Below are 57,671 nucleotides of genomic sequence, written 5' to 3'. Positions count from 1 at the left end.
TCCCTGCTCTCGCCTAGGAATTCCTAATGATCAATTAGATAGAGGCCAGTTAAAAGGCATCAGTGGTTTACATTTTCATACATTATGCGAGCAAGGATTCGATCCATTAGACCGAACACTTTCTGCGGTAGAAGAAAAGTTTGGCGATATTCTTCCTCAATTAAAATGGGTAAATTTTGGTGGCGGCCACCACATCACAGCCGACGGATACAATATTGATGCTCTTATTCAACGCATCATTGATTTTCGGGAAAGATACGATGTTGAGGTGTATCTCGAACCCGGTGAAGCCATTGCGATTCACACGGGTGTGCTGGTTGCAGAGGTATTAGATATTACTCACAACACGATGCCATTGGCCATTTTAGATACCTCCGCTACCTGCCACATGCCCGACACACTGGAAATGCCCTACCGACCTGAAATAACGGGCGGTTATCTTCCTAACGAGAAAGCGTATACGTATCGCTTAGGGGGCATGACTTGCCTCGCTGGCGATGTCATGGGCGACTGGAGTTTTGAGCAGCCATTGAAAGTTGGCCAGCGCTTGATCTTTGAAGATATGTCCCACTACACCATGGTAAAAACAACCACATTCAACGGTATCAATTTACCCGCACTCGCGATTTGGGACTCCGACGCCCATCATACCCAAGTGGTGAAAACCTTTGGCTATGACGATTTTAAAAATAGATTGTCGTGATAATAGAAAGTCTAAAGAACGACTTTTAAACCGAAAATATCACACAAATCTACCGTTTTTTACATTGTAATTCACTGTACGCCAAGGATGGCTTCGCTCACGCTTTTGACGTTACCATTAACCTGTCTTTCACACTCAGCCATGAATATTAAGCTTGGCAATAATCAAAATAAACACCACAAATGTATTGAATCGCCACCATTAAAAAATGCGAGTACTCTTGCTCAACTCGCTCATTTAATGATTAATAACAACGAGGCTCTTAATAACCATAAAGTCACACCCACTAAATTCGCGGATTTCATTCATCATATCTAAACCAGAAATGTTTAATGAAATCATCCCCGCGAGCGCGGCAGTGATGGGCCACAAGTCATCATTGCTGGGTAACTTGTTTTTTAGGTATCCCGATCAAGTTACCCAAAGGGCCATGGAGTGAGTATCAGCGTTGGGTAGGAAACACTCGCGCTTGAGCCAGGTAATCGATACATAAGGGAATTTTCCCTATCACGCCTCTCAAGCAGCAAACGCTGTGATGCAATATCACAAGCGCTTTCACCAACTTGGGGAACCCGTACCATGAAAATTGCTATACCCAAAGAAGTACGCCCTGGCGAATGCCGGGTTGCAACCACCCCGGATGTGGCTGGTAAATTACAATCACTGGGGTATGAAGTCACGATTGAAGCCGGCGCCGGTCTTGCAGCGAAATTTCGCGATGACGAATACACCGCCGCAGGCGTCACCATCTCCAACGACACCAAAGCGCTTTGGGCCGATGCGGACATCATTATGAAAGTCCGCGCCCCAATGGAACACCCAGATTTAGGGATACACGAAACCGACCTTCTCAAAGAAGGCCAAACCCTCATTTCTTTTTTGTGGCCGGCACAAAATGCAGACCTTCTCGAAACGCTCGCCGCAAAAAACGTCAATGCCTTAGCCATGGACATGGTGCCGCGCATTTCCCGTGCACAAAAAATGGATGCCTTAAGCTCCATGGCCAATATTGCCGGTTACCGCGCCATCGTTGAAGCAGCTCAACATTTTGGTCGCTTCTTTACCGGACAAATTACCGCCGCAGGTAAAATCGACCCCGCCAAAGTCTTGGTGATTGGTGCCGGGGTTGCCGGTCTGTCGGCTATTGGTTCTGCCAAATCCATGGGCGCCGTGGTTCGCGCCTTCGACACTCGCCCAGAAGTAAAAGAGCAAGTGGAATCCATGGACGCCGAATTCCTTATGCTCGATTTCAAAGAAGACGGCTCAGGCTCTGGCGGTTATGCCAAAGTCATGTCGAAAGAGTTTATTGAAGCGGAAATGGCCTTGTTCGCAGAACAAGCACAAGAAGTGGACATCATTATCACCACCGCCTTGATTCCCGGTAAGCCCGCGCCAGAGCTCATCACCGAAGACATGGTGAAATCCATGAAAGAGGGCTCGGTCATTGTTGATCTTGCCGCCGAGCAAGGCGGGAACTGCAAGCTAACTGAAGCCAACAACGTCGTTGTAAAACACGGTGTCACTATCATTGGCTACACGGATTTGCCCAGTCGTTTGGCGAGCCAATCCAGCCAACTCTACGCCACAAATTTACGCCATTTACTCACCGACATGACGCCGGAAAAAAATGGCGAATTGACCATTGATTTTGAAGATGAAGTGGTTCGAGGTGCAACGGCGGTTAAAGCCGGTGAAATCACCTTCCCGCCACCCGCACCTAAGTTGTCTGCGGCACCCGCAAAGCCCAAAGAAACCCCTCAAGCACCAGAAGCCAAAGAGCCTGAGGAAGAGAAATCAAGCGCAAGCCCATTGTGGTTTGGCCTCGGGGCGCTGGCATTGATTGGCTTAGGCATCGGGGCACCGGCTTCGTTTATGGCTCACTTTACGGTGTTTGTGCTGGCCTGCTTCGTTGGTTACATGGTGATTTGGAATGTGACACCCTCGCTGCACACCCCTCTAATGAGCGTCACCAATGCCATCAGTAGCATCATCATTATTGGCGCACTCATTCAGATCTCGACACCCGACCCTTGGGTAATGTGGCTGTCAGGTATCGCGGTGTTGATCACCAGTGTCAACATTTTTGGTGGTTTTGCCGTCACCCAACGCATGCTTGCCATGTTCCGTAAATAACCGCAGAGAGGACAAATCATGACTCAAGGTCTTATCAATGTGGCTTACATCGGAGCCACCATTTTATTCATCCTCGCATTAGGCGGGTTAAGCAAACAAGAAACGTCTCAACGAGGCAATTATTACGGCATTACCGGCATGGCTATCGCGCTGCTGGCCACCATTGTCGGGCTGGTAACCGCTAACTACGCCTTGCTGATTGGGGCACTGGTCATTGGCGGCGCGGTAGGTGTGCTACTGGCCAAGAAAGTCGAAATGACACAAATGCCAGAATTGGTCGCTATTCTGCACTCATTAGTGGGAATGGCCGCCGTGCTGGTAGGTTACGCCAACTTTTTGGAGCACGGCACCACCCTAACCGGCGCCGAAAAGACCATTCACGATGTGGAAACCTATCTCGGCATCCTGATTGGTGCCATGACGTTCTCAGGCTCGGTCATTGCCTACCTTAAATTGAGCGCCAAAATCGGTGGCAAGCCCTTATTACTTCCAGCTCGTCACTGGCTCAACCTTGGGCTATTACTGATTGCCATTTGGCAAGGCTATGAATTTGTTGTGGCATCAGCCAATGGTGGCGGCTTAGAACCGTTGATCATCATGACGGTAATTGCTCTTCTTTTCGGCATTCATATGGTCATGGCCATCGGTGGTGCAGATATGCCGGTGGTGGTCTCCATGCTCAACAGTTATTCGGGCTGGGCTGCGGCTGCAACCGGCTTCATGCTGTCTAATGACTTGCTTATCGTCGTGGGCGCGCTCGTCGGCTCTTCCGGGGCAATTCTCAGTTACATCATGTGTCGGGCCATGAACCGGAAGTTCTTGAATGTGATTGCCGGTGGCTTTGGCACCACCAGCACCAGTAGTGCCTCCAGTGGCCCAGCCGGTAGTGCGGAAGATATTCAATCGGTCGATGCCGAGGAAGTTTCGAACCTGTTACTCGGTGCCAAAAAAGTCATGATTATTCCCGGCTACGGCATGGCGGTCGCCCAAGCGCAACATACCGTCTTCCAAATCACCAAAACCTTGCGTGAAAAAGGGGTGGATGTACGCTTCGGTATTCACCCAGTCGCGGGCCGTATGCCTGGGCATATGAATGTCTTACTCGCGGAAGCCAAAGTGCCATACGACATCGTGTTTGAAATGGACGAGATTAACGATGACTTCCCTGATGTGGATGTGTCTGTGGTGATTGGCGCGAACGATATCGTGAACCCTGCCGCGCAAGAAGTTCCTGATAGCCCCATCGCGGGTATGCCAGTACTAGAACCTTGGAATGGTAAGAAAACCATCGTTCTCAAACGTGGCATGAGCACAGGCTACGCCGGTGTGGATAACCCGCTATTCTACAAAGATAACACGCGTATGTTGTTTGGTGACGCTAACGACAGCCTAAGTGCCGTTTTCCAGCAAGTCAGCGCATAAACACCTCTTCTCTTGAAAAGATGCTATGCCGAATACCGTATGAACAGTGGCATCGTTCGTACGGTATTCCTTCCACTCTTTTTCTAATCTACCCCCTTTCTCACCACTCATCTCACGGCCAATGCTGCACTCGCTCAAAAAAAATGACAAAACTGCCCTAAACTGAGGGGAAGATTGTGAATAACAGTCACTTAAATCGTGAACCACTGCCATTTAGAGAAAAGAGAAGCAAAACAAGCTCTCTTACGACTGGCCTAAACAGTTCAATTTTCGGATAGCAATTGCGCCATTCGTTGACGATTGTATAATCAATATCAAATGCTGCGACGCAACAAAAATAATGTTTAATCGCGATTGCTCAGCCTTAAACGATGTACTTCATACTGACACCCATGATGAAGAATAAAGGTGAAGCGCCAAAGCGACGATGAAAGGTCATAAGGGTCGAAAAGGCAACACATTCCGCTGCTGCCCAAACCCATTAATGCTGAGATAACCCACTCAGTGATCAGTGTTCGTTGGAGACGACACCTATGCTTTATCACTTGTACGAATTTAATCATGCGGTACTCAAGCCCTTCCGCGATATGGCCGGGCTGAATAAAAAATTATTGGACTCAAAAATGAACCCGGTAGGTTATACCTTTCCGGGCCGCCTCGTTGGCGCTGCCTGCGATTTATTTGAGAGCATGACACGCCGGTACGACAAGCCAGAATTCGGATTGGAGGAAACCGTTATTAACGGTCAACCGGTCGCTATTGAAGAAGAGATTATTTGGTCTAAACCCTTTGCCAATCTTATCCATTTCAAGCGTAACGAAGAGGACTTTCAAAAAGCCCACGGCAAAGAGCACATCGACCCCAGAGTTCTTCTCGTGGCCCCCTTATCTGGCCACTACGCCACTCTGCTTCGCGGCACGGTAGAAGCTTTTTTACCCGAGCACGAGGTATACATTACCGACTGGGCCGATGCCCGCATGGTGCCCGTCTCGCAAGGGCAGTTTGATTTGAATGATTACATTGACTACGTCATTGAAATTCTACAATTTCTTGGCCCTAGCACCAATGTCATTGGGATTTGCCAACCAGGACCGCTGGTGCTTGCCGCCATTTCATTAATGTCTCAAGCCAATGATGACGCCTTACCTGCCACAATGACCTTTATGGGCTCACCCATCGATTGTCGTCGCTCACCCACCGTCCCCAATAAACTGGCAGAAGAAAGACCGTTATCGTGGTTTAGAAATAATCTAATTTACACCGTGCCTATGCCAAACCCGGGTGCCTTTCGACGCGTCTACCCAGGTTTTGTTCAGCTTAGCGGCTTTATCTCGATGAACCAGGATATGCACATTAATGCCCATAAAAACTACTTCAATCACCTCATTGAAGGTGACTGCGATAGCGTAGCCAAACACAGGGAATTTTATAACGAATACCTAGCCGTATTGGATTTGACCCAAGAGTTTTATCTCCAAACCATTGAGGATGTATTCCAAGAACACAAACTGCCTAGGGGTATATTGAAACATCGAGGTCAAACCGTCGACCCTTCTGCCATTACCAAAGTGGCATTAATGACCGTCGAAGGTGAACGAGACGATATTTCGGGTATTGGTCAAACTCAGGCTGCTCACGACCTTTGTGTGAACATTCCTCAAAACATGCAGTTTGACTACATTCAACCAGGGGTGGGGCACTATGGTGTCTTTAATGGAAAGCGCTTCCGTACGGAAATCCAACCTCGCCTAAAAGACTTTATTCGCTCTTTCTGCGACTACAAACTGGAGAAACAACACCAAGAAGCTTTAGCAGACAAAATCGGTACTTAAGCAAAGTCAAAATAAAGACATAAAAAAAGCGCCATAAGGCGCTTTTTTTATGTCTTGTGTGGAACTACTTCTTCATTCCATCTGGAACAAGTGAAACTTGGTTCACCTTCGCTTCTCGAGCCGCATCCGCAATGGCAACATAAGTTGCTGCAGTAGAAGCGATATCCGCTTTGATAATCACAACCGCTTTGGGATTTTCCGCATGCTTCTGCTCAATGATAGAGCGCACGGAACGTACATCCACACGACGATTATCAATCATCACCTCATCAGCAGGAGTAACGCTGATCAGGATATTTTCCATTCCATCCTCAGGTGGAGGATTATCATTAGGCTCTGGAATATTCACTCCAAGACCAACTTCTTTTGTGAACGATGCTGTTACAATGAAGAAAATCAACATAATGAACACCACGTCCAACATTGGTGTTAAGTCGATATCGGCTTTTTCTTCCGCTGTTCCACGCCCTTTTCTACGGCTCACGGCGCCTCTCCCCTCAACAATTTAGGTTAACGATTAACAAATCTTGAATATGAAGTTGAGCTGTATCTTATCAGCTTTACTCCAAATGTCCCTAATTAGAGCCCAAAAAAATCCAAAAAGTCCACTTAGTGGGAGTTCTCGCCTAAATCTGGCTATTTATCAATCAAAAAATCGTTTGCCGTAGCAAAGAATGACGAAATAATGATCAAAAACACTCTCCCAATCTTCAATCAGCGATTGGCAGCCGGTTTTACTTTCATCATCTTACGAGCATGAATCAATGCCAATAACTGACGAATCTCTTCACGTTGCGCTTGCGCTCTCAAACGGCGTACTTCCTTTGGAGACATGGCAGACGTATCCGGCTGTGGCGGCTCAGGCTCACCTTGTGCAAGATAAGTCTCTGCCTGACGTGCATTAGTAGGCGAAGCCTTAGACTTCTTAGAGAGCGATAAGACCCGCTTCTTCGGTGCCTCCATAGAAGAAGGCCCAATGTTCGGATTCGAAAGCGCTTCTTCTTTTTTAGCGCGTTTTTTGGCTTCAGACTCGGCTTGCTTCAACCGCTTAGCTTCTGCCAAGCGGGCACTCTTTGCGGTTTCTTTATTATTAAGACGCTGCTTTTCAATTTTCAGCATCACATCGCGCATCATTTTCGCATCTTGAGTTTCGGCTCTTCGCTTAGCGCTTTCCCGCTCTTCTCGTTGTTGAGCAATAGCCTCTTTAATTCTGCGCTCTTTAGCCGCAGACGATGCCTTTCCCGTTGCCTCAGGGGCGGTATTTTGCGATTGACTGCGAGCGCTGACCTGTCTTGCCCCTGATAAAGTACTGGGCTTTGAAAATCCAACGCCAGCGACTTTGTTTGACGCACTAGAAGCCGCTGAAGAATTCAATCCTCGACGATCAGATTCAGCAGAATCATTACGGTTGGAAGTACTATTTGAAGTACTCTTTGAAGAAGAGTTACTGGAGGCGTCAAGTGCTTCAAAGTCATCGTCACCACCGGCGAACTCATCAAAAATACCACTCAACAGCGCCTTCACTTCAGAAGCCGCTGTCACAGAACGTGTACGTACCGCACCCGTAGTGGCACCTTTCGGAATCTTAATGACACTGGCCCCTAATTCGTCACGAGCCTCCTGAATAAGCTCTCGTGATTCAGCGGGGTTTTCGGCAAAACCGAATTCATCTAATGCGAAAGAAGCGGCGCCCGTTTCGCGTAACAAATTGAAAAAAGTGCCAACGGCACCGCCGTCAGCCAAACTAATCAGTTCTGCCCAATATTGATTTAAATCTTCCCGAGCGTTTCCTACAAAGACAGCTCCAGATACCGTATGAGTGGCGGTGAAAACGATCACTAAGTATTACCCCAATCTCTGACTTTTGGCCGAAGAAAAAAGGTGCGCATTATAGGTAATGAAAAAAAAATAGTAAGAATTGACAACGCAAAAAAGCGGGTTTGTGATGATTTTTTTTCAACACACCGCTGCTGCACCTTTTAGTCTACTCGGTAAGCGCTAAATTCTTATGACCTGTAAAGGGTCTGTAAAGAGATAGACGGGTGCATAAACGTTATAAAGTCCAATAGATCCCTTTGAATCGGCCATAATAGCAACCTTATTCATCTTTGCTCTTTCTTCACTTTAGAGAAAGAACGTCAAACCTCCGAAATTATACAAAAAGATCTTGCTGCACAGAAAATTGATGATTCACATCTTTTAAGCCAAACCCCACACCTAACAATCTCACAGGCGCCGTTCGCCGAAGCCATATGTCTTTCAACAAGAGTTGAAAGACATCCAGTAGCTCTTGCTGTGCCAGTGGAGTAAAACCTTCAGTAGGCGATTCGCCGATCTCTAAAACACGCTCCGCAGACACTCTGTGAAAATCTGCATACTTTACTTTAACGGCGAGTTTGTGAATCGCGTAACTATTATCCAATCTCTGCCAACGCTGAATCAACCAATCTAACAATAATGGTAATTCCTTATCGCACTGCTGTATCGATTCTAAATCCATTGAAAAAGTCCGCTCAACGCTCACCGATTTACGTCGCCATTGGCTTACCACCAAACGATCGTCTCTACCTCGGCTTCGCTCATACAACTTTCGACCTTGCTCACCAAATAACTGTATCAGCTTTTCTAAAGGCCACTCTTGTAGCTGCCCACAATAAAATACCCCATGGGACATCAACACTTGTTGGGTACTACTGCCGACACCAGGAATACGACTTACCGGTAATTGCTTTACAAATTCCAATAGCTGCTCTGGATGAATTACCGTTAAACCATCTGGTTTACGCCAATCACTGGCCACCTTTGCAAGAAACTTATTGGGCGCTACACCAGCAGAAATTGTTATCCTAATCTGCCTCTCAACACGCTTACGAATTTCTTTTGCAATCGAAACAGCATTCATATTCCGTGAAGCGGTTTGCGTCACATCAAGATAAGCTTCATCAAGAGATAAAGGCTCAATTAACGATGTAAACTCCGAAAAAATTTCTCGGATTTCATCAGAAGCTTCCTTATAAAGTGGCATTCTTGATGGCAAAACAACCAGATGGGGGCATAAACGTTTCGCCGTCGCAGTGGCCATAGCCGAGCGCACACCAAATTTGCGCGCCAAGTAATTGCAAGTTGAGATGACTCCTCGCCGATCAGAGCTTCCCCCTACCGCAATAGGATAGTTAGCCAACTCAGGGCGTTCTCTCATTTCAATAGCAGCGTAAAAACAATCCGCATCACAATGAATAATTTTACGATTTTCCTTCAATGGCGATTTCCTCTAAGAAACGCTCGACGACCTAAAGATAGAAATAGGTATTCAGAACCACTGCCAATATTCAGAGATTTAAGGCGCACACATACAATCGAGCAACAAGAATTCACACATCACGAGAATGATCATCGTCTTTCCGCTACAATAGCGCTGAAATGACACAACATCTATTGTGAATGTTTAAGTTATTACTCATCAGGTTACTACTGCTATTGATACGACAGCGATGCGTAATTAAATCGCCTACTCACACAAGCCCAGTATATTCGTCTCTGCCCGCAGTGACTGAATGTAAATTAATCAATATGAAAGGCACATCATGACAATTGAAACATGGTCACCCAATGAAAATACTGAACCTTCAGAAACGCTCAATGTTGAACAACTCAAATCACTTTCTAAACTAGGCCATGAAGAAAAACTCAACAATCTAACGACACTCTTATCTCATGATGAGCGAAATGCATTACGCAATACCATGTTGCTCAGCTTTGACCAATGGAAACAATCTGCAGCATCATTGTCTGAATCCGAGATTTGGAATCTCATGCGCTTTCTCACTGTAGCGGAGAACCAATTTTCAGAGTGTAAAGTCGGCTCCCAATCTCCCGTGATCGCTCTTAATCAACTACTGAAATCTCAAGGCATCAAACTGGGAAAAGAACGCCTTCAATGGATCAAACAACATTCCGACAATAAATTTATACCCAACGGCCCCTTATAACGACCAATACAGAAAGAGAGTCCCCACTTTTTGCAAAATGCAATTACAGCCGCTTTGCCAATGAACGAAAATATTTATCCGTTTTCTCTCAGCTCAACATATGCAATCGACAATAACATTGGTAAGACGACTCTCAAAAATGACTCAACCAATGCACATGACTAGCCATTGGTTGAAGTCGGTTCTGTTGAAGCTGGCTCTTAAGTGGATTTCTTAAAACAGCCCATACAACGATGCCGTTCTCAACTGGCTTATCTGGCTACCTTCACTTTATAAACAATCCAACAACTCCACTGTCAACAACGGAATGTGACAAGGAGAAATGTCAATAACCAGAATGAGTAACAAGGAAAGCCGTAAAGAGACACGCTCTTTTTGCACTCACTCTGTGAGTTTTGTCGAAGTGACTCAACACTTGAATCGCATAGAGGATAAATGCCCTCATCAAGAATCTCTTTCAAATCAAAACGCTTTCACTTCGCTACTTTTTCACATTCACACCATCACAAAGCCAATCATCTCTCTCACCTTCCGATCATCACCCTTCGGCATGTAACGTTTTGAGAGAAACGATTCTCGAATCTTTGTAAATGAAGCAGTAGATGACTGAAAGAAAAGCCGTGAGCAACACCAGTGGTTTTACAAATTCGCAATGTGTGAACAGACAAAAAGCGGATTTGAATCACTTTGCATCTTTTTCGATAAATTGTGACGAAGAATGTCAAAATTTTCACTTTCTGGGATTGAAATAAGACTTTCGACAATCCATTTACTGGTAAATGCCCCATCTTGTTCACACACGACCTCTCAAAATACATTCAGAAAGAACACAATCAATGTCCACCCCATGTTTCACACATCAAACTCGCTTTTGATTGGAAGAAATGGATTTGATTGAAAGAGGCGATGAAAATTCTTAAACGGTATCGAGAGAACTTTGCAATAAGAAAAACAAGACATCACACTCAAATTTTATGTGCACATGAAGAAGTTTTTAACGTCTCAATCAAAGGATTTTGGACTCCCATTGCCAAATACAAAGAACAATTCAGAAGAGCAAGGACAATAAAACGGCTTTTTTCATTAACGAATTAAATAAAAATTTGCCTCCGAAGATGAAAAAAATAGAAAAATCGCTCTTTTTTTCTTCGCAGACCCATAAAAATGGTCTATTTTTTAGCAAAGTGCTTGAAATTTTTTGTCAAAGGCTTAATTTATACGGGCCTATTAAATTTCATAATTGTTGCTAGCAATTTAATTATCCATAAAGGAAACGATCATGGCTGCACGCAAAGCTACCGCAGTTGATCCTGTCGCTAAACTGGAACAGGAACTCGCTGTACTCAAAACTAAACTTGCAAAGGCTCGCGCCGACCAAGAAGCCTCTTTGGCAAAAAGTATCACCAAGCTATCAAACGAAGCCAAAAAAGCTGCTTCTGACGCGTCTAAAGCACGAGCTAAGTTAGCCACTGCTCGTACCAAAAAGACACCAACTGCAGCACAAAAAGTAGCCGCAGCTCGCGAAACCGTTAAAGTATGTGTCGAGAAAGCAGCTAACGCAAAATCCGAAGTAGCGACGCTAAAAGCAGAGCTGAAAGAACTGAAGATTGCAAACAAAGCAGCAAATGCTATCGCGAAAGCAGAAAGTAAAGAGCTTGCTCGCATCGCTAAAGAGAAGGCTGCTAAAGAAAAAGCTGCCGCTAAAAAAGCCGCTGTTAAAGAGAAAGCCGCTGCCAAAAAAGCCGCCGCCAAAGAAAAAGCCGCCGCTAAAAAAGCTGCTACCAAGACAGCAACCACAACAACGGCTGAAACCAAAACTCCAGCAAAACGTGGACCTAAACCAGGCGCGAAACGCGGACCTAAGCCAGGCGCGAAACGTGGACCTAAGCCAGGCGCGAAACGTGGACCTAAGCCAGGTGCAAAACGTGGACCTAAGCCAGGTGCAAAACGTGGACCTAAGCCTAAGACAGCAACCGCTGCCGTAACGACTGCACCAGCAGCAGGCACTCCACCGAAGAAGCGTCGCGGTCGTCCACCAAAAGTAAGACCAGCTGAGTAATTCAACAGCGATGATGTCACTGGGTACAAAAACGTTATCAAAGAATAACGTCGATACTCAGCAGAGTGACTAAGAATAAAAAAAGAGCCTTATTCAGGCTCTTTTTTTATGTTTGTATTCTGTTATTAACAAAGTGTTTCTTTACAAATAACCACCACACCCTCAACAAATAGGATCATGCTTCATAACTGAGTCGTGAAAGAGGCTTTTTAGAATAAAAAGTAAACGCCTTCCATTGTCATTTGCCATATAAATAAAACTGAAAGTACGCTCATTTAGAATTGATGAGTGATCGAGGCTTTAGATCTATTTCAAATTCTGAAATAGAAGAAAAACGACAGAACCCACGATAGCGTAACGCTTCACCACTCACACTCGTCGCATCGAAGTCCAATTCATAAGTGACAAGGTCTGTGGTTAACGATGTGGGCTTAGGCTCAGTTGGAAAATGCCATTTCAAATTCTGCATTGCGCTTGCTCGCTGCTCTAACGCCTTAGTACAAATTGCCCAGTACTTTTCATTAAAGCGCTTGTGCCGCTCTTTTTTACCACCGTCTTCATTTTGCTGAACAGCGAATGTTTTTCCGTCCACCACAACAGGGTAAGACATAAAGTTACTGTCTCGACATATGATGCGAAACATAGGATGCTCATCTGTACTCAATGCTTCTATTCGTTCACCACGCAAGATTTTTTGGCAACGGGGCGTCTCTTCGACAATACTTGCGGCTTTCCGTAATTGAGGTAACAAATACTGATAGCTCGCCGGCAACCATAATCGTTTTGAATCGGAGTGTACGAATACAGGGTGCGACAAAAAAAGCACCACTGAGGTGAGACACACTTTAATTGACCTTCCTCTCCTCAATGCAGTGCAGCAAAAACCAAAATCGCGTAGCATCGGTAACAAGTTAAAAGCCTTTTTCCTATTTTGTGCACTCATCATCATCGATTTTATGGGCTAATAAAGGTCGGGTCTTTGATCATCCTATGGTAAACATAGGCATGTAAGGTCAATTGCTGCTGCTTCGACAGCTCTGTAAACTCCACACCAAATACCGCCGGCACATTTTCTTCGACCTCTCGCGTGGTACGCTCAACTCTTGCTCGAACAGTAGCGACCAAATCCAATTCATAAGTATTTTGGCCAATAAGAATATCTGACGAGATTCTCAATTCATCACCGATATCGGCAATAGGATCATTCAATTTCAATCGAGCACCAGAAATACTGATATCACCCAATACTCCAGAACACACTCGCTCCTCTATCGAACTCAAATTTTCTGCGCGAATGGACTCGTCCACCTCAACTCGCGTGGCGCCACGAATTTCTTTGAACGTTATTCTTTCAGGGTAGCTCAAGTAAATCATCGGTACTGGGCTATTGGCTGTTGACAAAATTCGGGCAGGGAATGAGCAAATACCATTTGACAGCATGATATTCGCCATCACCTTTAACCCTGATCGTAAACGTTTGCTCACCGCAGAACGCGGCATAGAAACCATTAAGCCATGCCCAGGACATGCACCATAAAGAGAAAGCTTTAATTTAGTAGGCTCCCCGCGAGTTGACATAACATGTAACTGAATGGGATACCCATAACGTAATTGTAACTGACTAAAATCCATAAATAGTGCATCTAAAATTCATCTTGATGATCATTATTAACCTAGACATCAAATGCATCAAGCCGGTTGACCTATTCGAGACTTTCGATGGAAAAAACGTTCGAGAATATCGGGAATCACCAACATAACGGGTGTGACTAATAAGGTAAGCACGGTAGAAAAAGCCAATCCATAGACAATGGCACTGGCTAAAGGCACCCACCACGACGCCAGTGCACCACCTGTAATAATATCGCGCCCGATTAAGTCTACACTGATACCAAACGCAATCGGCATTAACCCCAATATTGTCGTAATGGTTGTTAAAAATACCGGACGAATCCGTTGAGCACTGGCCATTACGGCCGCCTCTGGCGCCACTACTTCTGGGTGGCTGCGGCGAATATGGTTATAGGTATCAATCAATACAATATTATTATTCACGACAATACCCGCCAAAGCGACAATGCCAACACCGGTCATAATGGTACTGAATACACTTTGCGTCACCAATAAACCCAATAAAACACCCGCCGTTGACATCACCACTGCAGATAAAATTAAAAAGGCTTGATAAAAACTATTAAATTGCGTCACCAGTAAGACAAACATCAGAAACAAAGCAAGGGAAAAAGCCACCATCAAAAATGCTTGTGAATTCTCTTGTTCCTCATTGGCACCTCTAAAGACCAATCTCACACCAGGCTCGGTTGGATTCTCATTTAGCCACTTTCGGATTTCAGACAGTTTGGTATCCGCCAATACTCCCGGTTTGACATCCGACTTCACTGTCATCACCATATCTCCGTCCACACGTGAGACTTTATCTACTTTAGGCTCAGGCACACGAGTAACAAAATTACTAATCGTCACCGGGCCTTGTATCGTGTTAATCGCCAATTTATCCAAGGCATCAATTCCCCGATAAGATTCTGGAAAACGAACGCGAATTTCAATTTCTTCATCGGCATCATTGGGTCGGTACTCACCCAGCAATGCTCCATTTGTCACCATTTGCACGGTTCTCCCAATATCGACCGTACTCACTCCCAATTGGTCCGCTAAAGCACGATCCACTTTGAGCTGCCATTCAATACCTGGCGGCGGTGTTGAGTCACTAATGTCTCTTAGACCTTCAACCGTTTCCAGATAATGTCGTATGCGTCGAGCTTCTTGAATTAATAACTCCGGCTCGGTGGATTCCAATTGTATTTGAATAGGTTTACCCACCGGAGGACCACCTTCCAATAATCCCGCTGTTGCTTTAATACCGGGAATACCTTCAACAACCTGTCGAATTTCTTCAAAAACTTCTCGGCTGGATCGAGGTAACGTTTCTAACTTATGTAATTCCACCCACATACTGCCAATTTGATCCTTCTCAGGCGCTCTCGCCCCAGCCTGATTTGCACCAGCACCACTGGCAGCATAAGTCATCGCCACCTCAGGAACCTCTAATACAAGACGCTCAACTTCTTGCACAAGGTCTCGAGACTGCTCTACGGATAAGTTACCCATCGCTCGAACTTCGACAAAACCGTATTGTTGTTCAGTTTCGACAAAAAATTGTACGCCAGCATTTCCTGCACCATAAGCTTTAAAGATGAAATACAACGTCGCTAATGCCACCCCACCGGTTATCAAGGGGTGGCGAGTCAATACCAATAAAAGGCTTGCGTATTTCCCCGTTAGTCCACTAATTTTCCATGGTTGCGTACCTTCCAATAAAGAGAAGTATTCCGTTGCCTTTGAATTGATCTGACCTTTACCGAATAAGGAGCCCAGAACAGGCGCAAAAAATAACGCATACAATAAAGAACCGGTTAGTACTGCAAAGACCGTCACCGGTAAATAGCTCATGAATTTCCCAGCCACTCCCGGCCAAAACATAAGCGGCAAAAAGGCAGCCAATGTGGTTGCCGTCGACGCAGCAACTGGCCAAAACATACGTTTTACTGAAATTTGATACGCACTACGAGCAGAAATGCCCTCCGCCATTTTTCGGTCTGCAAATTCCGTAATCACAATAGAACCATCGATTAACATACCCAGGGCCAGCAACATTCCAAACATCACCATAAAATTAAAGGAATAGCCCAGCATGTAAACCACAATTAAGGCAAACAATAATGAAAAGGGAATGCCTGCCCCTACCAACAAACCTGAGCGAAAACCCAAGGTGGCAACGACGACAATAAAGACCAAACACATGGCAGTAACAATATTGCCTTGCATTTCTCCGACCATGCCCAATGTAAAATCAGACTGATCAAACACGTAACCGACTTTTATCGAAGGTGGCACCTGCGCTTTCATTTCTTCTACCACCTGCCGCACAGCCAATGACAACTCGATGCTATTTGCATCGTTCCGTTTTTCCACTTCAATGGCCATCGCTTTTTCGCCATTGACGGTGGTATAACGGCTTGGATCTTTAAATGTACGACGCACATCGGCAACATCGCCCAATGTGATCACGCCGTCCATAGTACTTTTAAGGGGCAATGAGAAAATATCCTCTCGGGTCTCAAGAAGACTCGGGACTTTTACGGAAAAACGGCCGCCATTTTCATCCAGCTCCCCTGCTGGAATTAATAAATTGTTACTAGCCACCGCTGACGCCAAGTCATTACTGGTTAACCCGTAATACTCAAGGCGAATAGGATCAATAAGAATTTCAATGACTTCTTCTCTTACACCAACAAGGTTGGCTTCAAACACATCCGGTAATGATTCAATGGCACGCTCCAATTGTTTTGCAACGGTAAATAATTCACGTTCCGTTGCCCCACTGCCACTTAAAGTGATAATAATGGCGGCCACACCTTGAGCAGAAACCTCCTCTACAACAGGCTCTTCCGCATCTACCGGCAATTCAGCTCTAGCTCGATCTACTTTTGCTCTCACATCCAGCAAGGCCTGGTCAATATCTGTGCCTGATTCAAACTCCAATACCACATACGCTACCGACTCGCGGGCAGTGGAGCTCATTTCTTTCACATCCGTTAACGATCTAAACTCCTGCTCCAAGGGGCGAATTAATAGTCGATCGGCATCCTGAGGAGAGACACCATCTAGAAATACCGACACGACTAGAACAGGTACAGGAATATCAGGCTCAGCCTCTAGGGTCATATTAAAACGAGAAAACAACCCAATTATTAACAGCAGGCCCATAATGCATAAAGTGGCCCGAGCACGCTGAGTGGCTGCTTCAATAATTCTCATTGGCCACTCCTAACTTTTGTGGGTTTTCAGTGGCGGACTTATTCAAAGAAGGCAATTGCTGACCCTCTTTATTACTGGCAATATCGACCGAAACTGTTTGTCCAACCGACACATATTCCTGCCCCACCGTAATCACCAAACTGTCTTTAGGTAAGCCTTTTACCCACACACCATCATCACCATCACCCACTATCTCAACTGTGTGTAATACCACTTCATTTTCTTTGCCTAATAACTTCACCGCAACATTTCCATCGTCACGTAAAGTCAGTACTGCTGCAGGCAGTTGATGTGCCATTACCGTCTCGGCCGTCACATTCACCTCTGCCGAAGCTCCGGCTTTCACTGCGGCATTTGGGTTTTCCATTTGAATTTCGACTTCATAAGTTCGTGTAGTTTCATCTGCTCGCCCCTCAATAAAAGCCACTTCTCCGGAAAAAATTAAACCGTTTTGAAGCCTGATTTGTGCAGGTGCACCAACCTTGAATTGTGTTGCCTGGGATTCAGATACACGCCCGATAACAGCCAATGGGTTCAATTCGATAATTTCTGCACAGGTATCGCCGACTCTTAAATAATCTCCTACTTCTACCGGCCGTTGATTAACGTAACCATCAAAAGGGGCACGAATATTTCTTCGATCCATATCCAACTGTGCTTGAGCCACACTCAGTTTGGCGCTGTTAAGTGCTGCTTTTGCCGAAGCGATAGCGGCCTGAGACTGATAACCATCATTTTCAAGTCGCTTTGCACCCTGGTAATCAATTTGAGCGCTTGCCAGCCGTGCTCTTGCATCATCTAACCTCGCTGCACGGTCGTCTGTAGCAATTTCGCAGATCACATCTCCATGAGAAACCCAGTCTCCTCGGTCTTGGGGCAATGAGGTAATCCGACCAAATATTTCAGAACGCATTAACACTCGTCGTAAAGGCTCTGTTCTTGATTTCACCAAAATCTGACGAGCATACGATTTTGCCTCATACCATTGAGCACGAACCGTTTGCTGCTCTAATTCTCGGTCTAATGTTTTGCGATTGGTGCTCTCTGACGTAACCGTATTTTCTGATGGATCAGAATTATTTTTTTCTGACGTAGACAATACACCCGATAACAACCACAAACTTAAAACCAAAAAGATAATGGCCGCAATCACTCGATTTTTATTCTCATTACTCACATTAATTATTGACATGTAACGTCCTTCCTAAGCGTTTTCAATCAATACAGCCCATATAAGTGCAATCAATACTAATATAATCAATACCAATACAATCCAGATCAATACAATCAACCCTAAACATACTTACTGGCTACAACCCCATTTCTCCCACAAAACCATAATGGTCCGTTAACGTACAGTAGCTTATTTAAAAGACAGACTTAAGACCCCAGATGGCCAGCAACATCACCGCGAGACGTTTAGATACATGAGAGGCTCAACCAAACTGATTTTAGTTACGAAGAAGCAAGAGAAAGCGATTGCCCTACGCCATCTATTTTGTATGCTTTTATTCACATATGAGCCAATATAAATGGCGTAATTTTCATTATTCAAACCAATCGCAAAAAATACTATGGAAGAATAATTACCATAAGAGAATAATAATGAGGGGAGGGGGGTATGCTGACTAATTAAAAGCGGATTCGTAGAAAAGGGGAAGAAAGAGTGGAAATGGATTGATCAGAATAAACCGCCTATTTAGAAAAGTAATATTTAAAATCCACCCTAAGATTTTATTCTAAAACACGATACATAAATGGCATGATTATTGTCGTTTATTATAAATTAACCACACGCTATTCCGGCAATCTCTCTTAGTCTATTTTGGTTCACTCTGGCTCAGTTATGCCCGCGCCCGCCAACCGATAGTTCTTGGACTAATAAATTGAATGTCGCGGGTTCTTTTTGAGCATAATTGAGGTTTTCAGCACTTAACTCACGATTCCAAGAAATCAACATCTGAGCCATCGCTTTTGCTTGTTCATGCAAAGCATGAAGCTCTTCTTCAGTATTTTGTGGGCCAGTAAATAAGCGTAGTTTACGATGCTCGCTAGAAATAATACTGTTGGGCTGTTGACTACGATAGACTTCTAATTTCCATCGCAGGTTATGCACAACATTGCGATAATACGCCAACTTTGTTAGCAGTGAGATAGAATTAAAATCGGTCAAATTGCTGAACAACGAAAAATTAGTACCAAACACCAGCGCGGGCTTACCATTTTTGTCTACAGCAACATTAGCACTACGCGGCCCCCCTAGTAGCATGGACAAATCGCCAAATAGCTCACCAGGAGTAATCGTGTTAACCACCTGAGATAGACCATCTGAGCGATTTACAATAACCTCTAACTCACCTTTAAGTAGAAAATAGACTCGCTGATCAAACTCACCCGACGACAAGAGCTGCTCCCCTGGGCTGACATCCACTAAGCGGGATTCACTCAGTAAAAAGTCATACTGCTGTTTGTCCTGACTTCTCACTTGTCGAAAAAATGGAATATAATTTAACAAGCGGTCAATCGCCTGTGCGTCTGTTTGTACAATACTTTGAATTCGCATAACTCATTACTTCATAGTGCTTTGTTGTTTTATGGCGCCTGATATTCAAAGTGTTTTCCAATGAATATTTCCCAAAACGTATCAACTCACCAGCCGCTGTTCTCCTACTAGGCACCTGTTTATTTTCTTTATTGTCAGATTTAAACACTGCCTTTGGAAGAAAAAGACTGACTGGTTCAAATTTTAAAAGCTAACATCAAAAGGTCCTTCATTTTCAATAACTTAGGCCACCAACTAAGGTATTTATGGCGCCAATTGATATTGTCATATAGTTGCGATTAATACTTTTTTCTGATACTAGACTTATTAGAGGGCGATGTACTTCACAGATGTACTCCTTAGTTGTACTTTACAAAAACGTCGAGTTCATCATTCCCTTCACCAAGCACCTATAAAAATATAGACAACAAAAAATCAGTGAGAGATTAAAGAATGCCGATAAAATCACATAAGAAACCTCCGTTCTATCGCAGTTTTTATCATTGGCTACTCTTTGTGTTTATCTTTTTATCCCACACAGCTACTGGAGAGCCCTTTCTCAATGGCCTCTCCGTACACCAGCAACTGGGCAAAGATCATTTCATTGCCGCCGTCTATGCAGAATACTTAACTAACAGCCCGGATGAACTCTTCCAAACCAACCAACACCGACGCATGGAGCTACGTGTCTTGCGCAAACTTACCCCTCGTAGGTTTGCACGTATGTGGGTAGAAGGCGTTAGTATTAATAACAGCGCCTCACAATTGACCGCCGAAGCAGAAAATATGGTGACTTTTAATAACCTATTCATTAAATCACTCTTGCCTGGCGACCAAGTGGTGATTGATGCCCCAATCAACGCTCCTATCACTATTTCACTGAATGGCATCACATTAGGTAACGTTGAAAGCACTGGGTTGTTCAATATCTTACTGAGAACCTGGGTAGGCTCAGTCCCCCTCTCTACTACCTTTAAAGAAAACTTATTAAAAGCTGGCTCAACCAATGGCGATGTTCTGCAGCGCTTTCGAAGTATCGAGCCAAGCTCGGCACGCACTGCTGACATTAATAGCTGGCTTTCTCCGAATGAAGAAGAGGCCGATAAAGAAGCATCTGAAAAACCCGCACAAATCGCATCCGCAAACGTTGAGCCCGTTTCAGTACCAACGCCTGTCGCGGTTGCGCCGCCCAAAGTTGCACAAACACCTGTCAAACCCAAAGCGAAACCTGCTCCAAAACCCAAGCCAAAACCAAAACAGGTCATTGCTTTAGTTACAGAAGATGAGCTCGAAGAAGACTTCCTAGAAGATGGCGATGAAGAGTTTGAAGCACTGACCGTAGAAAGCCTGTTAAGCCGACAACTGTATCAGTCAAAACTGCTCAAATGGGCCTATAAATATCTCAAATACCCCCGGCGTGCGATGAGCAAGGAAGAAGAGGGCAGCGTGCAGGTGCAAATCATTATTGATCGCGGTGGTAATATTCTTACTGCCAAAAACATCAGTGAATCCCAATACCGATCTCTTAACAAAGAGGCATTAAGAGCCGTGAAGGCGGCCAATCCATTTCCGCCAATGCCGAAAGAAATGCAGGGTGAAAGATATGATTTTACTTTGCCTATTGTATTCCGCTTACCCGATTAGCAAAACGCTTCTTCAACGCTCAAGCATAAGCCATATTCGCCCGATTTATCGTAGTGAGGGCGAATGGCGACCCATGAGTTCGGCAACTGGATTCTATGGGCAGCGAACGACATCAATAGGCGAGCACAAACCGGCATAAAATATCCACTCACAACAAACCGCTCAAGTTGACTGCCCCAAACACCTCCCAGATAAGGTTTTATTTCTATAATAAGAGAAACTTTGGTTACACAAGCGTAAAACTCCGCCCTCTTATTCATTCGTCATCTACAATTTGGCTATACATGAGGAACTTTATCCTAGAGGTCATGAGACAAATGAAGTCCAAAGTCGCACCTAGTAATACTCATCTTGCCCAGAAACCGGCAATTTTCATATCAATAACTTCCTTTACCTTCACCCACCTCGATAACACAATGCCGAGATACCAAGGGGTAGATATGAAAAAACGTTTTTATGATCACATCAAAAATCTCTCAAGCTAAATCACGGTTCGACTGAAATAATTAACGGAAATAAACAGGAACACAACGTGGAGAAAAAACAAATTAGGCAGGTGGCATGGTAGAGCTCAGCAACGCAGCACTGGAACTTGCACAGAATTTGAAAGCCCATGCCGCACGCGGCGAGTTAAACGTGCCCATGTTGCCAGCGGTTGCCTCAAGAGTAATTCAAATTACCCAAGATGCGACCTCCACCGCTGACGAATTGGCGGAATTGATTCAAAGTGACCAAGCATTGGCGATGCACGTGATGCGCATTGCCAACTCCGCTGCTTATTCCCCGAATATTACCCTGGTCTCTTTTCAACAAGCCATTACTCGCTTGGGCATGAATCTCATCAGCGAGATTGCCCTTGCGGCATCGGTCAGTGGAAAAATGTTTAAAGCTGCCGGATTTGAAAAAGACATCGACCATATTTGGAAACATGCCTTAGGTACCGCACTGTGGTCTAAAGAAATCGCTAAAAGCTGCAAACGCGATGTTGAAGCCACCTTTTTATGTGGGCTCTTACACTCGATTGGCACTCCCGTAAGCCTTCAATTACTGTGCGACATTAATACTGAGAGCAGCATTACTCACGATGAAATACTAAACTTATCTCAAAAATTCAGCCGCGCTATGGGTAAACGTGTGGCCATTGCTTGGGACATGCCTGAAATTGTTGGAGAGGTAATCGCCTTTACTAACCTTTGGCCAGAAGCACCCACTGCAAAAGACCAAACGGCCGCCGTCAGTGCAGGCGCATTGCTTTCACGCTGGCAGATTACCCAGCAGATTTCTGAAGAAGAGCTGCTTCAATCCGATGCATTAGCATTTTTAAATTTTTATGAAGACGATATTCACGCCTTACTGGAACACTCGAGTATCGTACACAATACGCTGGAAGCCATGACGGTATGACGTACCCAGATACACCCCAAACAAACACACCTGAATCTAACCCAGTACCTGTTATTTTAGAGCACGATCAAGAGAACCCGCTCCAGGAGATGACAGAAGTTGATATTGCCGTCATAGGCAGTGGCCCTGCCGGGCAATCTGCCGCTTTACACGCTGCATTTTCGGGAAAGCGTGTAGCCCTCATTGAACGCGCCAAGTATTTTGGAGGAACCAGTGAAGTTTTTGGCTCTATAGCGAGCCGACGTTTATACCAAAATGTACTCCAAAAAGTGACTTCTGCCAGCCTAATCCCAGCTTGCCTTGCAGCTCGTCCGGGAGAAACCGAAATGCGCGCACTAATTAACATGGAAGAAGTATTAGAGAGTGAACACGAACGCGTACTGCAACGTTTAACTCACACGAATTTACTTCGCATCCATGGACATGCGCGTTTCAAAGACAATAATACATTGAGCATTTCACGGATACAGCAACCTCCTCTTACGCTCAAAGCACAGCAAATTATTTTAGCTTGTGGTGCTCATGCTGTAGATCAAAACCCCAAAAACCATATTGTTAAAGATCAACCCTCTACGAATGAAAATAGATGGGTCATTGACCACGAGCACTGTTTCGATCACGAATCTTTTTTATCTATTCTGTATTTACCGAAAAAATTAGTGATTGTTGGCAATAACATCAAGGCATGTGAAACTGCTTCAGTTTTACAAACATTAGGGGTTTCAGTCACCTTAATTAGTCACAGCCTGGCTCCCATGCCAGATCAATCGAAAGAGTTACAAGATCAGTTTCTATCGCACTTTTTATCTCAAAATGGATATTGGATTCCCGAAAATCAAGTAACTCGAATCTACTGGGAGTCGGTGGGGAATACCTTTTGTGAACTCAGCGATGGAACCTTAATCGAGACCGAAAAAGTCTTCATCTTTGAGCAGACAATACCGAACACCCAAGCATTAAATGTCGAAGATACAGATCTCAAAATGGACGACAATAATACGGTGAGACTAGCAACAACCTATCAAACACAGGTTGATAATATTTACGCCATCGGGCGCTTGACCGACATAAATTGCTCCCCGGAAGAAGCAAGCGTCCAGGGCAGAGAAGTGATAGACACGATATTGCAAGCATCAACCTTACCCCTTTCAAAACAACAACAGGGCAAGCCAAATCATTGGATTCCAACACGTTTTTATGGATTTCCAGAGATGGCCTACGTCGGGGAAATAGCTCCCTACGTGTTACCTCAACGCCCCACAACTCATATCGAAGAATCGTATGATGACGCCTTACTAGACGCCCCCCAAATAAACAACTCCCAAGTAAACAACTCAATAGTCATTGGACGTAGCCAGCTCTATCGAACTTTAGAACAGCAAGCGGTTTGGAACAACATGGGCATCATGTCCGCCACAGGCACACTGAGCTTATTTGCCGATACAGAAACAGACGCTATTATTGGTGCCTTTATTATTGGCACCGGCGCGTGTGAATTGATTGAGATTGCCCGAATGGCACTGACTCATCATTACACCTTGGAAGACTTTATCCACAGCCCCATGAGCTCCAGCACCGATACCTACGCGTACACCGCTGCTGCGCTTAACATCCTTCAACAAAAGGGGTGTTAAATTGATAAAGAAAATGAAACTCTCAATACGCGAAGGCGTCAGCATTGATGCAATTAATACCAGTAAAAGCTTTTTTGCAATGCGTGCGGTATTGGTTAGCCTACTTCTTTTTTTACCCGTTAACGCCGTTATTTGTTTAACGCAGTTTGAGAGAAAAACCTCCATTTCCACTCTAGACCTATGGATTGAGAGCTGCATTATTTTACAAGTCAGCGCCATTTTGGCGATGGTGCAACGCCTTCAATACAATGCTCGTGCGTATTTTCAATTGTCTTTGGCATTTTCATTATTACTCATTTCTATGTTGACCGACCTCATGGACGAGTTAACGGAGCTCAATGATTTATACGCCCTATTTGCGGAAAACATTACCTTTATTTCTGCACTGGTTCTTTTACTCACGGGCTTTTACACATGGCAAACCCATTATGACCTCCTTGTAAAAACCCTAGAAGAAGAATCCACAATTGATCCACTCACCAAAACCTTCAACCGCCGGTACATGGATTCATTGATCGAAAGTTATTTAACACATCCCCCTAGAGGGACCTGTGATATGTCGTTAATGGTTATCGATTTAGACAACTTTAAGCGCGTCAATGATACCTACGGTCACCACATTGGTGATATTGTTTTACAGGTCACCGCTGAGGTCATTAATGAACAAACGGGTGAGAATGATAAGCTGGCCCGCATGGGGGGAGAAGAGTTTGAAGTGGTGATGTTCAATACGGATGAAGAGAACGCCGTCGCCCTTGCCGAAAGCATTGGCAAACGTTTATCGGAGACGACCATTCCTCCCGTAGGAAAAGTCACAGCCAGTATTGGTATAGCCACTTATCGCAATGATGAAACGTTAGTCGAGCTCCGTCAAAGAGCCGATTCCGCCATGTACCGAGCCAAAGCCTTGGGGAAAAACCGGGTTGAAATTGCCGATGACAGACCTAATTTCAACGAACCCATAACGCCATTTGATCCAAACAAAGATGATTTTTCCTAGTTTTAACAACGGAAATCCTACATAACAATAGCACTAAATAACTATTCTAAAGTCACTGGAATTTGATGCAGTCCCCCTCCATTAACAAGAACACCTTGCTTGATGAAGGGGGTCAAAAGTCAGCTTCCGCCTTTCAAGAGTGATTTTAAGCCTTCAATTTTTTCCTTATCTTTATCGCTAAGCTTCTCCTTAAGTTTTTCTTTTAAAGCGTCTTCTGCTTTGCCGCCCACTTCTTCTTCAATTCGTTTTGCTACGGTATCTTGCGCTTTTTTCACAACAGGCTTAAGCAGAGTCTCGGCCAATTCCGTTGCTGTCAAACCTTGTTCTGCACTGCCAATATTGGCCAATGTAATTTTCGGCAGTTTCAGGGCATAGTCTCCCAGCTGCTCTGATTTAAGAGCAATATTGCCATTCGTAAAAGAAAACTTATTTACCGCAAATTGTAATGGCTGACCATCGTCACCTGCACTGGGGTTTGATTGTGATTCAGACTTAGACGCTGTACTTCCTTTGCCCATTTTTTTGATGTTATCCATTAACGCGCCAAGGTTGGTGTCTTTAAGGTTTTTGTGTTCCGCCAATAACTGCGCACCGTCTATCGTAATTTCTTTTATGACAATGACATCACTCTGCACAGACTGAGGATCGATAGCAAAAACCACTTTTCCCATTTCAAAGACATTATTGTCAGAGTACCCTTCCGGGTTGGCGATACTCAACCCATTCAATTCACCACGCCCTTCCAGTAATTCAATATCGGCCCCATCCAATAATACCGACGTGTTTGTTACCGTAGGACCGGCCTGTTCGACCGCCATTTCAACAATGTCGTTTATTTTAGATAGACCAAAAAAGGCCAGTCCAACCACCCCCGCAATCACCAATACACCTAAAACCAATAACACTTTAACGACTTTCATACTGTCTCCAACCTCAATGAATAAGATAGTTCCGTAGTGATCAACACCTTAAATCATTTGATCTTTTAGGTTAAGCAGTGAATATCTCACTAAACCAGCTGCTGATAAGCGTTAGACAAACGTTCATCGTATTGATTTTGAGCATAGCTTGGACCATTGTAAGCTCTGGCAAACGACGCCCAATCTTTCGACTTAATGGCCTGGTGCATAGCGGTATTGGATTGAATAAAACGGACAAACGCCATTAAATGATGTCGTTCATCCAAAAACATATCCGTTACCAACGCATCCACATCATCGTACCCAGCAAGGTGATGATTAAACCCCATCAATTGATAGCGACCATAAGAAGCCGACTTTAGGGCTGCAGAACGATCCAGCTGAACCGCTTCCTGTAAACGTAAATACTCTCGTTCACCCCCAAAGTACAATGACCGATCCCACTGTTTACTGGAAATAGAAGGGTGACTCTCGTTGTAGCGGCCTTCGGTAAATTTTGAAAAATGATGAGCTTCAAAAAGCAAGACCGGAGCACCGTTATCGAAAAAGCCTTTTCCAGAGGACTCCACATCAGAGACGGCTTTCACCGCAGCCACTTCACAAGATAAGGTGTGTGCGGCAGCGATGAAATCTTTATCTGATAGCCCTTGTTTTGGCACAATGCGTGGCACGAATATCCACGGCAAGATATTTTTTTCTTGTTTTTCCAATGCCGAGTGGATGGCTTTGTGAGTGTTTTTCCCTGGATCAATACGACCATCTGGACGTGCTGTTTTTAGTACCACTTGTTGAAACTGACCAATGGCTTGAATGGTCTTTGAGTTGTCTGGATTCGACCCAACGCTGCCATCCACCAAGAGTTGTTTTTCAAGCCCAATCACTTTTGACAAGGTATTCAGCGCCAACTGAACCTGCTTAACATCCTCTTTCTGATTGACGCCTCCAGCCCCAACAGAGGCCTGTATCTTGAGCGCTTCCATAGTTCTCTCCCATGAATCGTTTTAATGAACAAACCCAATATCGCCCCTCTAAAAACCAGTATGAAACAAGGGACTAAAACCGTTTTTGTATACGACATTTCTCCATGACTGATGAAAAATAATCAACCCATATACTCCAGACGTACTCCTACGCAATAGGTTAATTCTTAAGATACCCATAGCTTAGAAAGGTTTCCCGAGACAAGAAAGTACCCTTCATGAACAGAATAACAGCGGAGTATTAACCCTTGATGAGCTTCGATTATACTTAGCATAAGAAAACGACTTCGTAAGAAACCATGAAGCAGGAAAACCGCTCAGCCGGAAGCCCTCTTTTTTAAAACAATGAGATATTGCCTTGGCCAAACATGATTACGTCTTCGGTTTACATGCCGTACAGACTTTACTGAAAACTGCCCCACACCGAGTTGTTGAACTGCGTGTCTTAAAAGACAGAAAAGATCAGCGTTTACAAAAAATAATAAATGCCGCCAACAACGCCAATATCCCCATACAGGGATTACACCGTTCTGCACTGGATAAATTGGTGGATGGAAATCATCAAGGTGTCGTCGCCATTGCCCAACCCGGTGAAACTTATTCCGAACATCATTTGCAGCATATTTTAGACAATGACAACCTCACGCCTTTTTTCCTTGTATTGGACGGGGTGACAGACCCTCATAACCTTGGCGCTTGTCTTCGTACTGCTGAAGCAGCAGGTGTGCATGCGGTTATTGCCCCTAAAGATAATTCTGCCAGCTTAAATGCTGTTGCTCGAAAAATCGCCTGCGGCGCAGCCGATATTGTGCCCTATGTATTGGTGACGAATTTGGCGCGCACCCTTAAAGACTTGCAAGAGGCGGGAGTTTGGATAATCGGTACTGCAGGTGAGGCAACAACGGAGCTGTACGATGCCGATTTAAAAGGACCGATCGCATTGGTGATGGGCGCCGAAGGTAAAGGTATGCGCCGACTAACACGAGAATATTGCGACCACCTTGTGAAGCTCACCATGGCGGGCGAAGTCAGCAGCCTCAATGTATCTGTAGCCACCGGGATTGCTCTGTTTGAAGCCGTTAGGCAACGTCGAGAAGCGGAATAAAACCGACCCCATCGACTTGATAAAAAATGTTCGATGAGTAATACCTCAAAAAAGGTATTACTCAAAAAAATATGCCGCTCAAATAAAGGTACGAGTCCAATAAACGAACGACTCAAATAAAAGTACTAGCCGTTATGAAAAGGTATTAAAGAATATCTACATATAAAGAATGAGATTCAGGAATAGGGAATGGAAATATTCAATGTTTCCTTAACCTGCTCCATGACCACGTAACTGGTCGATTCTTGAACTCCCGGTAACGTCAGTAAGGTTTCTCCCAAAAAAATTCGATACGCATGCATATCGGGAACTCGCGCCTTGATCAGATAATCAAAATTTCCCGAGACCAAATAACACTCCTGCACTGGCTCTAAGGCCATGGCTGCATGTTTAAACTCTTCAAAGATGTCTTGTGACGTCCTGGTTAGGCGAATCTGTACGAACACAACTAGCCCCGCATCCAGATAATCGGGGTTTAATATAGCCGTATAGCCTTGTATGACGCCGTCCCGTTCTAACCGTTTTACCCGCTCTAAACACGGGCTGGTGGTCAAGCCAACCCGACGTGCCAATTCGGCGTAAGTAATCCGGCCATCTCTTTGCAATTCACGCAATATATTGGCATCGATACGACTCAAAGACTTCTTTATTTGCATACCTTTCCCCCTTTACTCTCCCGCTCTTTACACACTCTACTTTTTACGTACTCTACTTTTTACGTACTCTACTTTTTACGTACTCTGACTCTTTACGTGCTCTAACTCTCTAACTTCAAGGCGCTCCCGATTAAGGGGCTTGCTTTTTTAAGCACTGAACAGTCAACGTCATTCTGTCATTTTACCTATATTCAGCAAATCATTCTGTTTTTGACGTCTATTTACTGAATAAACATAAAAAGTACTGTCGCAACCTCAGTAAGATTCTCCTCATCAAAAGCAGCTCATCACGACTGCGAAATATTCACAACACAACACTCCTAACTCAAATATTGTATGAGCTAGGCAAGAGCGGAGATTTAGACAATGCTCATTGGCGTACCTAAAGAAATCAAGAATCATGAATACCGTATCGGGCTCACCCCTGCTGGTGTGAAAGAGTTGGTGGAGAACGGTCATCAAGTCATGATTCAACATGATGGAGGCACCGCCATTGGACTCACTAATGAGCAATACCTTGAAGCTGGCGCTGAGATTGTCGATTCAGCGGAAGAGATCTTTGCTCGGGCAGAGATGATCATCAAAGTCAAAGAGCCTCAGCCTGTAGAATGCGCCATGCTTCGTGAAGGGCAGTTGCTGTTTACCTACCTGCATTTGGCACCAGACCCAGAACAAACCAAACTTCTGTTGGAATCCGGCGTAAGCGCCATCGCTTATGAAACCATTACCGATGCACAGGGCGGATTACCACTGCTTGCCCCTATGTCAGAAGTAGCGGGACGCTTATCCATTCAAGAAGGTGCGCACAGCCTTGAAAAAGCCCAAGGTGGTAGTGGTGTGCTTCTCGGTGGTGTACCAGGTGTTGCCCCCGGAAAAGTCTGTGTCATTGGTGGTGGCGTCGTCGGTATCAATGCCGCGCGCATTGCGATGGGCATGGGCGCCGATGTCACTATTCTGGATCGTTCTTTGGGCCGGTTGAAGCAGTTAGATGATCTCTATGGCCCACAATTGAAAACACTTTTCAGCACTAAAGACGCCATTGAAGAGCAGTTGAAAACCTGTGACCTAGTGATTGGAGCCGTATTAATTCCGGGTGCCGCTGCGCCAAAGTTAGTTACCCGAGACATGCTGAGCTTAATGAAACCGGGGTCGGTACTGGTAGATGTCGCCATTGATCAAGGCGGCTGTTTTGAAACCAGCCAACCCACCACGCATCAAGAACCCACTTATGTTATTGATGGCGTTGTCCATTACTGTGTCGCCAATATGCCTGGTGCCGTTGCCCGCACCTCAACCTTTGCCTTAACCAATGCCACACTGCCTTTTGCGGTCAGCTTGGCCAATCAAGGTTTAGAAGCACTAATGAAAAATGAACACCTGCGTAACGGATTAAATGTGCACAAAGGGCAAGTGACCTGTAAAGCAGTAGCAGAGGCGCTAAATTATGACTTTGTCACCGCAGAAGAGGTGCTGAATATTCAGTAAGCGCATTTTGGTAAACACCTATTTCTTTACAGAAACTTAAAGCGTGCCTTCATAAAAGAATCAAAAACCCCAACGCCACTCAAGGATGATGGCCCTTTGGTTTAATCGGAGCATACTAAACAGTAGACTCCTCCTAATAATTTTACTGAGTGCTTTTTACCCCAAAGCCATTGAGTATTTTCTCCGAATTAAACCTTCTCAAGCTCCCCAGCTTTGTTGGGGAGCTTTTGAATATCAAAGTAATCACCCACCTCTTTTCGTAAACAACCGTTTCTTTTCAAAGATTCATGCCCTTAAAAACGCCCGACTAAGACTGTCTACTTGATGTCAGTATTTCGGTGTATAAGAATGCAGCTTCTAAACGGCCATGATACTTGCCATTAATATTCAATAAATTTAACAATAACGACCCTCGCTTATGACACACACGACCGCCATCTATGTAACGTTTATTTTCTATTTGTTCGGCATGCTCGCGATTGGGTTATGGGCTTATCGAAAAACGGAAAACCTCTCTGATTTTATTCTAGGCGGACGACGCTTAGGCCCTTGGCCTATTGCGATGTCTGCCGCTGCTTCCGACATGTCTGGCTGGTTGCTATTAGGGTTGCCTGGTTACGCCTATTTAGAGGGTTTTAATGCGGCTTGGCTAGCACTGGGGTTGTTTCTGGGAACCTGGGCAAACTGGCATTGGGTTGCACCCAAGCTGCGAGAACAATCTCAGCGTTTAGACGATGCCTTAACCCTTCCCGAATTTTTTGCCAATCGTTTTAACAATCACCAAGGTTTACGAATTATTTCAGCCATTGTGATTTTGATCTTTTTTATTTTTTACACCAGCTCAGGCTTAGTGGCCGGGGGAAAACTATTCCAAGAAGTCTTTGGCTTTAATTACCAATGGGCCGTGGTCATTGGCACGATAGCTGTCGTTTCTTACACATTATTTGGTGGTTTTTTGGCCGTTGCCTGGACGGATCTGGTACAAGGCTTACTGATGATAGCCGCTTTAATCGTTGTACCACTGACCCTCATGAATGTTCTTGGTGACTCTCCTTGGGAAGTGCTCAACCAACACAATCCCACCTTAGCTAACCCATTAATCAATAACGACGGCAGCCACATCGGCTTTATTGCCACACTTTCCTTACTGGCCTGGGGACTCGGTTATTTTGGCCAACCACACATTCTTTCACGCTTCAAAGCCATCCATTCTGTGGATGCCATTAAGCCTGCCAAACAAATCGCCGTTAGCTGGACGGCGCTGTCGTTAATCGCCGCATTATGTGTTGGTATTTACGGACTGGGGTATTTATCTACGCCACTGGAAGATTCTGAAACCGTATTCATGGTGTTAGTCCAAGCACTGTTTCATCCGGTCGTTGCTGGAGTATTATTGGCCGCCATTATGGCAGCCATCATGTCAACGGCCGATTCACAATTGCTAGTCGCATCCTCTGCCCTAACGGAAGATATTTATTATCGATGGATAAAACGCTCCGATACCCAAATCAATCATAAACACTTGATGGTTGTCAGCCGCCTTGCCGTTGTCAGTATTGCGTTAATCGCCATGATGCTGGCACTGGAACCAGACAGTAAAGTTCTCGGGCTTGTTGCTTACGCATGGGCAGGGTTTGGAGCCGCCTTTGGCCCTGCTTTATTGTTCACTTTATACTGGCCTGGTATTACCAGCAAAGGCACCTTAGCGGGCATTATTACCGGTGGTGTGACGGTATTAATCTGGAAGCAGTTAAAAGGTGGAGTGTTTGACCTTTATGAAATTGTACCGGGTATTGTGCTGGCCTCAGTAATAATCGTTATCGTGTCGCTGTTCTCTCAAAAAAATGCACACAGAGCATCAACAAACCTTAAGAAAAATGGCGAAAAAAGTCGATATTAAGAATACATGTCGACAGAACGTAAAAAAGCCTCGTGATGAGGCTTTTTTAAAAATGTATCGACTACTGTAGAAATATTATATAGCAACCAATTTTTTCGCTAACATCGTGCCTTTTCGTGTCAATTTTATGCCCACCGATTTCGGCTTGGTTCCACCTTCTTCTCTCTGAGGAGGTAAGGAGCAAGCCACTAATACGTCTACATTACGTTCATAAAGCATACGCTCTAATGCTCGGCGCTTGACGGGTGCAAGCTTCGTAATATCACTCAGATAACTTGGCCCATTTTCATGAAGGTAAGCCAGCAACCACAAGCAAGACAGCGGCATATTGTTGGTTGCTAAAAATTTCAACTGCTCAGAAGTCATAATGTACAGCCCCACGATACGAATATTATCGCTCAATCAACCGTTCCTAGCTGTAAAGAAACACGATGAAAAGCGATGTTTATAGTTTTGACATGAACACCAATTTTAATCAAAAACAAAATTTCGAACGGGGGAGGGTTTCACACTGTGGGAAGATTTGTGGCACTTTTTTATGAAGTAATTTTTTTAAAAACATTTGATAAACGCCTTATCAAAAGAAAATTAAACTAATAATACCACTGGTCAGTAGAAACGTGCTTTTATTGAAAGCACAGTCTTTATAAAACATATATAACGCCAAAATTCAGATAAGCACGCCAAAATCAGCTATTTTTTCTCTCAACAGAGAGACAATCACAAAAGTATGAATAAAAAGTAAATAAAATATGAATAAAAACAAAACTGAGCATTACCCATGTATTATTAACATGTATTATTAAAATCACTCACCTCCCTATTTTACTTATCTAACCAAAACCTGAGTATTCGGCTAATTAACATCCGAACCTGAGCCATCATCGCCATTAAAAAACCTACCCCAACCAGAATCAATCCCAGTAACAATACCCATTCCTGTGATAAAGAAGGCTCCATTTTAAATGCCGCATAAACTAACACCAACCCCAAAAAAAAGAGAACAGCACCCCATTTAAATTGTTTAAAAATGACCGATGATGTAGCTAAATAATGATCTTTAAGAAACCGCTTACCTTTTTCAAACTTCGCCATAACTCTACAGTGAACTTACCCCTTCCAACGTTGTGCCGCTAAGGTATCGCTGGTTTTTGCATCAACCCAACAATCACCGCTGGCTCGACGCTCTTTCTTCCAAAAAGGGGCTTGTGTTTTTAAATAATCCATAATGAAGTGGGAAGCCTCAAAAGCCGCTTGACGATGTTCACTGCAAACCCCCACGAAAACAATTTGGTCTTTTGGCTGCAATTCTCCTACTCGATGCACAACCGACACAGCACACAATGACCATCGCTCTCTTGCCAAAGCGACAATTGACTTCAACGACGACTCTGTCATGCCCGGATAATATTCAAGGAAAATTCCAGAGACAGTTTCACGATCAACGTTTTCATCGCTATGAAAATCTCTGACCAAACCAGTAAAGGTCACAATTGCTCCCCCCTGACCAGAATAACTGCGAAGCTGGTCGTACAACTGCGTGTGAGAAAAGTCTTCTTCTTGAACCACAATAATATCATCACTCATTGATCAGCCCCCCGTTACCGGTGGAAACAATGCGACCTCATCGCCATCATGAATGACCGTATTGGATTCGACCATGGTTTGATTAATTGCAATCAGCAACGAAGCATCGCTATTCAATATATCTCCCCATTGTGCATTTTGACTCGATAAATGTTTTACCAACACCTCAACAGAGGTCTCATGGGAAATGGCCGTCAACTGGTCGATTGATACCGCTAATTCAGACACGCCCAATTTGTCGCGCAAACTGGCAAAAAAAAGTACTTTTATCATACAAAGCTCATAAAAATTTGATGCTATCCACCTGATACACTGATCTGTTGAGAACACTGGCTAGGCTAAAACACTGGGTTATAAAAAAAAGTGGGCTATTCAAAAACCGAGGTATACTCAGAATCAGCCCTGCAATTTCGAAATGTGCTGTCTGTATTTGCTCATGCTTGGTGCAGACCGTCTACCTCTATTCGCGCCAATACACACTTTTCAATGACAATTCACATCAAGCCAAAACTCAAGTCGAGTACGAATGTTGTTTTAACACTCTAGATTTGCCTACCACAAAGACCCGACATATTGCGCCACGCCTTGGCTCCAACACCGATTAAGTGAAAATATCAGGTCATTTGTCCTCTGAATACCAGTCACCCGATTGACCGCCTGATTTACTCAACACCCTGGTATCTGTGATAGTCATCGTTTTATCCACAGCCTTGCACATATCAAATAAAGTCAAAGCCGCAACCGACACCGCCGTTAAGGCTTCCATTTCCACTCCGGTTTGGGAAGAGATTCGACATGTTGCAAAAATAACAACCTGTTTACGATCCAGATCTGGTTGAAGCTCAACAGAGACCGAAGTCAGCATCAAAGGGTGACATAGCGGAATCAAATCAGGTGTTTTCTTCGCTGCCTGAATACCCGCTATGCGCGCGACAGCCAAGACATCCCCTTTCTTATGACCACCCTCAAGAATCATCTGTAACGTCTCCTCCTGCATGGTGATCACGGCCTGCGCCCGAGCCTCACGCAACGTCACCGACTTATGACTCACATCAACCATATGAGCCTCGCCCTTTGCATTAATATGCGTTAGTTCTTTCATAAACTTACTCCGTAAGACTTCTTCTCAGTAATGACCATATTGCCTAACTATGACAAATAAAAAATAATCGTATAGCTTGAACAGTTGAAATATTTTGAGTAAATACGATACTTTAATACAATAGAGTGGTAATAACGCGATAAATTGCCTTTTTAAATCAGTGAAAACTTGCGTTTAATAGTCAATAAGCATTAATATGCGCGCGATTTAATCTTCAAATACAAAAAAGAACAAAATTCGATCACGTAAATCTAACCCAAGAATACGCAACGTATTTATTTTGATTCGAACGATAAGTATCGAATTTCATGACTGATAATCTATGTATTAGTCACAATTGTTAGATTGACAGGTTGCATTGCCACTATTGCACTGCAGTTTTTGGATTAAATCAGACTACATATTACATCGCTAAATGGTCTTAGCTAAAAACAAAATGGGTTATATTGTTTAAATTATTCAGTATTTTGAGCTATACACATATCAAAATGCAGATACAGAATATGCCGATATACTCCCATGAAAGTAGACTTCGTGAGTCGACTTTTTTGTTTTTAATTGACACCGAAGTGGCTGTTTATTAGCCACCACACAAAGACAAGTTGAACATCAGACTTAAAATATCGCTTTTTGCACCAAATTAACAAGCCATAGTCAGTCAAAATGGTGTGGAATCCGTACTGAAATGCGTCTTTGGAAGCTTAAATTTAAAAGTAAGAATAAACACTTAACCAAATAAAGCCATAAGACAATCCATAAGAAGGTCTTGCAAATGGTTAAGCAGATCGTAATATCATGGCATGGAGTCACAACCTAAAATAGGCTTGTAGGTGGGCAACGGTCAGTAAACTTTAAGTCACAATGTGCTGTTTGTAGCGGCAAAGATACCAAAACGTTAAATCAGCAAATATTTCACAAAACTGGCTTATTTTGTTTTTTCATCACATTAAAATCACAGTTTGGCGTATCATGACCGTATGATATTATCAAAAACTGTAAAATTTTCGATGAGATTTTTGCCCATAAACAACAATGAGAACCGTCAGACTCATTAAGGTGGATGGGCGACAACAAACCTTATAATAGTTGACATAGAATAGCGTCTAGATCTGTATTATTAACTTTACCCCATTAAAATACAGTCGCCGCTGGTTCGACCAAAAGGGTATTGAAGTAATAAGGGAAAAAAATATAACCTATAGAGAGTGAGCTTATAAAGCCCACCTTATAAGTGGTCCAGTAAAGACAATTCAATTGATCAATTGAATTTGGCTCCTTTGCACTACCTAGCCCAGACATATGCAGGGAAATGCGAAAATATAGGTGAGAGACAATCTAGGTAAGAGACAATCTGGGTTAAAGAACCGCTCGGTAAAGTGACTCTAGATAAGAGCCCCCTTACTGAATAAAATTGTGATACCTGTGAAAGGCGAGTTAAGTTAAACTCAGCAAAGTGTCGCATCACAGGAAATGCGTAATAGAAATCAATAAAATAAGTAAAATACCAGTTACGCGAGTTTACAAGCAAACAAACATCCTGGATAAGTAGGTATAGGGTATAAAAGCACCAAGCACTAAAGTGTTGATCTAACGTGGTTTTCAATAACATCGGTTGAAGTCACTCTCTACCGAATTAACACCTATGTTGTAAACAGAGATCGACACCCTAAATTAATTTGTGCGACCCGCACAATAGAGACTCTTTGAAATACAGAGACAAACGAGTAAAAAATGTTAAAACATGTTGCAGTAAGACTCCGTAGATTTCACCATGGGCAAGTGGCCTTTGAACTCAATGGCGCTCGCGTTGTAAATTCCGCTCTGGATAAACGTGACCCAGCATTAAAAAACCTAACCGAGGGTTTATTAAATCGTAACTTAGAATACACAATTGATGGGTGTGAACTTTATTGGTTTCAAATTGATGATGACAAACCCGTCAGCTACTACGAGCCTATGAACGAAGTCGAGGTTGTATTTGAGAGCGATTGGTTTGAAGCCAAAAAAGACAGCTTCCGCCACATGAGCGGAATGCGTTACTTTGATGCCAGTGCGGGGTTGGCTGATGAATTTGCCATCAAAAACCAAAACCGCACAATTGCGTATGAATTGAAGTCAGCCGCGTAATATAGGCCTGCCATGCGGACACAACTCGCATGGCAAACTCGCTTATCCCAATATCCAATCTTCTAGGTAAGAAAATACCGCACGTATACCCATTGCCTCTCCACCAATAGGGCGACCTGGGAGCTTGCGATTATTCCAAGCCATCACATCAAAATGCACCCAAGGTGTGTCTTCGCTGATGAATTCTTCCAAAAAAAGCCCCGCCGTGATGGCACCACCAAAAGGTGAGGCAGCACAATTCACCATATCTGCCACATCACTTTTCAAATGATCTCTATAAGGTTGATGTAAAGGTAATCTCCAGACTGGGTCACCCACCTCAAGGCCACCTGCCTGAATTCCTTCTGACAAATCGTCAGAATTGGTAAACATCCCCGGCAACTCCGTACCCAATGCCACCCGACAAGCCCCTGTTAGCGTTGCAAAATCGATCAGCACATCTGGATTATCATTACAGGCTTCAAAAAGTGCATCACATAAAACCAATCGGCCTTCTGCGTCGGTATTATCCACTTCTACCGTCAACCCCTTTCGGGTTTGCAGCACATCACCCGGTCGAAATGCATCTCCAGAGACTGCATTTTCCACAGCGGGTACCAATAAACGAAGCCTAACAGGAAGGTTAAAAGACATTATCAATCGCGCCAAACCAATTGTATGAGCCGCACCACCCATGTCTTTTTTCATGTTGCGCATAGCATTGGCCGGCTTCAAATCCAAGCCACCACTATCAAAACAAACACCTTTCCCTACCAGGGTCACTTTTGGATGATCTGGATTGCCCCACGTTAAATCCAATAATCGTGGAGCATGAACACTGGCTCGACCTACAGCATGAATCGCCGGGAAGTTTTGTTCCAGCAACGCCTCCCCGATCACATGCGTTGATGTTGCTCCGAATTCTTGTGCAAGATGATCAACAACCGATTGCAAATGTTGCGGCATCATGGAGTCTGGTGGTGTATTGATTAAATCACGAACAAGGTATACCGCATCCGCTAATTTTTGAGAGCGCTCAACCACCGCTTGGTATGAAGAATTTACATAGAGAGTACTACTGTTATTTTTACGCTTTTTCGTTTTAAATTCCGTAAACTCATATGAACCAACCGCCCAAGAAAAAACAATGGATTCCAACCAAGTGTTGTTATCACCTCCTTCAAAAGGGCTCAACTGTAAATGATAATCACCAGCAGGTAAGGAAGTGGGCAGATTTCCACAGTGAAACCAATCCCCGTCGTCGCGACTTACCCACAGCGCCAACGCCATTTCGCCTTCCGCATCAGGCAATAATGCTAACCCTTCACCTTGGTAATTCATTGCCTTAAGCCACTTAGCGGTTGCCGGTGTTTGCGAATTCAACCACCCCTCATACTCTTCTTCTTTTAAAATTAATAGTGGTGTTCCCTGATCACCGAAATTAATACACATTGTCATACCCAAACCTATTTTTATTGTCACTCGAATGTTGTGCTAAAACGAACAAATACTGTCTTAACCGTTATTTTTATACCCGTCGTTGTAAATTTTTACTCACAATAATATGTGTGGTAATTTCTTCCACAGAAATAGACGTCGTATTAATCATTGGAATGCCCCATTTACGATACAAAAATTCAGCTTCTTTTGTTTCCCATTCACATTGCTTCAATGATGCATAACGAGAGTCTGCTCGTCGCTCTTGGCGAATACAAGAAAGACGTTTTGGTGCAATGGTTAAAGCAAACAATTTATTTTTGTAAGGCAATAAACTTTTTGGCAGTGTTCCCTTATTAAGATCTTCTTCCGTTAAAGGATAATTTGCTGCAAAAATACCAAACTGCATAGCAATGTATAAACAAGTAGGTGTTTTTGCACTTCGTGATACCCCAACCAATATGACATCCGCATCTTTGTAATATTTGGTCTTTGCGCCATCATCATTATCCAAAGCATAGTTAACCGCGTTCATTCGTCGTAAAGCGCGATCTTCCGCTGGATTATCGTGGCTTTGCCCTACCTTGTACGAAGATACCGCCCCTAATTCCTTCTCTAACGCCGGCAAAAATGTGCCGATAATATCCATCAAAAAACCGTTGGAACTGGCAATTTTGTCACGAATATCTGGGTTCATAATGGTATCGAAAATCAATGGCTTTAAACCCGATGCTTCATGGGCTTGGTTGATTTGCTCTACCGCAACCTCTGCCTTCTCCATGCTATCGGTGTAAGGGAGATGTACTTTACGGAAAGTCGTTTCTTTGAACAGTGGTAAAAGGGCATTACCTAATGTCTCAGAAGTAATGCCCGTGCTATCTGAGATGTAAAATGCGTATCGAGTAATCATGAAGCAGCTCTCTTAAATAAACGGCGCGAGTAAACGAGCAAAACCTGTAGGAAATAAACAATTTCTGTTTATATCGATTTATTACGAAAGTTTATTACAAAAATCCGTTTTACCATTAAAAAATCCTCATATTTACCGCGTCATCAGGTTAAATTTGTTTATTATTCCAATCGCATATACAGCAGATGTGAGCGAAATGGTTACCAATTGGATCAAGCGAGTTAGGTATGATCACCGGATACCAATAAAAAATGCAGTCAAAATACGGCGTTTATCTGCCGCATAAACCACATATGGCGACGAACAAGATGAAAAAACAACCACATTCGGATATTCCCTCTAAAAACCTTAAGCCGAGGTCGGTATGTTTTCCAAACAGCTTGAGAATTAGCACTAAACTGTTTAGCACCAGACTAAAAAACTCAATAGCAAGCAGCCATAGCAACGCTTCACTTAAACATTAAACACCATACGTATTCACCACACTAAAAACACGAGGACTCAACGTGACGGATCAGACTCTCCCATTTGAGCAATTGGGTATGAACGACGTCGACCGGGTGGGCGGTAAAAACGCTTCTCTCGGAGAGATGATCAGTAACCTCACTAACCTTGGCGTTTCCGTACCTACGGGGTATGCAACCACTGCGGATGCATTTCGTCAGTTTCTTCAACAAAGTGGACTCGACGAACGCATACACGCCTTGTTGGACAAACTCGATATCGAAGACGTGAAAGCACTGGCCGAAGCGGGGAAACAAATTCGCCAGTGGGTCGTCGAGACTCCTTTCACGCCAGAATTAGAAGCGGCGATTCGGGAAGGCTACACCACACTGTGTGGAGACCTTACCGATATTTCTGTTGCCGTGCGTTCTTCAGCCACTGCAGAGGATTTACCCGATGCCTCCTTCGCCGGTCAGCAAGAAACCTTTCTTAATATTCGCGGCATAGACAACGTTTTGCACTCCGTGAAAGAAGTCTTTGCCTCCCTGTTTAATGACCGCGCTATTTCCTATCGCGTCCACCAAGGCTTTAATCACAAAGATGTCGCGTTGTCTGCCGGCATACAACGCATGTGCCGCAGTGAGACCGGTGCCTCTGGCGTGATGTTCACATTAGACACCGAATCTGGCCACCCTGATATGGTGTTCATCACCGCATCCTACGGCTTAGGCGAAATGGTAGTACAAGGTGCCGTGAACCCCGATGAATTCTATGTGCATAAACCCACAATGGAGGCAGGCTTTCGCAGTATCATCCGGCGAAAGCTGGGGTCAAAAGCCGAAAAAATGGTGTATGGCGCCAGCGCAGAAGCCGGTAAATCCGTAGAAGTGGTGGATGTAGATAACACGCTCAGCAACCAGTACTGCATCACCGACGACGATGTATTGGAGCTGGCCAAACAAGCCATGGTGATTGAAAAACACTACGGCCGCCCGATGGACATTGAATGGGGCAAAGACGGTGACGATGGTAAGATCTACATACTGCAGGCTCGTCCTGAAACCGTAAGAAGCCAAAGCAGCACCACCGCGATGGAGCGTTATCGCTTAAAAGAGACCAGTACCGTATTAGTGGAAGGTCGATCTATCGGTGAAAAAATTGGTGCCGGTACGGTGCGCGTAGTAAGCGGCTTGGACGAAATGGATCAAGTTCAGCAAGGCGATGTGCTCGTGACCGACATGACCGACCCAGACTGGGAGCCGGTAATGAAACGGTGTGCCGCCATCGTCACCAACCGTGGTGGACGCACTTGTCATGCTGCCATTATCGCCCGTGAGCTCGGAATTCCAGCGGTGGTCGGGTGTGACAATGCCACTAGCCAACTGACGACGGGGCAAGCGGTCACGGTAAGCTGCGCCGAGGGTGATACTGGCAACATTTGGGAAGGCTTGTTGGAATTTGACGTCATCACCTCAGATATCTCTGAAATGCCAGACCTCCCCATTGATGTCATGATGAATGTGGCAAACCCCGATCGCGCTATGAGCTTTGCCATGCTCCCCAACAAAGGCGTTGGTCTGGCTCGACTGGAATTTATCATTAACCGACAAATCGGTATTCACCCAAAAGCGTTACTCAACTACGACGATCAGTCGCCTGAGCTAAAAGAAACCATCAATGCCATGACCGCCGGTTATGACTCACCAGTGGACTTCTACATTGAAAAAATTGTGGAAGGTGTGGCCACGATTGCAGGTGCGTTTTACCCCAATAAAGTCATTGTGCGGATGTCCGATTTCAAATCGAATGAATACGCCAACCTGGTTGGCGGACAACAATTCGAGCCAGAAGAAGAGAATCCCATGATCGGATTCCGAGGCGCATCGCGCTACATTGCAGATAGCTTCCGGGATTGCTTTGAGCTTGAATGCAAAGCCATGAAAAAAGTCCGAGAAAAACTGGGCCTAACCAATGTATGGCTAATGATTCCTTTTGTTCGCACTGTCAGCGAAGCTCAAGCGGTTGAAAAGATCCTTGCAGAAAACGGCTTGGTGCGCGGTGAAAACGGTTTAAAACTTATGATGATGTGCGAACTGCCTTCTAACGCGCTTCTGGCCAACGAATTTTTAGAACACTTTGATGGCTTTTCGATCGGCTCCAATGACATGACGCAGCTAACGCTAGGCTTAGATCGCGATTCGGGGCTTATTGCCCACCTTTTCGATGAACGCAATGACGCCGTGAAAAAGATGCTATCCATGGCCATTGAAGCTTGCCGAGCACAAGGGAAATACGTGGGTATTTGCGGTCAAGGCCCCTCAGATCACCCCGACCTCGCGAAGTGGCTAATGGAGCAAAACATCAGTTCTGTCTCCCTAACACCAGACACGGTGCAAAGCACCTGGATGTTCTTATCCGAAAACACATAACGGATAAAAAGTACATCAATAAAGTGGTGACCCACTAAATAAGTAAAATAAAAACGGGCCGAAAATGGCCCTTTTTTATTAACACTTCTGTACACTCCCACCAACACTTGCTTACTTCACGACTTAAGTATAATTCTACTCACAAGACATCCACTCTATAATTTGTCATCATCGAGTGAGACTATTCTATTTTCAAACAGATTATTTTTGAACAAACTCATTTGAGACAGACTATAAACGCATTGATTTTGCATCTATATTCGTCTTTTTAACGACGATTTATTTCTATGGGGACATTCTTACTTAATCTTTTTTACATAGTATGAAAAACGCTGTAGGTGAAAAATCGGATGAGCAGGTTATTGAATATGTCCATGCAAGCCAAAATCGTATGGGCCAAAATCATATGGCCCAAGATCATATGGCCCAAGATAATATGGTTAGTGCCAAGCATCCTTCTCACACTATTCCAACCGTCTGTGGCGTTTGGAAAAAAAGAAATCTCTTTGGCAGTTTCAAGGCCCATTGATAGTCCCGATGGAAAGTATCTAAACTTAGTGTATACCGAGGCATTCCGGCGTTTAGGTCTCAAGTTTCACTACCAATACGCCCCTCTCAAAAGGGCCACCTCAATGGCTTTCCAGCAAGAAGTCGATGGGGAATTGTCCCGAATATTCAAATACGATAAACATTACCCTTTTTTAGTCAGGGTGGAAGAGCCGCATTGGGATAATGCCTTTATTGCCATCACCGATGACCCTAACTTGAAACTGGATGGCTGGGAAGCTCTCTCAGGAACAGATTTACGAGTCAGCTGCAGTACCGGTACACTGGCGTGTGAAAATGCCCTTTCAAGACTATTACCTAAACATCATCTGCGCCCGATCACACGAAGCGACCAAGGTATCAAGATGCTACTGACAAACCGAACCGATATTTTAATTTTGTCACACATGCGCGCATTAAGTTTGTTCAATAACCGCGATTTACTGCCTGCTCACCGATTGTACGTAGCCGGGATAATGGAGCACTTTACCGCCCACGCATTCCTTCATAAAAAATATCGCCACCTTGTGCCTTTGGTGTCAACCACCCTTAGAACGATGAAACAAGAAGGATTATTCAAGCAATTTCAGCAACAAGCCGATTTAAAAATATTTTTGCATTCAAATTATTCACCGCACTCTGCGATTAATACCGTACTCTATTAACAATACTGTAGACACCCCCTAAATAAGTAGGCACTTCTTGAAATATCCTTACGTTCAGTGCACTAAATACTGCTTAAGACACTCTGTTAACTTCTGATAATGCCCCTGAAGCTCAAGCATTAATTCTTTAACAGCCTTAATATCTTCTGATTGGCATTCAATGGTTTGCAATACACGCTGTAACTCAATGCCCCCAAGATTCGCAGCAGAACCTTTCGCCGCATGGGCACTTTTGCGAATTTCCATGGCATTCTCTTCACTCACCGCTTTTTCAATGGACGCCATCATCTCTGGCATATTATTGAGAAACAATTGAACCAACGCTGACAAGCGTTCCTCTTTTCCTCGCACCCGCTTCAGTACTCCTTCTTTATCCCAAATCAACGTTGAAGCACCCCCGTCTCCTCTTAACACAGTCTCTGATGCTAAGTTTTCTGAGACAATATCGTCTGTGATAACATTGTCTGTAGCAACCCCACCTATCGTCGTCTCACCAGTGACAACACTCTTGCTCTCAGCATGAAAACGTGTTTCTAATAGCGCCTTATCAAATGAGGTTTCACCTAAAGATGGTTCAAGCCATTTTTTGAGCTTTTTTTCAAGTTGATCGGGATCAATAGGCTTGGTCATATAATCATTCATGCCCACCGATAAACACTTTTCTCGATCCCCTTTCATGGCATTGGCCGTCATTGCAATAATAGGCACCTCTGAATTAATCCTATGGTCACCCCCGGTTCTTATTTCTAACGTGGTTTGATAACCATCCATCTCCGGCATCTGACAATCCATCAAAATTAAATCATAGGGTGCCGATTTCGGTGCATTTCTCAATGCACTTAATGCTTCTATTCCGTTATTTGCAGTATCTGTCTGCAACCCTAAATCTTTTAATAAACCTTTTGCCACTTCTTGATTAATGGCATTGTCTTCCACCAATAGCAATCTCGATTGTCTGGCAGAGTCAGATAAGCCTTGAGTAGAAGTAATACTGGCTTTATCGTAATAGCGTAAATTATGTTGATCAATCAGTGGTTTTTGCGTCGTATCATCCAATAAAAGCAATAAGGCTTCTCGTAAGTCTGAAGGTGTTACCGGTTTAGAAAAATACGCATTAAAACCCAGTTCAGAAAAATAATTGGCATCGCCTCGCTCACTCACAGACGTCATAAGCACCAAATTCATCACGTCCCATTTTGGATTTTCCCGAATTGTTTTACCCAATTGGGCGCCGTCCATTTCCGGCATTTTCATATCCAGAATCGCTACTGAAAAAAAGGGGTTAGAAGCATTCTCGTGGGTGACTTTTTCAAGTATCGATAAGGCCATCGCCCCGCTTTTTGCTTGTTCCACTGCCGCCCCCCACCCTTCCAATTGCCCTTTTAACACCTCTCGATTGGTTTCATTGTCATCCACAATTAAGACTCGTTGCCCCTGGATATTAGAGACCGTACGATTAATGGAGGGTAATTCACTCAATATCACCGGTAAATTGAATGAAAAGGTACTGCCTTTTCCCAATGCACTCTCAACCATTATGTTTCCTTTCATCAATTCACAAAGCTGCTTCACAATCGCTAACCCCAACCCCGTACCGCCATACTTACGTGTTGTAGAAGCATCTACTTGGCTAAATGAACTGAATAATGTGCCAATTTTCTCTGGTGCAATGCCGATTCCCGTATCCATAATTTGACAGTTAAAGCTCGCAACCTGGCCCTCCCTTTCTTCCAGACGAGCACAAACAACCACCTCTCCTTCAGCAGAAAATTTGATGGCATTGCCCACCAAGTTAGTTAATATTTGACGCAACCGTCCCGGATCACTTCGCACAACACACGGTTGAGTTAAGTTAGAATCCAAAATCAGTTCGACTCTGTTTTCTTGAGCTCGCAGTGCCATCGTATGCACAAAATCTTCCAAGTGCCCACACAAATCAAAATCCAGTTCTTCAAGATCTAACTTGCCGGCTTCAATTTTTGAAAAATCCAAAATATCGTTAATGAGTGTCAATAACGAGTCGGCGCTGCTTTTTGCGAGCCTGACATAATGCTTTTGCTGATGATTTATCTGGCTACGATTGAGCAACCCCAGCATACCTAAGATACCATTGAGCGGCGTACGAATTTCATGGCTCATATTGGCCAAAAATGCACTTTTCGCTTTTGTGGATTCTTTTGCTTCAATTAAAGCTGCATCCCGCTCCTTGGTGAGCGCCTCCATACGTTTGTAAGGTGCCATCACCGTAATATTGCCCGAGGTAATCAGTACCAGAAATGTAAACCCTAATGTAAAAGCGATACTGGCCATCACCGTCCAAAGAAAAGCGTCTTTTTGTTCTTGTAAAGACTGGACATCGATTTGATATACCATATCGATGTCTGCTAAGGGAATATGATGGGTCAGAGTTAAGACTTGGCTTTGATCAGGAATAGCAGAAGTGCTTAATGTAATATTATTTTTTTTTAATTGCAGATGGCGCTTTTTAGAGGCAAATAATACTTGTAAAATTTCGTCTAAATTCGTTTGTGTATTACACACTAATACGCCTTCAACATACCCATTAAGTAATATGGGAACCACAAGTTGAAAGTAGTCTTGTTGATGATGGTGAATAAGATTCACCTCAAAACGAGACTGCTCTGTCATCAACCTCTCAAACCATGGCGTATCAAAACGATAATCATGAGATAGGTCAACACCACGGGCATAAATACTTTCTGCCGCAACATTTAATAACACTAAACCTTCGTTTTTCCCAAGAATCGTGACATCATTTAAAAAATCTGCAACGTCTTCATCTGAAATTCCTGCGCCCATCACACCGTTTTTTACAATAGGGTATCCAGCAATATCTTTGAGGGTGGCAATACGATCGTCTAAATATTGCTCCAAATACGCACCGATAATTTCCGTCTCTTTTTGACTGGCGTCTTTTTGCATTCCAATGACGGTATTTTCGATACGTGGTGTCACAATCACAATACTGACAAAGATACAAAACCCTAATGCTAATGAAAGGGTAATCAGTAATCCTTGAAAAAAAGAGGCTTTCTTCAGCATATTCCTCCCTCTTTTAGACTTATCCAGCAAAGCTAAAAAATCAGTCCATTAATAGGATCTCATTTTTTTCGCCAAATTTTGCCATGCAAAAATCATCCACACTTAACGCTTCATGTGCGTCTTCATTTTCCACCCGATAAGTAGAAAACGGTTTATCATAACGCTTTACCAAACCTTGTACTGGCTGCTGCAATTGTTCTAACGCCTCCTTCAATGCAGCGCGGTTTGTGTCCATACTCTCCGTCAGCGTAATCTGAGAAAGCCCTTGAATAAGCAGTCGACTTAAATCATAGGCATGAATAAAGCCTGCTGGGGCCTTCAGAGAAGTGGCCGTGGTAATGTCAGAGAACATCGTCTGAGCACTGGCAAATACGTTACGAGATAACTCCGTCTGTGCGGAGGATACAAATGAAAAACACGTTTGAATGAAGGTTAAATCCATACTTGCGCGCTGTTTGGCTGTGATAGCTTTATGAAATGACCCACCGGTAATACCCCAGTGGCTTAATACCGGCAATACTCTTGCTTCTTCAATAGATAAAATTGCCTTCGCCAAGGTTTCCCCATCATTAGAGTTCCCCACAAATAAAAGGCAATCCGCTTTTGAGGCTAAAATACTTCGCAGCTTGATCCGAAAATTGGCGTCTGAAATTCCCCAGTTAAACCATGTGACGGCGGGCTCTTTCTGTAAAGACGCCAATAATGCTTTCGACATGGTTTTACGATTTGACTCACCCCATGGCGTCTGCTCAAGGATCAAGTGAGGATTTTCACACTGTCGTTTTTTAACGGCATACTCGGCGATAACAAAACCGGCTTTTGTATCATCAATAGACAATCGAAAAATCCAATTATCTTCAGAAGGATAACGAGTGATCGGGCCGCCGGCAGCCCATGGCACCAGTGTTAACATTTTTCGCTCATTAATAAATGCTCTGTTTTTAATGAGCGGTGGGGAGTGCATCCCTCCTATTACCAACAAAGTATCAGGGTCGGAAAACGCCCTTTGCATATTCAGTTTGCTTCGTGACGAGTTAGCCCGGTGGTCCGTCATTACAAACTCGACCCGGCGCCCCTGAATCGTATTATTCACTTCGGCAAATGCGGTTTTAACCCCCATTTCAATAGAACGAGCCGATGCGAAATGACGTGTACGATCTGCATCCAAATAAATTTTAATGACTGACGAGGTGGCTTTAGAAGCAAACAACGAGGAATAAATACACAAGAATACGAATAAACTGACCTTTCTTAACCCAACACGGCATTTCATATTATTATGCTTCCGATCGATTTAGAATAAATATAGGTCTATAAAAAACTCATCGCCTTTATGTTCTATACACTCATATTTTTCTATTTCTATAAAGCAGGCTCTTGTTTAACATGAAATCACGATATTGTTGTTAGAAATAACCGTTATCTAGAGTGAGAACAAATATGACAAAACCATTTCTAGAGTATAGATGAATCTGTGTTTTAGGCAGAAATAGGAAATATAACCCGCAGGAACATCTGCGGGCATGTCATCATAACAAAGTGAAATCAAAATCTGTGAAGGGACGATAACAATTACAGTACAAGTTGACTCATAAACGCTGAAACCGTCATTTGACTCAATGCTTGCCTATCTTGAAAGAGCGAGTAAATGGCCTCACTCTGTGCTTGTGAAAAGCAGGAACGAGAATTCATTAGGAATTTCTCTTTCATTTTGGGAATTCCCTCTTCCCTTCTACGACGATGACCTAAGGGATATTCTACCGTAACAGCCTCTGTGGATTCTCCATTTTTAAACACCACCTGTACTGTATTCGCAATAGAGCGTTTATTTGCGTCTAAGTAATCTATTGAGAATTGTGGATTCTCTGTAATCCGCATTTTTGCACGCAATTCATCGATCCAAGTATTTTCATGATGGAAGGTATCTTCATAATGCTCTGCTTTCACATCACCCATACCCAATGCAATCGCAACCATATATTGGAGGCAATGATCACGATCAGCCGGGTTGGCCAGCTTACCTTCTTTTGAAATAATTCGAATGGCCGATTCATGTGTGGCAATTTCAATTTTTTCAATTTCCTCTAATCGGCCTTTTACTTGAGAATGTAAACTTACAGCAGCTTCGCAGGCCGTCTGTGCATGAAACTCTGCCGGGAAAGAAATCTTAAATAAAATATTCTCCATTACATAAGTTGCATAGGGTTGTGTAAAATGCAAAGTTCGTTGACCTTCGGGTTTCAATGCCAAATCAACATTCGTATGGCTAAAAGCCACATCGTAAAAGCCCCAAGTTTTCGCGGTTAATGCGCTGGGAATACCCATTTCGCCGGCCATACACAAATGGGCCAATTCCACTCCTCGCGCACTGGCGTCACCTGCCGCCCAAGATTTACGCGAACCCGCATTCGGCGCATGTCGATAAGTACGCAATGCAGAGCCGTCAATCCAGGCATGAGAAATCGCGGCTTTTAATGTCTCTCTATCCGCCCCCATCAACGATGCAGCCACCGCCGTTGATGCAATACGCACCAACATAACATGGCAAAGCCCTACGCGATTAAACGCATTTTCCAATGCAATAACACCTTGAATCTCGTGGGCTTTAATCATCGCTTTCAACACATCACTCATCAATAATGGTGCCTTATGCGCCGCCTCTCTCTGCCGAGACAAGTAGTCCGCCACCGCAAGAATAGCCCCTAAGTTATCCGATGGGTGCCCCCACTCTGCCGCCAACCATGTGTCATTAAAATCGAGCCAACGAATAATACAGCCAATATCCCAAGCCGCTTTTACCGGATCTAAAACAAAAGAAGTACCAGGCACGCGTGCGCCATTAGGCACAATGGTGCCCTCTGCCCAAGGGCCAAGTAACCTATGACACGATTGATGAGTCAGTGCTAAAAATCCGCAACCTAAACTATCCATCAAGCACCAATGGGCAGTTTCTAACGCAAGAGCGTGTTGCTGTTCATCAATTTCATAATCCATCACATAATCAGCAATATCGCTGATCACTTTATCGTAATCTGGCCGGTTCGCCTTTTCTGCTGGAACGTGCATCTCATCTCCTGATTAAATCTCTGTGTTACCGATACATTAATGAGTACGCTGAAATGAGTACGTATTAATGAGTACGCTGAGTCAGTGGCACCAACGAACGAGCCTCCGGGCCAATATAATCAGCGGAAGGACGAATAATTCGATTATCAGCTCTTTGCTCAAACACATGCGCTGCCCAACCAGTAATGCGAGACATCACAAAAATCGGAGTGAATAATTTGGTTGGAATACCCATGAAATGGTAAGCAGAGGCATGGAAAAAATCGGCATTGCAAAATAATTTTTTTTCTCTCCACATTACCGCTTCACAACGCTCACTGATGGGGTACAACACAGTATCACCCACTTCTTCTGCCAATGATTGGCTCCATTTTTTTATGACGGCATTACGCGGATCACTCTCACGATAAACAGCATGGCCAAACCCCATGATTTTCTCTTTTCGCTCAAGCATGGACAAAATGCCTGCTTCAGCCTCATCCGGAGAATTCCATTGTTCAATCATATCCATGGCCGCTTCATTAGCCCCACCATGTAAAGGCCCTTTTAAAGCACCAATGGCGGCAGAGACACAACTGTGCATATCAGAAAGCGTAGAGGCACACACCCGAGCAGTAAAAGTAGACGCATTAAATTCATGTTCTGCATAGAGGATAAGCGAAGAATGCATCACTTTTCGATGCAAATCGGAAATACCTTCATCATTTAACATGGCAAGAAAATGGCCACCAATGGTCGGCTCAGATGTTTGAGTGGGAACACGTACTCCATCGTGGCTAAAGCGATACCAATACACACAAATCGCCGGCAGCACCGCCAATAATCGGTAAGCCACCTCTTTTTGTTGAGAGAAATTCAATTCCGGTTCTAAATCCCCTAGGGCAGACACCCCGGTTCTCATTACCCCCATAGGATGAGAGTCCGCAGGTAGAGTTTCTAAAATACGGCATAATGACTCGGGCAGCTCCCGTAACGCCATTAATTTTTCCTGAAAAGCATTCAATTGCGATGCATTGGGCAATTCCCCGTTCAATAACAAATACGCAACTTCTTCAAATTCACAATGCTCAGCAAGCTCGACAATGTCATACCCTAGATAGGTCAATCCCGAACCACTTTTGCCCACAGTGCATAACCGTGTTTTACCTGCTATTTGACCATGCAAACCAGTGGATTGTGTTTTCATTGTTTGCGTTGATGGGGTGCTCTTCATGGAATCCATAATAAAAGCCTCAAAAGCGAATATAAAAAAACGATTGAATCTCCTCTTTGTTAATACTCTTTTTTATTTCGTTTCAATAATCTTCGTTTAAAGAAGAGCATTAAAAAAGAGTATTAAAAAAAGAGGCAATCACTTTCTATTTTATGCCGATGTTTACTTAGGCCCGTTCCACTCAAACAAAACAACGATAAAACCACAAGAATGAGACAACCAGAATAGGCCACCCTAGGGTTTACTGCTTTTACATCTTTACTGCACTTACATTTTCTACTGCGTTTATTTACTGTTTTTATTCTCTTTTAATTCACTGAATAATAAATCTAATTTTTCTTCGAAGCGGTAATAATCTAAATACTCATACAACTCTTGACGCGTTTGAAGTGTGGGCAATAGTGCAGTTTGGTCACCTTCCTCAAGTAAATGACGATAGACAGATTCTGCCGCTTTGTGCATCGCACGCGCTGCCGTAAGAGGATATAGCACCATTGATACTTGATGTTCAGCCAGCAATTCTCGAGAAACCAAGGGGCTCACACCAAACTCTGTCATGTTGGCAAGAACCGGTAAGCCAACCGCCTTTTGGAAGGTGTCATAATCGTGAATATCAACAAACGCTTCAGCAAAAATACCGTCGGCCCCCGCGTCTTTGTAAGCCAACGCGCGATCAATAGCGCCATTTAAGCCTTCACTGGCGTAAGCATCGGTACGCGCCATGATAAAAAAGTGAGGATCTTCTCTGGCATCCACCGCTGCTTTTAGTCGATCAACCATTTCTTCCGTTTTTACGATCGCCTTGTTAGGTCGATGACCACAACGCTTAGCAGCCACTTGATCTTCAATATGCACGGCAGCGACTCCCGCTTTCTCCATCGACTTAATGGTACGAGCAATAGAAAAGGCACCTCCCCAACCGGTATCAATATCCACCAACAAGGGAGTATCGACTCGGTCGGTAATCCGTTTCACATCAGTTAAAACATCATGCAGGTCTGTAATTCCTAAATCAGGAAACCCATAGGAAATATTGGCGCACCCTGCCCCGGAAAGATAAATGGCTTGATGGCCCAACTTGGTTGCCATTAGTGCGGTATAGGCATTGGCCACTCCCACGATGGAAAGTGGAAAAGAAGACGTAACTCGATCTCTGAAGCGCTGGCCAGGTGTCATTATCATTATTCCTGTACTATATCAGCTCACTTTATTTCTCATCCATTGCACAAGCCTGAATGAAAAACACGATACAAAAGGCAACTCACAGCGCCTCTTTCGAAATCTTTAGATTTTATCTGTTTTCAATCTTTATTTATTATTTTCACTGAGTCATAGTCAAAATAAACGAGTTATTTATTTACACCGTCTATTAAGACAACCTAATTGACACAAGCAATCTAAATTTTTCATATGGCGTACCACTCAATTAACCTTGAATTTACCCTGTAATGCTCGACATTCCCAGTACAGAATAGACTTTTAATGCAAATTATAATAAAAGAGCACGCTATCATTCTTTTCCTATCGCCCAAGGTCACATACCTACAATCCTGATTTTTTCCTTACTCTCATCTGCACTCACATGACCTTTGAATACGTATTCAATGTCGCCAAAAACATCATAAGGACTTGAATACGTATGCACTACCATTGTCGCTCCAAAAACGTGGGTGCTAGCATCGATGTTACAAGTAAATTCTCTGATTTGTTCAGAGAATGGCGCAATATCTTCAGTAATAGGGTCGTCGGTAAATAGGGTCGTCGATAATAGGATTGCGTGCGCAACTTGCGAAAGTAACACGACATAATAATCAACCAATAATAATCAAATAGTCACGCTCGAGGGTTTGATCATGAAAAAAACCTGCTCAATGCACTTTCATCGCAGCCGGCTTGCCATTTCCATTTCTTCTGTCTTAGGAACATTTGCATTAGGCACTCTAAGCCTACAAGCCCCTCTAACACTCGCCCAATCACAACAATCTTCTGAATTGATGGAAGAGGTGGTAGTGAGCGGCATACGCCGCAGTTTAAAAAACTCGATGGACATGAAAATGAACTCATCGTCCATTATTGAAGCCGTATCTGCCGAAGACATTGGCAAACTGCCAGACTCTAGCATTGCGGAGTCTATTGCACGCTTACCTGGGCTTGCCGCACAGCGCTTAGACGGTCGAGCCAGCTCCATTTCCATTCGCGGACTCGGAGAAAATTTCAGTGCAACAACATTGAATGGCCGAGAACAGGTCTCGATTGGTGACAACCGTGGCGTTGAGTTTGACGTTTACCCTTCAGAGATCATGTCTGGTGTTGTGGTACAAAAATCACCCGATGCCACAGTCACCACACAGGGCATTGCCGGTGTGATTGATTTACAAACGGTTCGCCCAATTGATCATGGTGAACAAACGATTCAAATGAACGTCACTGTAGAACAAAACGACATTGGTAATTTAAACCCCGATGGAGACGATCAAGGCCACCGTGCGACCTTTTCCTACATTGATCAATTTGCGGATGGCAAAGTCGGCGTGGCTTTTGCGGCGGCCACCATGGAGTCCCCCAATAATGAAGAGCGTTGGGAAGCCTGGGGATACCCCACGACAGATGACGGCGATTTTGTACTGGGCGGCGCCAAACCCTTTGTCCGCTCTTCCATGTTAAATCGCGATACCTATATGGGTGTTTTTCAATACGAACCGAATGATCGGCTCAATATTACTGCCGATGCATTGAGAATTGATTTTCTCGATGAAAAAACCCTTCGCGGCATTGAAATTCCCGCCGCTTGGGGCAGCGGCGTTACACCACAAAATATCGAAAATGGCTTTGTGACCAGCGGTGTCATTAACGATGCAAAATTACAGGTTCGCAATGATTTTGAACAACGCGAAGCCGATCTCCAAGCCTATGGGCTCAACATCGAATATTTTCTTACCGACAACATAGCGTTAGATATTGATTACAGTAATTCCTCTGTAGAGCGAAAAGTATGGAGCCTAGAAAGTTATTCCAGCACCGGTCGCGGTTCCGACAATGGCCCCTATGACACCTTAACTTACACGCAAAACTCTCAAAATAGTGTGCAATTTACACCCTCCATTGATTACAGCGATACCAGTGTTGTTCAACTTGGGGGCGGGTTAAATTGGGGAAATGGAGTCACGGTTAATCCGGATGCTCAAGATGGATTTATTAATATTCCAGAAATTGAAGACGAACTCGATACACTCAAATTAGCGTTAACCAAATCATTCGACGACGGACTTATTAACTCCATTGAAGGCGGCATTTATTATTCCGATCGTACAAAGTCAAAAGAAGATACCGGTATTTTTTTGACCTTAAATGAATATCCCGATACACGAAGCATTCCTGACGCCTATCTAGAAGGTACGGTTTCTCTTGATTTTATCGGCATGGGTAATATGGTGGCCTACGACTCATTTCAATTTTGGCAAGACGGCAATTACATTGAAACCGAAGAAGACCTAACCGTAGGTTCACGTTCGACCAATGACTGGAGTGTAACCGAAGAAATCACCATGGCTTTTGCCAAAGCAGACTTTTCTACCGACTTCGGCAATATCCCTCTCAACGGTAATATCGGCTTGCAAATTGTTCACAGTGATCAAAGCTCAACAGGAAAAGCCGTTACGATTCAAAACGATTTAGTCGACATCATTGATGCCCGTGACGGTATAAGTTACACAGACTATCTCCCCAGCGTTAATCTTTCATTTGAGTTATCCGAAAATCGGATGCTCAGAGTGGCAGCCTCTCGCACCATGTCACGCTCACGAATGGACCGTATGAATGCAGGCTTTTCGTATGGCTTTGATAATTCATTGAATGTTCCTGGTGGAGCACCGTTTACAGCCGAAGGGGGTAACCCACGACTCGAACCCAATCGAGCCAATCAATACGATTTAAGCTACGAATGGTATTATCACGACGAAGGCTATGTTTCTGCTGCCCTTTTTTATAAAGATTTACGATCTTGGCAGATTACCGAAGAAGTCCCATTCGACATGGCCGAACTCATTAATGCAAACTTACTTCCCCCATCAATAGTATCCACACAAGGCCTCGCGAACCTTTGGGTTAATTCCGACGGTGGAGACATTCAAGGACTAGAACTAACAGCATCAGTGCCGGGTAGCTTTATTGCCGATAGCCTAGAAGGGTTTGGTGCAATTGCCAGTGCCACCTTTATCGACAGCAGCGTTGAAACCTCCAGCGGAGAAGAAATTCAAGTCCCTGGACTCTCGGAAAATATTTTTAATCTCACCCTTTACTATGAACGCAATGGATTTCAAGTACGAACCAGTATGAGAAAACGGGACGATTTCACAGGCGAACGCTTTGCAAACAGCTTTCAACGTGAAACCATTATTGTGCAAGGTGCCGAGATTTGGGATGCTCAACTAAGTTACGATTTTGAAGAAGCCAATATTGAATCTCTCAGCGGTTTAATACTGACACTGCAAGCACAAAATTTAACGGATGAACCCTACACTACCGTAGATACCGATGGGTTTATTCGAGATCACCAAGTCTTTGGACGAAACTTTCTCATTGGGGCAAGTTATCGCTTTTAGCGCCAAAAATTAAACATAGAATGACAATAAAATTCGATAAATGAAATGTCACGATTTTTATGTCATAATATGAACAAGCATTAGAAATGTACTCTGATGCTTTTCGCATACGGAGTTGCGTGACTAAGCGATTGAACATCTTATTTTAACCGCCCTTTGTGAATACACTGGGCGGTTTTTTTGTTTTTTAGCAGCCTTTTTACGCTCATTACACGATATTGTGTGAATAGACACATGAAAGAAGCGGTTTTTAATAACGCTTGTCATTTTCCTAAGAATAATAACTTGCAGGATAAAAAAATGTCTGCCACCACCGCCACTCGTATATCCACCACGGCACCTACCAACAACGCCAACCTCACCAACAACAATAACCCTACCAACAACGTCAACCTCACCAACAACAATAACCCTACCAACCACTCTAAACCCATTACTGAAAATCCACACAAATATTCGGTAAAAACGATTTATCCCACAGTAAAAAACGTCGTTATTGTAGGGGGCGGCACCTCAGGATGGATAACTGCTGCCACATTAGTAAAACTCTTAGGCCATTCAATTGCGATTACCTTAATTGAATCAGAGCAAATAGGCACAATCGGTGTCGGTGAGGCCACGATTCCACCCATTGTTACATTGAATAACGCCTTGGGCATCTCCGAAACCGATTTTATGAAGAAAACTCAAGCGACGATAAAACTCGGCATTGAATTTAATCATTGGGGCAAACCTGGACAGTCTTACATGCATGCGTTTGGGAATATTGGACAAGACTTCGCCTTTTGCAGTTTTCATCATCTTTGGAATAAAGCGCGGCTAAACGGAGACACGCGTTCTTTTTGGCAATACTCATTAAATTATCAAGCTGCAAAGCACCACAAATTTACCCACTTAACACGCATTCCACATACAGAATTAAAAGGGTTGGTATCGGCTTATCATTTTGATGCCGGTTTGTATGCAGGCTATTTGTCTAATTTTTGCCAACAACGGGGTGTTCAGCGTAAAGAAGGCAAAGTGATAGGAACAACACAACAAAAAGACAATGGCTATATTCAAACCCTTCACCTTGAGTCCGGCGAGACGATTGAGGGAGACTTATTTATTGATTGCACAGGATTTCGCGGCCAACTCATTCATAATACTCTTGGGGTGGCCTACGAGAACTGGCAACATTGGCTGCCTTGTGATCGAGCCATTGCCATACCCAGTGAACGCCTGAAATCCCTTCCCCCTTATACCCAAGCCAATGCACACACCGCCGGTTGGCAATGGAAAATACCGCTCCAACATCGAACCGGAAATGGCATTGTCTACAGTGATAATCACCTCAGTGAAGATCAAGCCTATGCGCATTTAATGGCACACTTGCCCAGCAAACCAATTGCAGAACCCAAAGCGTTGCGCTTTACAACCGGTCGAAGAAAACAAGCGTGGTTTAAAAACTGTATTGCCATTGGATTAGCCAGTGGCTTTTTAGAGCCATTAGAATCCACCAGTATCCATCTTGTTCAATCTGCAGCGATTCGTTTAGTCAAACATTTTCCACACAGGGGTATACAAGATGCGTCTGTGTCCATATACAACGCACAAACCCAAAAAGAAATTGAACACATACGAGATTTCCTTATTTTACACTACCATGCAAATCAACGAGAGGGTTCAGACTTTTGGCGCGACTGCCAACATATGGATATTCCAGATTCATTGAAAATGAAAATTGAAAATTTCACGAGCACTGGCAATATTTTTACTGAATCGGATGACTTATTTCTTCCCATTGCTTGGCAACAAGTGATGATAGGACAAAACCTGCTTCCAAAAGACTATCACCCAGCCACGGGCCATTTTTCCTCACAACAACACCAACAACTGTTAGATTCTCTTGAACAACTGATTAAATCATTGGCTGAACGTCTTCCTGATCACGAAGAATTTTTAAATCAACTCTCTCCAAACTCAATCACAGCAGTGTAATCATTCAGCCCCAAAAATAATTCTCATATAAGAAATTTTTACATAAAATCAAGCGAAATAAACAAACGTAAATGACAGAAAACCGGCAAATACTTAGTTCTATCATGAAGGATATGTGAATCTGGAAAAGATAGATGCGCCAAAAAATCAGGGCTCCCTAGTAATAATCACCCAGAAAGAAGAATCTTTGAACGATATTCGTCGTCCGCTGCGGCGGCCACTATGCGCTGTTTGATTCGCCTTTTACTGTCATCATTCGTTTTGAGTAAATTCAG

At 43.9% G+C, this 57,671-nt stretch carries 42 protein-coding genes (1 of these 42 running past the window's edge); 18 read left to right on the top strand and 24 right to left on the bottom strand.

The window, feature by feature from the left end:
* The 4 genes from nspC to LU351_RS12930 form a co-directional block, all read left to right on the top strand.
* Positions 1-703: the 3' portion of a carboxynorspermidine decarboxylase gene (gene nspC / locus LU351_RS12945; RefSeq protein WP_232594504.1), read on the top strand. Its footprint begins 464 nt before the window's first position; 703 of the gene's 1,167 nt are visible here — the last part of the coding sequence; its start codon lies beyond the left edge, outside the window; the stop codon is at positions 701-703.
* A 579-nt stretch (positions 704-1,282) separates the two neighbouring features.
* Positions 1,283-2,836 carry a Re/Si-specific NAD(P)(+) transhydrogenase subunit alpha gene (locus LU351_RS12940; RefSeq protein WP_232594503.1) on the top strand — a complete coding sequence of 518 codons (1,554 nt, stop codon included), beginning with the start codon at positions 1,283-1,285 and terminating at the stop codon, positions 2,834-2,836.
* A gap of 18 nt (positions 2,837-2,854) precedes the next feature.
* A complete protein-coding gene (gene pntB / locus LU351_RS12935) occupies positions 2,855-4,258 on the top strand; it encodes a Re/Si-specific NAD(P)(+) transhydrogenase subunit beta (RefSeq protein ID WP_232594502.1) in 1,404 nt (467 codons plus the stop codon).
* 533 nt (positions 4,259-4,791) lie between these two features.
* Positions 4,792-6,090, top strand: a complete 1,299-nt coding sequence (locus LU351_RS12930; protein ID WP_232594501.1) for a polyhydroxyalkanoate depolymerase — start codon at positions 4,792-4,794, stop codon at positions 6,088-6,090.
* Positions 6,091-6,154: 64 nt separating this feature from the next.
* Here LU351_RS12930 and LU351_RS12925 read toward each other — a convergent pair whose 3' ends face one another.
* The 3 genes from LU351_RS12925 to dinB all read right to left on the bottom strand — a co-directional run bounded on the left by LU351_RS12925 (position 6,155) and on the right by dinB (position 9,349).
* Complete coding sequence (locus LU351_RS12925; RefSeq protein WP_232594500.1) at positions 6,155-6,574, bottom strand: ExbD/TolR family protein; 420 nt, start codon at positions 6,572-6,574, stop codon at positions 6,155-6,157.
* Positions 6,575-6,804: 230 nt separating this feature from the next.
* Positions 6,805-7,929: a hypothetical protein gene (locus LU351_RS12920; protein WP_232594499.1), complete on the bottom strand. Its 1,125-nt coding sequence runs from the start codon at positions 7,927-7,929 to the stop codon at positions 6,805-6,807.
* 313 nt (positions 7,930-8,242) lie between these two features.
* Positions 8,243-9,349 (bottom strand): DNA polymerase IV, encoded by a 1,107-nt coding sequence (gene dinB, locus LU351_RS12915; RefSeq protein ID WP_232594498.1) that lies wholly within the window; start codon positions 9,347-9,349, stop codon positions 8,243-8,245.
* A gap of 325 nt (positions 9,350-9,674) precedes the next feature.
* Here dinB and LU351_RS12910 point away from each other — a divergent pair, with 325 nt between their 5' ends.
* Positions 9,675-10,079: a hypothetical protein gene (locus tag LU351_RS12910; protein ID WP_232594497.1), complete on the top strand. Its 405-nt coding sequence runs from the start codon at positions 9,675-9,677 to the stop codon at positions 10,077-10,079.
* A 1,279-nt stretch (positions 10,080-11,358) separates the two neighbouring features.
* Positions 11,359-12,138, top strand: coding sequence for a hypothetical protein (locus tag LU351_RS12905; RefSeq protein WP_232594496.1), 780 nt, complete (start codon positions 11,359-11,361; stop codon positions 12,136-12,138).
* Between the two features lie 271 nt (positions 12,139-12,409).
* Here the strand turns inward: LU351_RS12905 and LU351_RS12900 are convergent, their stop codons facing one another.
* The 5 genes from LU351_RS12900 to LU351_RS12880 all read right to left on the bottom strand — a co-directional run bounded on the left by LU351_RS12900 (position 12,410) and on the right by LU351_RS12880 (position 19,540).
* A complete protein-coding gene (locus LU351_RS12900; RefSeq protein WP_232594495.1) occupies positions 12,410-12,955 on the bottom strand; it encodes a hypothetical protein in 546 nt (181 codons plus the stop codon).
* Positions 12,956-13,092: 137 nt separating this feature from the next.
* Positions 13,093-13,770: a flagellar brake protein gene (locus tag LU351_RS12895; RefSeq protein WP_232594494.1), complete on the bottom strand. Its 678-nt coding sequence runs from the start codon at positions 13,768-13,770 to the stop codon at positions 13,093-13,095.
* A gap of 57 nt (positions 13,771-13,827) precedes the next feature.
* Positions 13,828-16,977 (bottom strand): efflux RND transporter permease subunit, encoded by a 3,150-nt coding sequence (locus LU351_RS12890; RefSeq protein ID WP_232594493.1) that lies wholly within the window; start codon positions 16,975-16,977, stop codon positions 13,828-13,830.
* Entirely contained in the window at positions 16,964-18,169 is a 1,206-nt protein-coding gene (locus LU351_RS12885) for an efflux RND transporter periplasmic adaptor subunit (protein WP_232594492.1), read from the bottom strand. Before LU351_RS12885 ends, LU351_RS12890 begins: the two co-directional genes overlap by 14 nt.
* Before the next feature lie 648 nt (positions 18,170-18,817).
* The gene (locus LU351_RS12880) at positions 18,818-19,540 is read right to left on the bottom strand and encodes a cyclic nucleotide-binding domain-containing protein (protein ID WP_232594491.1); all 723 of its coding nucleotides are present in this window, start codon (positions 19,538-19,540) and stop codon (positions 18,818-18,820) included.
* Positions 19,541-19,972: 432 nt separating this feature from the next.
* On the opposite strand from LU351_RS12880, the gene LU351_RS12875 reads away from it, so the two are divergent.
* The gene (locus LU351_RS12875; RefSeq protein ID WP_232594490.1) at positions 19,973-21,163 is read left to right on the top strand and encodes a TonB family protein; all 1,191 of its coding nucleotides are present in this window, start codon (positions 19,973-19,975) and stop codon (positions 21,161-21,163) included.
* Here LU351_RS12875 and LU351_RS12870 read toward each other — a convergent pair.
* Complete coding sequence (locus tag LU351_RS12870) at positions 21,160-21,423, bottom strand: hypothetical protein (protein WP_232594489.1); 264 nt, start codon at positions 21,421-21,423, stop codon at positions 21,160-21,162. The two genes, LU351_RS12875 and LU351_RS12870, sit on opposite strands and share 4 nt — an antisense overlap.
* A gap of 301 nt (positions 21,424-21,724) precedes the next feature.
* Here LU351_RS12870 and LU351_RS12865 point away from each other — a divergent pair, with 301 nt between their 5' ends.
* Genes LU351_RS12865 through LU351_RS12855 form a run of 3 tightly spaced genes read left to right on the top strand, consistent with a single transcriptional unit; the run spans position 21,725 to position 25,201 of the window.
* Positions 21,725-22,567 carry an HDOD domain-containing protein gene (locus LU351_RS12865; protein WP_232594488.1) on the top strand — a complete coding sequence of 281 codons (843 nt, stop codon included), beginning with the start codon at positions 21,725-21,727 and terminating at the stop codon, positions 22,565-22,567.
* Positions 22,564-24,201 (top strand): FAD-dependent oxidoreductase, encoded by a 1,638-nt coding sequence (locus LU351_RS12860; protein ID WP_232594487.1) that lies wholly within the window; start codon positions 22,564-22,566, stop codon positions 24,199-24,201. Before LU351_RS12865 ends, LU351_RS12860 begins: the two co-directional genes overlap by 4 nt.
* Before the next feature lie 13 nt (positions 24,202-24,214).
* Positions 24,215-25,201 (top strand): GGDEF domain-containing protein, encoded by a 987-nt coding sequence (locus LU351_RS12855; RefSeq protein WP_232594486.1) that lies wholly within the window; start codon positions 24,215-24,217, stop codon positions 25,199-25,201.
* 119 nt (positions 25,202-25,320) lie between these two features.
* Here the strand turns inward: LU351_RS12855 and LU351_RS12850 are convergent, their stop codons facing one another.
* Together LU351_RS12850 and LU351_RS12845 are read right to left on the bottom strand one after the other, a co-directional pair.
* Complete coding sequence (locus LU351_RS12850) at positions 25,321-26,121, bottom strand: AsmA family protein (protein ID WP_232594485.1); 801 nt, start codon at positions 26,119-26,121, stop codon at positions 25,321-25,323.
* A gap of 89 nt (positions 26,122-26,210) precedes the next feature.
* The gene (locus LU351_RS12845) at positions 26,211-27,101 is read right to left on the bottom strand and encodes an N-acetylmuramidase family protein (protein ID WP_232594484.1); all 891 of its coding nucleotides are present in this window, start codon (positions 27,099-27,101) and stop codon (positions 26,211-26,213) included.
* Positions 27,102-27,459: 358 nt separating this feature from the next.
* On the opposite strand from LU351_RS12845, the gene rlmB reads away from it, so the two are divergent.
* The gene (rlmB, locus tag LU351_RS12840) at positions 27,460-28,206 is read left to right on the top strand and encodes a 23S rRNA (guanosine(2251)-2'-O)-methyltransferase RlmB (protein WP_232594483.1); all 747 of its coding nucleotides are present in this window, start codon (positions 27,460-27,462) and stop codon (positions 28,204-28,206) included.
* Positions 28,207-28,382: 176 nt separating this feature from the next.
* Here rlmB and LU351_RS12835 read toward each other — a convergent pair whose 3' ends face one another.
* On the bottom strand, positions 28,383-28,862 hold the full coding sequence (locus LU351_RS12835; RefSeq protein WP_232594482.1) for an Lrp/AsnC ligand binding domain-containing protein: 480 nt from the start codon (positions 28,860-28,862) through the stop codon (positions 28,383-28,385).
* A 366-nt stretch (positions 28,863-29,228) separates the two neighbouring features.
* On the opposite strand from LU351_RS12835, the gene ald reads away from it, so the two are divergent.
* A complete protein-coding gene (gene ald / locus LU351_RS12830; RefSeq protein ID WP_232594481.1) occupies positions 29,229-30,347 on the top strand; it encodes an alanine dehydrogenase in 1,119 nt (372 codons plus the stop codon).
* A 418-nt stretch (positions 30,348-30,765) separates the two neighbouring features.
* The gene (gene putP, locus LU351_RS12825) at positions 30,766-32,247 is read left to right on the top strand and encodes a sodium/proline symporter PutP (RefSeq protein ID WP_232594480.1); all 1,482 of its coding nucleotides are present in this window, start codon (positions 30,766-30,768) and stop codon (positions 32,245-32,247) included.
* Positions 32,248-32,322: 75 nt separating this feature from the next.
* Here putP and LU351_RS12820 read toward each other — a convergent pair whose 3' ends face one another.
* From LU351_RS12820 to moaC, 5 genes are all read right to left on the bottom strand, one after another.
* Entirely contained in the window at positions 32,323-32,649 is a 327-nt protein-coding gene (locus LU351_RS12820) for a hypothetical protein (protein WP_232594479.1), read from the bottom strand.
* 423 nt (positions 32,650-33,072) lie between these two features.
* Entirely contained in the window at positions 33,073-33,342 is a 270-nt protein-coding gene (locus tag LU351_RS12815) for a hypothetical protein (RefSeq protein WP_232594478.1), read from the bottom strand.
* Between the two features lie 15 nt (positions 33,343-33,357).
* The gene (gene moaE, locus LU351_RS12810; protein ID WP_416053956.1) at positions 33,358-33,822 is read right to left on the bottom strand and encodes a molybdopterin synthase catalytic subunit MoaE; all 465 of its coding nucleotides are present in this window, start codon (positions 33,820-33,822) and stop codon (positions 33,358-33,360) included.
* Between the two features lie 15 nt (positions 33,823-33,837).
* A complete protein-coding gene (gene moaD / locus LU351_RS12805; protein ID WP_232594476.1) occupies positions 33,838-34,107 on the bottom strand; it encodes a molybdopterin converting factor subunit 1 in 270 nt (89 codons plus the stop codon).
* A gap of 346 nt (positions 34,108-34,453) precedes the next feature.
* A complete protein-coding gene (moaC, locus tag LU351_RS12800) occupies positions 34,454-34,936 on the bottom strand; it encodes a cyclic pyranopterin monophosphate synthase MoaC (RefSeq protein WP_232594475.1) in 483 nt (160 codons plus the stop codon).
* A 1,731-nt stretch (positions 34,937-36,667) separates the two neighbouring features.
* Here moaC and LU351_RS12795 point away from each other — a divergent pair.
* Positions 36,668-37,063: a hypothetical protein gene (locus LU351_RS12795; RefSeq protein WP_232594474.1), complete on the top strand. Its 396-nt coding sequence runs from the start codon at positions 36,668-36,670 to the stop codon at positions 37,061-37,063.
* A 42-nt stretch (positions 37,064-37,105) separates the two neighbouring features.
* Here the strand turns inward: LU351_RS12795 and LU351_RS12790 are convergent, their stop codons facing one another.
* Together LU351_RS12790 and ppsR are read right to left on the bottom strand one after the other, a co-directional pair.
* Entirely contained in the window at positions 37,106-38,500 is a 1,395-nt protein-coding gene (locus tag LU351_RS12790; RefSeq protein WP_232594473.1) for a leucyl aminopeptidase family protein, read from the bottom strand.
* Positions 38,501-38,570: 70 nt separating this feature from the next.
* Positions 38,571-39,389, bottom strand: a complete 819-nt coding sequence (gene ppsR / locus LU351_RS12785) for a posphoenolpyruvate synthetase regulatory kinase/phosphorylase PpsR (protein ID WP_232594472.1) — start codon at positions 39,387-39,389, stop codon at positions 38,571-38,573.
* Positions 39,390-39,895: 506 nt separating this feature from the next.
* On the opposite strand from ppsR, the gene ppsA reads away from it, so the two are divergent.
* Positions 39,896-42,262 carry a phosphoenolpyruvate synthase gene (gene ppsA / locus LU351_RS12780; protein ID WP_232594470.1) on the top strand — a complete coding sequence of 789 codons (2,367 nt, stop codon included), beginning with the start codon at positions 39,896-39,898 and terminating at the stop codon, positions 42,260-42,262.
* 632 nt (positions 42,263-42,894) lie between these two features.
* On the top strand, positions 42,895-43,473 hold the full coding sequence (locus LU351_RS12775; RefSeq protein ID WP_232594469.1) for a hypothetical protein: 579 nt from the start codon (positions 42,895-42,897) through the stop codon (positions 43,471-43,473).
* Positions 43,474-43,527: 54 nt separating this feature from the next.
* On the opposite strand, the gene LU351_RS12770 is transcribed toward LU351_RS12775, so the two are convergent.
* The 5 genes from LU351_RS12770 to prpB form a co-directional block, all read right to left on the bottom strand.
* Positions 43,528-46,536: a response regulator gene (locus tag LU351_RS12770; protein WP_232594468.1), complete on the bottom strand. Its 3,009-nt coding sequence runs from the start codon at positions 46,534-46,536 to the stop codon at positions 43,528-43,530.
* Positions 46,537-46,576: 40 nt separating this feature from the next.
* Positions 46,577-47,809: an ABC transporter substrate-binding protein gene (locus LU351_RS12765; protein WP_232594467.1), complete on the bottom strand. Its 1,233-nt coding sequence runs from the start codon at positions 47,807-47,809 to the stop codon at positions 46,577-46,579.
* A gap of 299 nt (positions 47,810-48,108) precedes the next feature.
* A complete protein-coding gene (locus LU351_RS12760) occupies positions 48,109-49,602 on the bottom strand; it encodes a bifunctional 2-methylcitrate dehydratase/aconitate hydratase (protein ID WP_232594466.1) in 1,494 nt (497 codons plus the stop codon).
* A gap of 64 nt (positions 49,603-49,666) precedes the next feature.
* A complete protein-coding gene (gene prpC, locus LU351_RS12755) occupies positions 49,667-50,824 on the bottom strand; it encodes a bifunctional 2-methylcitrate synthase/citrate synthase (protein ID WP_232594465.1) in 1,158 nt (385 codons plus the stop codon).
* A gap of 276 nt (positions 50,825-51,100) precedes the next feature.
* The gene (prpB, locus tag LU351_RS12750; protein ID WP_348525032.1) at positions 51,101-51,991 is read right to left on the bottom strand and encodes a methylisocitrate lyase; all 891 of its coding nucleotides are present in this window, start codon (positions 51,989-51,991) and stop codon (positions 51,101-51,103) included.
* 677 nt (positions 51,992-52,668) lie between these two features.
* Between prpB and LU351_RS12745 the strand changes: the two genes are divergently transcribed.
* A complete protein-coding gene (locus LU351_RS12745; protein WP_232594464.1) occupies positions 52,669-55,416 on the top strand; it encodes a TonB-dependent receptor in 2,748 nt (915 codons plus the stop codon).
* Positions 55,417-55,650: 234 nt separating this feature from the next.
* Positions 55,651-57,396 (top strand): tryptophan halogenase family protein, encoded by a 1,746-nt coding sequence (locus tag LU351_RS12740; RefSeq protein ID WP_232594463.1) that lies wholly within the window; start codon positions 55,651-55,653, stop codon positions 57,394-57,396.
* The last annotated feature ends 275 nt before the right edge of the window (positions 57,397-57,671 follow it).

Origin of the sequence: Marinibactrum halimedae, assembly GCF_021234875.1 — a bacterium.
Taxonomy (GTDB): domain Bacteria; phylum Pseudomonadota; class Gammaproteobacteria; order Pseudomonadales; family Cellvibrionaceae; genus Marinibactrum; species Marinibactrum halimedae.
Note: the sequence above shows the minus strand (reverse complement) of the source record. Positions and strands in the feature narration are given on the sequence as shown.

What these genes read in the sequence shown, in the direction of transcription:
- LU351_RS12850 (WP_232594485.1), bottom strand. Translation starts at nt 26,121, where the DNA reads ATGAAAGTCGTTAAAGTGTTATTGGTTTTAGGTGTATTGGTGATTGCG.
- LU351_RS12875 (WP_232594490.1), top strand. Translation starts at nt 19,973, where the DNA reads ATGCCGATAAAATCACATAAGAAACCTCCGTTCTATCGCAGTTTTTAT.
- ppsR (WP_232594472.1), bottom strand. Translation starts at nt 39,389, where the DNA reads ATGATTACTCGATACGCATTTTACATCTCAGATAGCACGGGCATTACT.
- putP (WP_232594480.1), top strand. Translation starts at nt 30,766, where the DNA reads ATGACACACACGACCGCCATCTATGTAACGTTTATTTTCTATTTGTTC.
- LU351_RS12815 (WP_232594478.1), bottom strand. Translation starts at nt 33,342, where the DNA reads ATGGCGAAGTTTGAAAAAGGTAAGCGGTTTCTTAAAGATCATTATTTA.
- LU351_RS12790 (WP_232594473.1), bottom strand. Translation starts at nt 38,500, where the DNA reads ATGACAATGTGTATTAATTTCGGTGATCAGGGAACACCACTATTAATT.
- LU351_RS12860 (WP_232594487.1), top strand. Translation starts at nt 22,564, where the DNA reads ATGACGTACCCAGATACACCCCAAACAAACACACCTGAATCTAACCCA.
- LU351_RS12855 (WP_232594486.1), top strand. Translation starts at nt 24,215, where the DNA reads ATGAAACTCTCAATACGCGAAGGCGTCAGCATTGATGCAATTAATACC.
- LU351_RS12775 (WP_232594469.1), top strand. Translation starts at nt 42,895, where the DNA reads ATGGCTTTCCAGCAAGAAGTCGATGGGGAATTGTCCCGAATATTCAAA.
- LU351_RS12930 (WP_232594501.1), top strand. Translation starts at nt 4,792, where the DNA reads ATGCTTTATCACTTGTACGAATTTAATCATGCGGTACTCAAGCCCTTC.
- LU351_RS12740 (WP_232594463.1), top strand. Translation starts at nt 55,651, where the DNA reads ATGAAAGAAGCGGTTTTTAATAACGCTTGTCATTTTCCTAAGAATAAT.
- LU351_RS12885 (WP_232594492.1), bottom strand. Translation starts at nt 18,169, where the DNA reads ATGTCAATAATTAATGTGAGTAATGAGAATAAAAATCGAGTGATTGCG.
- ald (WP_232594481.1), top strand. Translation starts at nt 29,229, where the DNA reads ATGCTCATTGGCGTACCTAAAGAAATCAAGAATCATGAATACCGTATC.
- LU351_RS12890 (WP_232594493.1), bottom strand. Translation starts at nt 16,977, where the DNA reads ATGAGAATTATTGAAGCAGCCACTCAGCGTGCTCGGGCCACTTTATGC.
- LU351_RS12895 (WP_232594494.1), bottom strand. Translation starts at nt 13,770, where the DNA reads ATGGATTTTAGTCAGTTACAATTACGTTATGGGTATCCCATTCAGTTA.
- LU351_RS12795 (WP_232594474.1), top strand. Translation starts at nt 36,668, where the DNA reads ATGTTAAAACATGTTGCAGTAAGACTCCGTAGATTTCACCATGGGCAA.
- LU351_RS12845 (WP_232594484.1), bottom strand. Translation starts at nt 27,101, where the DNA reads ATGGAAGCGCTCAAGATACAGGCCTCTGTTGGGGCTGGAGGCGTCAAT.
- LU351_RS12880 (WP_232594491.1), bottom strand. Translation starts at nt 19,540, where the DNA reads ATGCGAATTCAAAGTATTGTACAAACAGACGCACAGGCGATTGACCGC.
- LU351_RS12760 (WP_232594466.1), bottom strand. Translation starts at nt 49,602, where the DNA reads ATGCACGTTCCAGCAGAAAAGGCGAACCGGCCAGATTACGATAAAGTG.
- LU351_RS12940 (WP_232594503.1), top strand. Translation starts at nt 1,283, where the DNA reads ATGAAAATTGCTATACCCAAAGAAGTACGCCCTGGCGAATGCCGGGTT.
- LU351_RS12865 (WP_232594488.1), top strand. Translation starts at nt 21,725, where the DNA reads ATGGTAGAGCTCAGCAACGCAGCACTGGAACTTGCACAGAATTTGAAA.
- LU351_RS12870 (WP_232594489.1), bottom strand. Translation starts at nt 21,423, where the DNA reads ATGAATAAGAGGGCGGAGTTTTACGCTTGTGTAACCAAAGTTTCTCTT.
- LU351_RS12765 (WP_232594467.1), bottom strand. Translation starts at nt 47,809, where the DNA reads ATGAAATGCCGTGTTGGGTTAAGAAAGGTCAGTTTATTCGTATTCTTG.
- LU351_RS12835 (WP_232594482.1), bottom strand. Translation starts at nt 28,862, where the DNA reads ATGCAAATAAAGAAGTCTTTGAGTCGTATCGATGCCAATATATTGCGT.
- prpC (WP_232594465.1), bottom strand. Translation starts at nt 50,824, where the DNA reads ATGGATTCCATGAAGAGCACCCCATCAACGCAAACAATGAAAACACAA.
- LU351_RS12745 (WP_232594464.1), top strand. Translation starts at nt 52,669, where the DNA reads ATGAAAAAAACCTGCTCAATGCACTTTCATCGCAGCCGGCTTGCCATT.
- LU351_RS12910 (WP_232594497.1), top strand. Translation starts at nt 9,675, where the DNA reads ATGACAATTGAAACATGGTCACCCAATGAAAATACTGAACCTTCAGAA.
- pntB (WP_232594502.1), top strand. Translation starts at nt 2,855, where the DNA reads ATGACTCAAGGTCTTATCAATGTGGCTTACATCGGAGCCACCATTTTA.
- LU351_RS12770 (WP_232594468.1), bottom strand. Translation starts at nt 46,536, where the DNA reads ATGCTGAAGAAAGCCTCTTTTTTTCAAGGATTACTGATTACCCTTTCA.
- moaC (WP_232594475.1), bottom strand. Translation starts at nt 34,936, where the DNA reads ATGAAAGAACTAACGCATATTAATGCAAAGGGCGAGGCTCATATGGTT.
- LU351_RS12905 (WP_232594496.1), top strand. Translation starts at nt 11,359, where the DNA reads ATGGCTGCACGCAAAGCTACCGCAGTTGATCCTGTCGCTAAACTGGAA.
- prpB (WP_348525032.1), bottom strand. Translation starts at nt 51,991, where the DNA reads ATGACACCTGGCCAGCGCTTCAGAGATCGAGTTACGTCTTCTTTTCCA.
- moaD (WP_232594476.1), bottom strand. Translation starts at nt 34,107, where the DNA reads ATGATAAAAGTACTTTTTTTTGCCAGTTTGCGCGACAAATTGGGCGTG.